This window comes from Corynebacterium capitovis DSM 44611 (genome assembly GCF_030440535.1).
GTDB lineage: Bacteria > Actinomycetota > Actinomycetes > Mycobacteriales > Mycobacteriaceae > Corynebacterium > Corynebacterium capitovis.
This window is the reverse complement of sequence record NZ_CP047117.1, coordinates 1,375,331-1,431,299: the sequence shown is the minus strand read 5'-3', so window position 1 is coordinate 1,431,299 and position 55,969 is coordinate 1,375,331. Positions and strand designations below refer to the sequence as shown.

Genomic DNA, 55,969 nt, shown 5'->3' with positions numbered 1-55,969 from the left:
CTCGCCCACAAACGCGTATTCCTGCGCCACGTCCGGCACGACGCGCTTGGCTGCGTCCGTCGGCGTCGCGGCGCGCAGGTCGGCGACGTTGTCAAGGACGGGGTTGTCTGGCTCGTGCCCAATGGCTGAAACGACCGGGGTGGTCGCGGAGGCGACTGCGCGCTGGAGGGCTTCCTCGGAAAAGGGGAGGAGATCCTCCACTGAGCCTCCGCCACGCGCGATGATAATGACATCCACGGCAGGGTCGGCGTCGAGAAGTCGCAGGGCCTCGATGACGTCCGGGACCGCGTTAGCACCCTGGACGGCGGTGTTGATGACACGGAAGTCGACGGCCGGCCATCTGTGTCGGGCGACGGATAAGACGTCCCGCTCAGCCGCTGACCCCTTTCCCGTGATAAGTCCGATCTTCGTCGGAAGGTAGGGCAGGGCACGTTTCCGAGCCGCGTCGAAAAGTCCCTCAGCTGCGAGTTGTTTGCGGAGACGCTCGATTCGGGCCAGAAGTTCTCCCTCCCCGACCCGGCGGATCTCAGTGACCCAGAGTGAAAATGACCCGCGCCCGGCGTAAAAGGCGGGTTTTCCGTAGATGACAACACGGTCGCCGTCGCGCAGTGGCGTCTCTAGACCTTGAAGCAGACCGGTGCTCGCCGTGAGCTGCACGCTGATCTGCTCCTGCGTATCCCGCAGGGTCAGGTAAGAAAGCTTCCAGGTGGGTTTGACATTCACCTGCGTGAGCTGGCCCTCGACCCAGAGGAAACCGAGCCGTTCGATCCACTGCTTCACCGTCTGGTTTAGCCTCGCCACCGGCCACGGTGAATCGGCCGTGTTGGGGGGTGCCCCTTGATCCGCCATAAATTGTGCCCGCGATCTTCCTTGCTGTGCCGATATCTACGCTTATCTACCTTTACCGTCCAAACGACCAGCCTAACGCCGTCTAACGTTTTAGACTGCGATTAGTTACGCTGGGTTCCATGACTGAATCGGGCAAGGGTGTTCTTCTCGCCGCGCCACGCGGTTACTGCGCTGGCGTTGACCGCGCGGTAGAGACCGTGGAGAAGGCGCTGGAGAAGTACGGCGCTCCCGTCTACGTGCGCAAGGAGATCGTGCACAACAAGTACGTCGTGAAAACCCTCCGGGACCGCGGGGTGATTTTTGTCGACGAGACCGACGAGGTCCCTGAGGGGGCCAATCTGGTGTTCTCGGCACACGGAGTCTCTCCCGCAGTGCGGGAGTCTGCCAGGTCGCTCCAGCTCAACACCCTGGATGCGACGTGTCCCCTAGTGACCAAGGTGCACAATGAGGCCAAGCGCTTCGCGCGCGACGGCTACCACATCCTCCTCGTCGGCCATGGGGGCCATGAGGAGGTCGAGGGAACACAGGGAGAGGCTCCCGAGGTGACCCACTTGGTGGATGGTCTTGACGGTGTAAATGCCCTCCCGGACTTCCCGCAGGATCAAAAGCTCGTATGGCTCTCTCAGACGACGCTATCCGTCGACGAGACGATGCAGATTGTGAACAAACTGCATGAGCGCTACCCGCACCTGGAAAACCCGCCCAGCGACGATATCTGCTACGCCACCCAGAACCGCCAAGTCGCGGTGAAGGCGATTGCCCCGAAGGTGGAGCTCATGGTCGTGGTGGGGTCACGGAACTCCTCCAACTCCCGCCGGCTCGTCGAAGTCGCGCTAGAGGCCGGCGCCGACGCCGCCTACCTTGTCGACTACGCGCGTCAGATTGACGACGAATGGCTCGCCGGAGTCTCTACGGTCGGGGTCACATCAGGCGCGTCGGTGCCGGAGATCCTCGTCCGAGAGGTCGTCGACTACCTCGCCGAGCGCGGCTACACCCGCGTCGAGGAGGTGACGACGGCGACCGAGACCATCACCTTCGCGCTGCCGCGCACGCTCCGGCCAGCCCGGGTAGAACGCTAATCTGTTTTCCCGGAACGCCGTTCCATGAGCTCCTGCACCGTAACCGCGTTGGAGCGCTCCCGCACCCTCCTGCTCTGTGTAGCCGTGCGCCGGTTGGACTCCGCCGTCTGAAGGCGCTGGTACTGGTCTCGACGGGCGATGATCGCGTTCTGGCGTTTAATCAGTTTGACCCGCAGAACTGCAATGACAATGGCGCCCGCGGTCACGGTGAAGAGCACGGGAAAGAGCTGCACAAGGGGGTAGAACACCACGAGCAGCGCTGTCCGAGACGTATCCCCCCGGGACAGGAACCACCCCGTTCCCAAGACGCCGAGAAGGAACAGGATTGGTGCGCACGCGACGGTAAGGAACATCCCGCGCGGTTGCACGAACGTGACGGTCAGAATAGCCGCGACGGCGTACAGGGTGAGAAAAGGCCACGACACCTCGCCCGCGTAGACCGACAGTAGGCACCCGGTGAAGAGGGCCGCGAAAGTGATTGCGACCGCCGATCCCGTAGCAAGCCCTACGAAAGCAGCGGACTGGGATCGGGGGCTGCGGGGCGGCACATGTGACACGCTGACGTAGTTTACTGGCCCCAGGTGTCCTCAGCGCTCACGGCGTGCCGCGGAGAGGCGGAAACGCGGTGCGGTTCCGCTGCGTTTCCGCGAGACCGGGTACCCGCCCCCAATTCCTCGAGGCGTCTGGCGGTAACCATGACGCGTGAATCCAGGGAAGACAGGGTGGAGTTGTACGCGTCGACGGCTTTCTCGAGTGACTGGCCAACGCGGTTGAAGTGTTCGCTCATCGTTCCCAGACGGCGATGCAGCTCCTCGCCCAGCCGCTGAATCTCCTTGGCCTTATCGTTCATCGACTCGTGCCGCCACCCCAGCGCCACAGTGCGCAGGAGCGCGAATAGCGTCGTCGGCGTGGCGATGACGACATCGCGTGCGAATGCGTACTCGAGCAGTTCGGGGTCGATGGCCAGTCCGGCGTCGAGGAAGGGGTCGGCGGGAACGAACATCACCACGAACTCCGGTGTGGGTTGGAACGCCGCGGTATATGGCTTGGCAGACAGCGTGTCTACGTGCTGCCGTAGAAGGTGCGCGTGGCGGCGCAGGTACGCCTCCTTTTCCTCGGGGTCATCCGTGTTGATGGAATCGAGGTAGGAGGAGAAGGGGACTTTCGCGTCGACGACAATGCTGCGCCCGTGAGAGAGGCGGATGATCATGTCGGGCCGGACCCGTGTGCCGTCGATAAGCGAGGTGCTCTGGGTGTCAAAGTCGCAGTGTTCGACCATTCCCCCGAGCTCCACGACCCGCTGGAGCTGCATTTCCCCCCAGCGCCCGCGGGTTTGGGGGGAGCGCAGAGCCGAGATGAGCTGGTCCGTGCGGTCAGAAAGCCGCGTTGAGGTGCGAGTGATGGCCTGTACCTGGCTGGCTAGCGCCGTGTATGTGACCGCTCGGTCCTCGTCCATATCCCGTATGTGGCTTGCGAGACGGTCGAGCGCGTGGGTGACGGACCCCATATCCGGTGTCGGGGGGTTGGGTTTTGTGCTGCGACGCGACGCCACGCAAACCGCTATGCCGGTGGCTATGCCCGCAAGAAACGCAAGAATGGCAAAGAGGACGGAGGCAGTCTGCATACCTCAAAGTGTGTCACACGGGGAGGACACTACTTACCCGGGCGCCGCACCTTTTCGAACACAGAGGCGATCTTGGGGTGGCGGGCGAATTTCCAGCTCTGGCCGCGAGATTTCAAGAGCGCCCAGCTGCTGCTCCCGCCCCGCTCCGAAGGCTCGTCGTCGGCGGGGATCGCAGGAGTGGCCCATTCGCGGCCCTCGCGCAGGGCTTGGCGCTCGAAAACCGACTCGCGCTCTTCCAACATCGCGATCGCCCGTCCCTCGGGCGTGGCAAACGTGAGCTGCTCGGCTTTCTTCTCCCCGGAGTGGAGCGTCACCATATCCAGCACATAGCGGTAGGTCACCGCTATGGAGGCGGCGACGGGGACGGCGAGGAACGCCCCAACAAGTCCGAATAGTGCCCCACCGGCGGTGACCGAGACAAGCACGATAACTGGATGAAGGTCCATCGCCCGCGATTGCAGCATGGGGGAGAGGACGTTGCCCTCTAGCTGCTGGACGGCGATGACGATGGCGAGGACGATGAGGGCTTTTGTCACCCCGATCGAAACGAGCGCGACCAGCACCGCCATGGCGCCGGCGGCGACAGCACCGACGATGGGGATAAACCCGGCGATGAACGTGAGTACCGCCAGGGTGAAGGCCATGGGAACGCCGGTCAGCCAAATGCCGATGCCGATAAAGAAGGCGTCGACGAGCGAAACAACCGCCTGGGCGCGAATGAACCCGGAGAGGGTGTTCCAGGCGCGGGTCAACAACTCCGTTGCGTGGAGCCCGCTGCGCCCCCCGGTTGCGGAGCGAAGCCACGGCAGGAAACGGTGCCCGTCTTTGAGGAAGAAAAACGTCAGCACGAGCACGACCAGCAGCGTCATCACCAACCCGGCAGCCGTGCCGATTCCGGCGAAAACCCCGCCCGCAATCGCACCCGCCTGGTTGCGTAGCCACAGCGCAATGTTGTTGAGAGCATCGTTGAGCTCATCGGGGTCGACGTTGAGCGGCGGGGCCTGGAGCCACAGCTGGAGGCGCTGGATGCCCTCGAGTGATTGGAGGTAGAGCACCCGGGAATGGGCGATGACGTCCGGGGCGATCATGAGGGCCAGCGTTCCCAAAAGCCCAAAAAACGCTAGCAATGAGACGAGGGCGGCGAGGGCTGACGGCACCCTGAGACGTCGTAAAGCTGAGGCGATCGGCGCGAGTACTGTGCACACAATGAGGGCGAGGACGACCGGCAGCAGACCCGTCCAGAACGCACCGACCACCCGGGCGAGCGCGTACAGGAACACCGCGATGACGAGAATCCGCACCGCCAACCACGCAGCGGACTTCACCCAGCTGTTCAGGACAATTCCGCGGTCGACCTGATCCACCGGGGCGTCGTTGGTATTCACCTGCTTAATTTTGCCCCAAAGGCAATTGCTTTGCGACGCACCCTCGTCCCCCACACGCTCAGCCGTGCGATAGTGTTGTCGGCTGTGAGCCTTACCCTTGGAATTGTCGGCCTACCCAACGTGGGCAAGTCCACCCTCTTCAATGCACTGACTCGCAACGAGGTCCTTGCTGCGAACTACCCTTTCGCCACGATCGAACCGAACGTTGGCTTGGTGGAGTTGCCGGATCCGCGCCTGAACCGGCTAGCCGAGATCTTCCACTCCGAGCGCATCCTCCCCGCTACGGTGTCTTTCGTGGACATCGCGGGAATCGTGAAGGGTGCTTCCGAGGGTGAGGGAATGGGCAATGCCTTCCTGGCAAACATTCGTGAGGCTGACGCGATTTGCCAGGTGGTTCGGGCGTTTTCGGATGACAATGTCATCCACGTCGATGGCCGCGTCGACCCTGATTCCGATATTTCGGTGATCAACACAGAGCTCATCCTCGCGGACCTGCAGACGATTGAAAAGGCGCTGCCACGGTTAGAAAAAGAAGGCCGCAAGGATAAGGACGCCGCCGCAACCGCCGCTGAGGCGAAGAAAGCGCAGGCCGTTCTCGAAGACGACCGTACGCTTTTCGCTGCCGCCGCGGCCGGGGAGGTCGACCTCAGCCTCCTCCGCGAGCTCCACCTCATGACCGCGAAGCCTTTCCTCTACGTCTTCAACTCGGACGAGGCTGTATTGACCGACGACGCCAAGAAGGACGAGTTGCGCGCTCTCGTTGCCCCGGCCGAGGCCGTGTTCCTCGACGCGCAAAGCGAGACCGAGTTGCTCGAGCTGGATGAGGAGGATGCCGCCGAATTGCTCGCCGCCGTCGGACAAGATGAGCCGGGTCTGCAGACGCTTGCTAAGGCTGGGTTCGAGACCCTGGGGCTGCAGACCTACCTCACCGCGGGCCCAAAGGAGTCCCGCGCGTGGACCATCCGCAGGGGTGACACCGCCCCGAAGGCGGCCGGGGTGATCCATTCGGACTTCGAGAAGGGGTTTATCAAGGCGGAGATCGTCGCGTTCGACGACCTCGACGAGCTGGACAGCATGGCCGCAGCGCGCGCCCACGGCAAAGTCCGCCAAGAGGGGAAGGACTACGTGATGGCGGACGGCGACGTGGTCGAGTTCAAATTCAACGTGTAGTTACGCGTCGGGGCTCGATGCCGTGCTTGGTCGCGCTCCGTCGGACCTCCATTTTAGATTGCGTTCTTTAAGGCCTCGTCGGCGCAGCGTCTCCACGTCGTAACCGTTTTCGGCTTCGGTAACCCACCTGTCAATTTGCGCCTCGCTCACAGGTTGGCCATTTATCGTTTTCATAGGAACTACGGGTTTTTGGGCTTCTCTGCTTCACCAATGGGCTAGCTGAATGCGGTACCCGACCAAACCCTCGTAACTTCCGTGACGTTCCGCCAAAATCACATAGTTGCTGGATGATTCCATGGCTGAGGCAACCTCTCGATACGCCGAATTGCGGGCTGTGAGGCGGAAAATCTTCCGCCCATCTGTCGAGGTAGCGATGATGTGTGGTTTAGCCGAAGAGCCTTTCGGGACAGGTAAATATTCTAAATTCGCGTCTTCGAACACCCATTTCGCTCTATCGCGGAGTTGCTCGTGGTCGTCTTCGTCCCATTCGTTAAAAAAAATCGTTTGAGCGGTGCCAGGGATCCTTTTGTTCAGCTCATAGTTTTCAATGAGTCGGCGGGTCTTGGTCCAAGAATCGGGTAAGTGGATCGTGAGACCGCGTATATTGCCGTGTTCGGGGAGCTTTTCCCCGACGGTCGCGTTTGCGAGGAGCCGGATCCCATTGGTGTAGGCGAATTTGGCATCCTCTTTGCCGAAGAAGATGACTCCTACGGGGTGGCCTCGATGGAGTAGGCAGACAGCGTCCGATTCTCGAGTATCGATTTCTGAGCCGGACTTCTTACTTTTCAAATAGGCTTCCCCAGCGAAGAACTCGACCTGGATGTCGTCTCCATATTTTGCTGAAGAGAAGGCGGAATCATCGTAGACGTAAAGAGTGAAACCGGACTCGTCGGGTAGCTCGAGAGTTTTTTCCAACGGTTTCTGTGGCCATGGCGCTAACCTGGCGTTTCCTCGGACGCTGTGTTTGGCCGGTTTCTCGGAAGTTTGTTTGTTGCCAAAAAGTCGTGCGAAAAATCCCATGATTAACCTAAATCTCGGAGCGAATCTCCGCTTCATCTTCGCACATAGATGTGTGGGATAGTAGGTTTCGTTACCCGATCATCGGTTATGGGGATGGTGGTCGCATCGGCTCGTTCTATGACTGCATAGGCGGGGCAGCGTCGACCCGATCTACGGCAGCTGGGGCTTACGCCTCGTCGACTTCAACTCCGAGCGCCGCTTCTTCGCTTCGAGACGGCGTCGCACCGAGCCGCGCGTCGGCTTCGTTTTCCGCCGCGGGGGAGGCGGTGGGGCGAGCTCCTCGCGCAACAATATGGCCATGCGTTCCCGCGCCTCGGCACGGTTGCGGACCTGCGACCGCTGCGTCGATGCGCTCACGGTGAGCACCGTGCCGTCCAGGCGGTGTTCGAGGTTGTGGAGGGCGCGGCGGCGTTGAGTGTCGGAAAGCGATGCGCATTCCGCGATGTCGATGGAGAGCTGCACCTTACTGTCGGTGGTGTTGACGCCCTGGCCGCCCGGGCCCGATGCCTTCGCGAACCGCTCCGACAGGTCCGCCGCGGCGACGACGAGGCCGCCGGGGATCCCCGGGCCGGGCGCGATGGTCAAGTCCTGCATGCCGCCCATACTACGTTCTTGCGTCCTGCGTCAACCAACCCAGACCGCAGCCCAGTTGCAACGTAAGTCTCAGCGACCGACCTCCCGGTAAATCTCATCCATCGTGAACTTCCTACCGGAGTCAATCTCGACGGCTGAGCGAAGTTCCTGCAGATCTTCGATTCTTTCCGCGATGGCGGATCGAGCAAAGCTCGGAAACAGTTACGCCCTCAGCACGCGCAAGCTTCGTTACGAGTGATGCTTCCTCGCTGCTCAAACGGATTCTCAGGAATATAACTGCCACCTATCTCGTGGAGAAAACCTCTATGCTTTCTTCTCGTCTCGACGGAAACGTAAACCGCGTCGCGTTGTGCGGGTTTCTGTCGCAGATTGATCTTCGTCGCCGGTCGACTCGAGCGCTTTTTGCTCCCCCCGCTCCCGTCGCGCTTCGATTTCTGCGGCCTTTGCAAGCAGCCGGTCGTCGTTCATGTCGCGAATTTTCTCGGTGGCTTTTTGCGCTTGACCCACCGCCGATTGGCGGGCGCGGTTCGCGGCATCGATGGTGTCGTCCGCTAGCGACACCACAGATTGACGCCATCCTTGGACCTGGAGACGCTCTGCGTCCTCCACGCTCATCCGCAAATGCTGCGCAAACGCACTAATAATGTCGTGAATTTCGTTCGCGTTCGCGGTGATATGGCGAGCACGAATCGGGTTTGTCACCCAGACCTGATTGCTCAACTTGGCTGTCTCACGGATGGCTGTATCCATCTCGAGCAGACGTCGGGTGGTCGATTCCAATCGATCCTTGCGCGCGTCGTGGATTCCCTCACGGTGAGAATCCAGCTGGCGAGGCTCAAACTCATTCACGTGGGCGATCTCCAGGATATACATCCGATCGTGGAGGTAGATGCTCCGAGCGGCCACACCCAGCCAAAGCGGCAGATCGCCTTTCAGCCCAGCTAAGAAAGTTTCAAGTTTCTTGGAGTTGTTCTTCTGTTTCCGGAGCTGATCAACGGCATCATCGAGTTGTTCGATGGCGTAAGACTCGATGCCGTTGAGCGCTGATCCGAGGTGGTCGACCTTCGACCAAGTAGTTGCAGAGACGCTACTGCTGCGTCGGTAAAGTTCGTCCGCTTCTTCAATCGTGTACTGGATACCCCCAAGCTGTGCCAGTGCATCAACCTTCCGCTGCCGGAGGAGAGTATCGAGCTTCTCATCGATGACCTCTAGATACTCCTTGATTTCAGCAATTGCTGCCTCAATTGCGGCCTGAGCTGCGATGCCAGCGGCGGTCGAAGCCATGGCGGGCGAAAACTTCACCTCTTGAAACGAGGTGTGTTTGAAGAATCGACTTGGATTGTCGGCGAGCCCAAGATCGCTTCGGCGTAGGACTCCAGGAACCGGTCCAGACGACGTGCGATGCTGGAGTAGCTTCGCAGTTTCGTCCGTTGCCTTGTAATACTTGCCGGATTTGAACTGCCGGTTGGAAATCGTGCTCAACACATTGTTAGCGCGGAAAAGCACTTGCGGTGACGCAGGCGAAAATGCGGGTGCGGAAGTGGCGGGGAAACGATCTTCCTCGCTAAGGATCAGCAGACCCTCTTCATCTGCGAGGAAAGCTAGGTCCTTGCTTGAAGTCTCCATAATCAGAAATTGTAGTCCTGGCGGGTTGCAAATTCGTCGCAAAGCACTTGCGCCTACCGCCGCGGCAGCACGACCTCTAGATACTTGTGCACGCAGCCGACCGCGATGACGGCGAGCGCCGCGAACGCGCCGATGACGGTCTTCGCGGTGCGGGCGAGCAGCATCGGCCAGATGGGGGGGGAGGCCTCGACCGTCTGCACCATCAGCAGGGCGGTCGGGGTGATGAAGCTGACGGTGATGGTGTAGTTGTGGGCCACGTACATCTCGGTGACGGACTGCAGAATCACAATCCACACGACGATCTGCCATCCCTGCATCGGGTGGGACAGCAGGAAGCCTGCCACCGCGATGCCGGTGAGGGTGCCCAGGACGCGCTCGATGGCGCGGTAGTACTGTGTTCTTTTCGTTTTCGTGATTACGAAACACCCTGTAAATACCTGCCGTTACCTGAAACGATACGGTTTCGTATTTTTGTGTTTTTTACGAAACCGCGCAGCAGACACCCCACCGTGCTCTCGCTGTACCGTCGTCGGAACCTTCTTGCGTGAATCTCTCCAGCAGCCCTACTACATGAAAAGTACCTACAAGTAACGCGCATCTTCCTGTGTCCTGCTGTTTCCCGAGTTGCTAGATGTTCCGGGAGCGATAGTGCCATGGCCGCATCCTGCGGTACTTCTCTGGATTTACCTACTGTCTTTCGCGGAATGGTTATTTACCAACGACACGTCGTGGAGTTCAAGTTCAACGTCTAGCTTTCGCGCGGACGATGTTGGCTGTAGTTGCGATAACGAGCCGACCATGCCGCTACCGGGGGCCGGAAGATCGTCGGCGGCGGAATCGTCCCCGGTAACGAACTGGGACGCGCTCCCGTGAGGTGGGGCACCTGGCGGACGAACGAGGTGGCGTCGAGAGTCGGGGGTTTGCACGAAACCTTGACGTTGCGCGGTCAATCAACGGCTTCGTGAATCAGCGGCTGCTCGCGGTCCTCAATGGCCACCGTGCAAATTGCGAGCGCGCCATGGGATGCAGTTCTAAGATAAAAGTTGTTGAAATGCCACCAATCGTGCTGGAAGGAACGAGACATGAAGGCAGTCAGGCTGTACGGACCCGAAGATTTGCGTATCGATGACGTGGAGGAACCCGGCGCACCGGAACCAGGTTGGGTCACCCTGGACATCGGGTGGGCCGGGATTTGCGGCAGCGACCTCCATCTCTATCAGGACGGGCCACAGTTCCCAATTACCCCTGCGGAGGGCAAGCCTCACCCCGTGACAGGAGCTGAGCTGCCGTTCACCCTGGGGCATGAGTTCTCCGGCACCGTCACCGCCGTCGGTGACGGTGTTAAGGAATTGAGCGAGGGAGACCGCGTTGCCGTCATGGCAGGTGTTTCGTGCGGGGAGTGTGTTGCCTGCGCGGCGGGCAAGTCCAACATCTGCCGCAAGGTATGGGGGCTCGGCCTTTCTGGTGCGGGCGGGGGGCTCAGCGCCGCGGTCAACGTGCCCGCCCATGTGGCGGTGCCAGTCGGGAATATGCCCCTCGAGCACGCCGCGATGATCGAGCCGCTGTCTGTGGCTACCCACGCTGTCCGGCTGGCCGGCGTCAAGAAGGGTGACATAGTCGTTATTGCAGGTGCGGGTCCTATCGGGGTTTTTGTCTCGGCCGTGGTCACCGCCCGCGGCGCTCGGGTAATAATCAGCGAGCCTAACGCGGCCCGCCTAAAAATGGCGCTGGATACCGGCGTGGCGGAGATCGGTCTCAACCCGATGGAGGAAGACCTCGAAGAGAAGGTGCGCGAGATCAGCCAGGGCAGGTTCGCCGATGTCGCATTCGACTGCGCTGGCGCGTTGCCGGTGATTCGCCCACTTGCCGCGACGCTACACCCAGGCGGTACCCTGCAGCTGGTGGCCATTCCCTCCAAACCACTCGAGTTTGATGTTTTGTCGCAGCTGCATCTCACCGAGATTCGCGTCCAGGGCTCCTACGGTTACACCCGGGAGGACTACGACGAGTCCATTGAGAAGGTTCGCTCCGGCGCCATCGACCTCGCGCCCTACGTGTCGGCGAAGATTGCACCCGCCGACATCGTGGAGAAGGGCTTCGCGGCGCTGTTGGACCGCGCGGGGACCGCGATGAAGATCCTCGTCGCACCCGAGCGCTAACTACCCGCCGGAAATCGAAAGTGGCGAGTGAGCCCGGGCCATACCTAGTGGCAAGCTTGGGTCGGAGGGCCACCACATCTTCTCTGGGTCGACTGTTATTATCACCCGCCTACCCACGTATTTATCCCACTGCGCTGAGTCATCTCTATATTTGGAGACTTCTCCCAAAGCGAGTTGGGCGCCTTCCCGAGGCGCCGGGCGCCCCTGATTGCTTGCGCTCTTCGCCCAGACGGTCGTCGGTGCGTCGAGTTCGAGTACGTAGTAGACATTCGTTGCAGCTTCGCCGTTGGGTGCGGGGCGCCCTCCCGCGGCCTCATTGGTGCTGAGGGCCTTCACGGTTCCGGCATAAGTGTTTCCCATCTCCTGAGATTCAGGCGACGGGGTGGGGGCGGACACCGATCCAGCGTTGAGGTCATCGAGCCCCGAGCGGTCGGTCGAATCCCGCCATGCGATTGTCGCGTGATCTGCGGGGGTTGGCGCTTGGTACGTGTTGGCAACCTCAATTTCTGTTCCGTCTGGAACGAGCTTTTCGCCTGAAAGTACGAACCGTTTCGAGGTATGCGTTTCCTCAATAGACTGGCCGCTGGTTTCCCAGAGCCCTTTGCCGGAGATTGCTGCTGAGACCTTGGCGCGGCCACCACCGGCAGACCTCGCACCATCAATGAGGTAAGACACGGTTCTTATGGCGGTGCGTCCGTCTGTCGACGTCGCCAAATAAACGTGGCTGAATTCCTTTGAATTGACCCGAACAACCATGTCAGGAATGGAATCCCCTGTGGCCTCCACGATGGCGTAGGAGTAAGTGCCATCCGGTTCGAAGTAGGCGTCTTGAGAGGGAGCCCAGTCGCCGGGGGTATCCAACACCGCCGCGTATGCGCTGGCCAGATCCCCGCTAGTACTAGCCGCGGGTGCAGCAGCCGGAGCGTCCTCGGACGGGGAAACGGTCGTGGTCATCGTGATGGTGGAAACCGGCGTGGAGTCTTCACTGCCACAGGAGGCGAGCGCCAGACCGCTAAGGCAGACGAGGGCTGCGACAGTCCTTCTCACGGCTTCTTTCCTTGTGGTCACCCATTTGCGAGTGAAAGTGTCTAAGCCCGGGAGGCTGGCGCGTGTAGCGACCGTCAGCGTACCCGTCGACTGCTTGCCCAACCGGATGACGCAGCTCTCATCGGGAACGACTTTGGTGGGGGCTTTCGGAGCGAACACCGCCGAGAACAGCCCGCTCTTGGATGTCCTCCGCTGCCAGTAGATCGGGGTCTCGATAGGTGGTGCCTGTATCATGCCACTAAATGTAGCGGTCTGAAAAGGCCTAAGCGCTGGTTTTGCCCTTCTTTCTCTGCTCGAGCGACGCTTTGAGGGCCTCCATTAAGTCGACGACATCCGCGTCATCGTCCCCCTCGTCGGTCTCGCCGAATGTTGCCTTCGTGTCAAGCTTGTCGCCTTCTGCGAGTTTGGCGTCGACAAGCTTGCGAAGCTCAATTTGATAGTCGTCCTCGAATTCTTTCGGGGTGAAGTCGGAGGCATAAGATTCAACGAGCTGAGCGGAGAGCTCCAATTGTTTATCGGCTACCTTCGCGCGCGACTTCGTACCGGGGAAGTCAACGGAACGCAACTCATCGGCCCAGATCAAACCCTGGAGAATCAACAGCTTGCCACTGACGCGCAGCACACCGAGGCGTGTTTTCTGACGTAGCGCGAAGCGAACCACGGCGGTGCGGTCGGTCTTCTTCAGGGTCTCACGCAACAGCAGGTAGGACTTCGGAGTTTTGCCCTCCGGCTCGAGGTAATAGGACTTCTCCAACATGATCGGGTCGATCTGATCCGAGGGAACGAACTGCACGACCTCGATCTCGTTGTTGTCGGACTCGGGAAGCGCCTCGAAATCCGATTGGGTCAGCACAACGGTATCGCCGTCTTCTTCGTACGCCTTGTCGATGTGCTTGTAGTCGACTTTTTCCCCGCACACCTCGCAGCGCCTCTCGTAGTGGATCCGACCGCCATCCTTATCGTGCACTTGGTGGAAGGAGATGTCGTGATCCTCCGTTGCCCCATAGGCCTTGACAGGGACGTTGACTAGACCGAAAGTGATGGCCCCGCTCCAGATCGCTCGCATAGGATGAAGTCTATCCAGAAAGGAGACATCGCCGATGCCGCATTTCGAGGTCGATGGCCACTCGCTTTCCGTGAGCAATCTGGACAAGGTGCTCTACCCCGCGACGGGAACCACCAAAGCCGAGGTGATGCATTACTACCTCAGCGTCGCGGACGTGATGATGCCGCACGTCGCCCGCCGACCGGTGACGCGCAAGCGGTGGCCAGACGGGGTAGAGGGGGAGAGTTTCTTCCGCAAAGACCTCGAGGAGTCAGCTCCCGAGTGGGTCACCGTGGGACCCATCAAGCACTCCAACGGCGTCAAGCACTACCCGCTCATCGACGGCCCCGCCACCCTCGCCTGGTTCGCCCAGGTGGCAGCTCTCGAGCTCCACACCCCGCAGTGGCGCTTCACCTCCGACGGCAGCCCCAGTAACCCGGACCGCCTCGTCCTCGACCTCGACCCCGGCCCCGGTGTCACGCTGGCGGGGGCCGCCGAGGTCGCCGGGTGGTGCAGGGAGATCCTCGACGGGATGGGGCTGGCATCAGTTCCGGTGACGTCCGGGTCAAAAGGCATCCATCTGTACGCCTCGCTTGACGGGTCTACTGATTCCGACGCCGTGACGCAGGTCGCCCGGCACCTCGCACGAGCCCTAGAGCAGGAGCACCCGGATCGAGTCACGTCCGTGATGAAGAAAACACAACGCGAGGGGAAGGTCTTTTTGGACTGGAGCCAAAATAAGGCCGCCAAGACGACAGTCAGCCCGTACTCCCTCCGCGGCCGCGCACGCCCGACGGTGGCGGTGCCTCGGACGTGGGATGAAATCGCCGACCCCGACATCCGACACCTCGAGCTCGCGGAGGTGCTGGAGCGCCTCGCAGACGGCAACGACCCCTTGGCCGAGTTCGGTACCGACAGGCTTGCCACCTACCGGTCCATGCGCGATTCCACAAAAACCGATGAGCCCGTCCCCTCCGCCGCGCCGGCCCCCCGCAGCGGGCGGGCCATCTTTGTCATCCAAGAGCACCACGCGCGCCGATTGCACTGGGACTTTCGTGTAGAACACGCCGGGGTGTTGGTGTCGTGGGCCGTGCCAAAAGGACCGCCGCTGGACCCCCAGCTCAACCGCCTCGCGGTGCAAACCGAGGACCACCCGATCGAGTACGCGACGTTCGAAGGGTCGATCCCGAAGGGGCAGTACGGCGGCGGCGAGGTGAGCATCTGGGATTCGGGCACGGTGGACGTCGAAAAGTGGAGGGAGGGCGAGGAAGTCATCGCGGTGCTGACCGGCCAACCCGACGGCGGGCTCGGCGGGGTGCCGCGCCGCTACGCCTTGGTGCACACCGAAGAGAAGAACTGGCTGCTGAAATACATGCACAAACAGCCTGTTTTCGCTCCGATGCTTGCCACCGCCGCGACACCCGCCGACGTTGTCGCGGCGCAGCGAGAAGGCGCGACGTTCGCCTTCGAGATGAAATGGGATGGCTACCGCATGATCGCGCGGGTTACCCGCGGGGGTGTCACCCTGAGTAGCCGGGGCGGCAAAGACTACACGGCGATGTTTCCGCACATCGACGAGTTGCGCAGCGTGCTTCCCGACGGCGGCGTCCTCGACGGCGAGCTCGTCGCCTTAGACGGCGAGGGCCGCCCCAACTTTTCACTACTGCGGTCCGACTCGCCCGCGCCCCTGCGTTTCATGGTTTTCGACGTGCTCGAAATCGGTGAGAAATCGCTTATCGACTCCCCCTACGCCGAGCGGCGCCGCGTGCTGGAGGCGCTGAAGGAGACCGAGCACGTGGTCGTCCCCCCGTCGTACCGAGGCTCCCTGGCCAAGGCCCAGGAGGCGAGCCTTGCACTCAAGCTCGAGGGAGTCGTGGCCAAACGCGTGGACGCCACCTATGAGCACGGCGAGCGCAGCACCGCCTGGCTGAAGCTGAAGAACGCGCTGCACCAGGAAGTTGTTGTCGTTGGCGCGCGGGAGGGCAAGCGCGGTATCGCGTCCCTGCTGGTCGCCGTACCCGACGAGGAGGGAACACTCCGCTACGCGGGGCGCGTAGGCACGGGCTTTAGCGCGCGACAGCTGGAGGACGTGGAGAAGAAGTTGCGGGCCGCCGAAAGGCAGACCCCGCCTGTCGACGTCCCCGCGTCCGTCGCCTCCGACGCCTGGTGGGTCAGCCCACAATTCGTCGCGGAGGTTCAGCTGGCGGGGCGAACCGAGGGCGGTAGCGTGCGCCAAGCGTCGTGGCGGGGCTGGCGCGAGGATAAAACTCCCGCGGAAGTGCGCTGGGAAGTTTAAGAGTCCTCTTTGACTTCCTCGCCGAGTCCGGGCAGTGAGCCCGCGTCCTGGGCGAGCTGGTCCTCGTCGTTGTCGACGGGGACGTTGTCGCTTTCCTTAGAGCTGTATCCGGGTTTTGCGGGGTCGTTGTGCATATCTGTGTCCTTCCTTTCATTCCCGCCCCACCTTACGCTCAGCGGCACGACCCCGATGGGGATCGCTTAGCGAACGAGCTTCCCGCGCTTGCTTTCGTGGAAGAGCGTTTCGTCGTCGTTGAGCTCCCGGTACACAGTTTTCGGCTTCCACGTTGCCAAGGTGCCGGGAAGATCGCGGGCGGCGGAGACGAGGAAGTCGGCGACCTCTTCCATGAATGCGGGCTCGAGGGAGGGGCAGGAGTTGGTCTCGTAGACGACCAGCTCACCGGTCTTCGTGTTTTCTCCGATGTCGATCCCACCGATGAGCGTGCCCGCGGCCTGCGACGCGCGCCGGGCGAGGTCCTCGACCTCAGGGGTAAGTGGGCACATTGCAATCCCGCCGCCGGCAAGCACGTTTGTAATCCATTTGCCTGGGGGAGCGTAGCGGTACATTGCAAAAACGGGATGGTGGTTGACGGTGTAGACGCGGATGTCGCGTCCCGGGTTGTCGATCCACGGTACAGCGTAGAAAGACTCACCTTCCGGCAGGTCCGCGGCGGCGTCGATAAGCTTGAGGCCCCTCCCGCCGTAGCCTGACAGCGGCTTGACGACGGCCCGCTGCCGCATCCACCGCTCGAGCTCCCGTTGATCGGTCCCGGCGGTCACTGGGTAATTGAGCACGCCGCTGGCCGCGAGCTGGGCGCTATCCGTTAGCTTGTTTTGGGCGCGGAAGAGGGTGAGTGCGCCGTTGATAACGGGAATGCCCGCGCGCTCGAAAACGTCAAGGAGCGCCATGCCAGGGATGAGGAGGTCGTCGAGAACCCAGCCAAGAACGAGGCTCGGGGAAAGCGTGCGGCCACCGGCTGAGAAGGTGAAACCGGAGTCATCGATCGTGATGGTGAGCTCGTTGGGGTGCACCCGATACACAGAGACGCCGCGTTCCCGAAGTGCCGGGAAAAGGACCGCGTGATCTTCGTCGTCAGTGGCGTCGGCCAAGACTAGAATCTCTAACATATAAAGAATCTAGCATTGCTTACTGCTTCCATGTCTCAGTTCGAGCGAAAAACGCCGCGATGCCCGCGCCCGCGAAGATCACCAGTGCCGGTAGCCACAGCGAATGCGACATGGCCAGCGCGAAAGGTTGGCTGATTGCTTCGGGAACGCGCCCAACCTGAGTTGGACTCGCCCCCTCGGACTGGCCCAGCTGGGCGTTGAGTTGTGCCGCCATCATGGCGGCGATGCTCGCCGAGCCAATGACCGCGCCGACTTGGCGGACGGTGTTGTACACCGAGGAGCCCGCGCCAGCCAGTGCAGGTTCGAGGTTGCGCGTCGCGATCATCGAGAGCGGGCCCCACATCATCGAGTTACCCAACCCGGCGACGACGGAAACGGCGAGCATCCACTGTGGGGCGATAGTCGGATCGGCGATGACGGTGCTCAGCGCCACCGAGAGCCCCGTCAACACCAAACCGGCGATGGCGAAGGGCTTGGGCGGCCGCGCATCCGTCAACCGGCCAATCCACGGTGCGACGACGCCTGACATCACCCCAGAGGGGAGGATGAGCAGAGCGGCGTCGGTGGGGCTGAAGCCTTTGACTGACTGCACGTAGATCATCCAGGGGATCATGAAGGTAGAGACCGTGAAACCAACCGTGGCCACCGTGAGGGAGGCGAGGGAGAAGTTGCGATCCCGGAACAGCGAGAGGGGCACGAGAGCGTCACCGCGCATGCGAGTCTGCCACCCAACGAACAAGGCCAGGAACACCACTCCTGCGGCGATCAGGGCGAATGGGCGCCAGTCCCAGTTCAGACGGTCGCCTTCCTGGATGCCGAAGATGAGACAGAACATTGCCACGGCGCTTAAGGCGACACCTGCCCAGTCGAACCGCCGCGCCGTGTTGTCCAACGTGGGAACGAAAATCCACGCCAGAATGAACCCGATGACGCCAACAGGGACGTTGACGAAGAAGATCCAGTCCCACCCGGCGGCGTCGACAAGCAGGCCGCCGAGGAGGGGTCCCACAATCGTGGCCAACCCGGCCGTGGCCCCCCAGGCACCCATCGCACCGCCGCGCTGTTCCGGTGAAAAGGTGCGGATCATGACAGCCATGGTCTGCGGGGTAACAAGTGCGCCCCCGAGCCCCTGAACGGCTCGCGCCGCGATGAGTGCCTCGATGGAGTGTGCCAGGCCGCAGGCCAGGGAAGACACTGTGAACAGGGCCAGCCCCGCGAGGTAGATAACGCGCGGTCCGAACCTATCGCCCAACCGCCCCGTGACCAGTAGAGGAACGGCATAGGCCAGGAGGTAGGCACTGTTGACCCAGATCACGCCGTCGTAACTGGCCCCGAAGGCCGCCGAGATGGTGGGAATTGCAACCGACACGATGGTGGAGTCCACGAGGATCATGAAGAACCCCAGCATCATCGACAGCAATGCGGGCCAAGGTGAGCGAGGCGTAGTTTTCACCGACCGAACTCTACCTCAGCAGCAATGAACTGAGTGGCGAGCTGAGGGCGGGGGACGTCGACGCGCCTTCACCGACTGTCAGCGGAAGGGAAATATCCGTGCCGGCATCGGTGGTGATCCGCAATGTGTGGGTCCCCGCGGAGCGGATGGGCAGGACAACCTGAGCCCGGCCGGCCTCGTTAAGGTTGGCGGGGCGGTAGGAGGGATCGATGTGATTGCTTATCGACGGCACACTTCAGGTGAAGAGCGCCCGGGACACCCTCCGCTTCTGCCCAACGGCCGTGGAAATCGGTGACATTAGGGACGGTGAAACGGGACAGCTCCGCAGCGACAGCAGACGGCAGGGCAGATGGCTGAATGAGTGGGTGGGCAAGGACCGCGAGGGACAGGACCGCGGCGACACGAGGTGAGAGAGGCATAGTCCGGAACGATTAATGTCACAGGTGAAACCCAGGTTTTACCCGACTGAAACTGCGGTGAACAAGTAGCGTGTAGCCCATGACGTACCTAGATTCGGAATACCTCGCGGGGCTATCTTCTCTCACCGGGCACGCCCCCGTTTTTGATACCGGCAACCTCCCTGCCGACCCGTTTGAACTGTTCGCGGAGTGGTTTGAAAAGGCCGTCGACGCGGGTTGCGAGGATGTCCGCGCGGCGACCGTCGCCACTGTCGACGAAAACGGCGTTCCCGACGCGCGCGTGATGAACCTGATGAAACTCGACCACGACGGGTTCTCTTTTGGCACCGGCGCGGGCTCAACAAAAGTGGAGCAGATGACGGACAGCCCCGTAGCCGCGTTGAACTTTTGGTGGCAGCCGATGAACCGCGCGGTCCGAGTGCGTGGGTCCGCTCGACTCGAGGCAGCGCCGAGCGAGTCCTTTAACGTGTGGCGGATCGAACCCGTTCGCTTTGAGTACTTCCAAGCGGTGGATGCGCGCAACGCCACCCGCGTGGAGTACAGCTACGAGGGCAGCGGGTGGCGCGTGAAAGTGCTGGACGCCTAGTTCGTCGTGGCTGTGGCCCCAGGGGTGGCCCCAGGGGTGGCCCCGGGGGTGGCCCCAGTGCCGCCACCAGCGTCATCCGCCGCGACGACGGCAATCACTTCTGGCTGCCGCTCTAGAAGGGAATCTTCCGCGGCCTGCTCCGGGGTGTTAGCGACGGCCGGCGTCTCCGTCACCTTGAGGACGGTTTCGCTTGGCGTGACCTGGAAGAACGTATCCAGTCCCTTGATGTTAAATTGTGTTGAGTTGTAGCGGCTGTTGTTCGACGTGTTCCACTGCGAGACGATGATATTCATGTCTGCCAGCGTGGATCCCGGCACGATATAGCCACCGTAAGGCTGGGAGAAATTGATCGGGGACTGGGTGCCAGCCCACGGTCCGTTCTTCACCACCGTCGCCGCGGGCACGTCATCCCAGTTGCGTGCCAGCTCCTTCGAGGCGCGGACCTCGATAGCCCCGGTGGATTCGTTAAACATGGCCAGAACCCAATATCCGTCGATGTAGCGCAGGTTCATCTCCCCGGCCTTGACGTTCTTTTGCAGGATCGGGTTAGCGCTGGTTCCCCAGGACTTCGTCGTGGGATCGTAGACCTCCCACTTCGTTCGGTCCCCAATTTGGTTGAGGGTGAACCGCGACAGGTAGACGGGGTCTTTCCGCTGGAAGCCTGAAGATACGACGTAGAAGAACCCGTCCTGGCCTTGCTGCCAAGAGATGAGGTTGCCCATTCCCCCCATAAATGACGGGCTGGTTTTTCCGATCGAAGCCCAGGTCTTGCCGTCGTCCGTCGACTTCCAGATCTCCGTCTGGCGGACATTGCCAATTCCCTTATTCCACATGCCCTGCAGATAGAGCGTCCCATTGACGTTCATCACGTCGGACGGGATCAGCGTCAAGCTGTCGGTGTGTTCGTACTTGATCAGCTGACCGACCTTCTCACCGTCGTTTAACGGCCGCACGATCTTAACGACGCCATCGATCAACTGCGCCACCACACCCACGGGGCTGAGCCACTCTCCAGTGCCAAACGCCCCGCCGAGGAACGAGTCGCCGAAGATCATCGTGAAGGTGTCGCCATTTCCGATTGGCGACATGACCCCGAGGTCACCGACAAAACCTCCCAGGTCTTTGCCCAGAATGTCGCCGATGAGCTGAACGGTAAACCCACCGGGCATGGTGACCGGGAGGCTAGGGCCGGGCGGAGTCGGGTCGTCGGTTGTCACCCGTCCGCCGGAACTGAGGGAGGAGGCGGAGGCGGCGGGAACGGTCAGTGCGGCGAGGCCGAGGCTACCGGCAACTGAAAACGCAAGGAGCTTTCGGTGGAGGGTCACGCAAAGGACTATAACAATAGCCTGTGACGTCCGCCGGCTTTCCGGGCGTCGTGAAGGCGCCTCAGCCTGACCTTCTCCACCTCGGTGAGATAGTTTCCGGCGGAAACCGACCATGAACGAGTGGGTGTGAAATCTGCAGCACCCGGCTCCCGCACCATGCGACGCCCGCGGGGCGGAGGAGCAGTCAGAGGCGCAGTGACAGCCCACGTCCCGTCGGGAAAGTCGGTGACCTTCCATGTTTCAGGCCATGTTTCAGGCCGTGTTTCGGGCCATGTTTCAGGCGCCGGCGCGGACAATGCGGGTATCTGCTCTCCCGGCGTGGCCGGGCCGCCCACATCGAGCCCCGCCATGCCGTTGAGTATGAAAGCGCGCGCGTGCGGGGCCGCGGGAGCGTCGACAAGCAAGGCTGCAAGCGTAGCACTGTCCTCGGGCGAGAATCCCCCCAGTGGGCGGCCCCCGTACGTTGCAACGACGCGCCCGGTGACTACTTCGAGACCGACCACCAGCTGGCTCGGCCCGAGGTTGGCCAGCTGGGAAGGGGTGAAATCGCCCGTGGCTGTGTCGACGACAACCATGTCGCCGGGCGGGAGCGCGTGGCCGCCACGTGGCGTGCCGTTGCGGGGGACGGCCAGCGGGGACGGAGGTAGGAAAACAACCGCCCCAAACATGCCGATGCCGGCGTTAAATCGCACCCCGGCCAGTGTTTCGGGTACCAGACCGGAACGGTGGACGCGCTCTACCTCGGGAAAGCGCGCCCGCTGCGAGGCGGTAACGGACCCGATCCTCGCGTCTCCCAGACGAACCAGCCAGGCACCGTTGTCGTCGTGAAGGGAGATTGATAGGTACTGTGTCCCGCGCCTAGGCGCCAGTTCAGTTCGCAATACTGCTTGATCGACGCCGACGAGAGGTACCTCCACCGCCACGCCCCAGGCCGACGGAGCAAGACGATAGGTGTTCACCCGCCCCATCTTAGGGGCCCGCTACTCCTCCGCGGCGTCGGCGTCGGCCTTTGTCGCGTGGAACGTGCCGGGCTCGTGCTCCGGCGGGGCATAGATGGAGTACAGCTTGACGGGTTCTTCCCCGACGTTGACAAAGTTGTGCCACTTACCGGCGGGCACGAAGATCGCATCGTCATCCTCCGCGATCTCATCCAGCTCGAGATCGTCCTCGCTCGAGCCGATCATCGCACGGACCTTGCCTTCCTCGATGCGCAGGAACTGGTCGTGCCCGTCGTGGATTTCCGCGCCAATCTCGCCCCCGGCCGGGATGGACATCACGGTCAGCTGGAGGTTCTTACCGGTCCACAATGTGTCCCGGAACGCGTCGTTCGTAACGGTTGCCTGTTCAATGTTGACCTTGTACGGGTTCGGGCCGTGGTCTCCAACGCCCTTGGACATAGATTCCTCCTTGGTCGTGCAATCTCTGTGCACACCCCACGGTAGCGATATTCCGTGGGCGGTGGAGTCCCGCCCGTATCTTGCTGGGCTTAGGCGCTCAAACCCTTGAGGTAGCGACCGGTGACCGAGGACTTCGACTGTGCCACGAGGGAAGGGGTGCCCTGGGCGACAATGCGGCCGCCTGCCGATCCAGCGCCAGGTCCCATATCGATGATGTGGTCGGCCCGGGTGATGACAGCCGGGTTGTGTTCGATTATGACAACGGTTGCGCCCTTGTCAACGAGCGAGTCGAAGAGCTTTACCAGGTTGAAAGAGTCCGCGACGTGAAGGCCATGGGTGGGCTCATCGAGAATGAAGAGGGTGGCTTTGTCGTTGAGGTGGCTCGCCAGTTTGAGACGCTGGCGCTCTCCGCCCGACAGAGTCGTCAACGGTTGGCCGAGGCGGATGTACCCGAGGCCGACGTCGACAAGGTAGCCCGCGATGCGGGCAGCGGCGGGGACTCGGTGCTCGGCGAAGAACCCGGCAGCCTCTCCGGCGGGCATGGCGAGCACCTCAGAGATATCTTTGCCGCCGAATGAATACTCCAAAACCGCTTGGTCGAAGCGCTTTCCCTCGCAGACCTCGCACGGGACATCGACACCCTGCATGATCCCGAGATCCACGTAGACAACCCCGGCACCCTTGCAGTTCTCGCACGCACCCTCGGAATTGGGGGAGAAAAGCGAAGGTGTGACGCCGTTCTCTTTGGCAAACGCTTTCCTGATCGGGTCGAGGGCGCCTGTGAAGGTGGCGGGGTTGGAGCACCGTGAGCCTGAAATGGCGGACTGGTCGACCCACACCGTCTTCTCGTCCCGCGGAATGGAGCGAGCGAGCGTCGACTTCCCGGAACCGGCGACACCCGTGATCACGGTGAGCGCAGCGCGCGGGATGTCGACATCAACCGAACCGAGGTTGTTGCCTGAGGCCCCGCGTACGCTGATGACGCCACTTCCAGGTCTGCATTCACTGTCCGGTTTGAGTTCGTAACGGTCCTGCAGGTGGCGGGCCGTTACGGTCCCTGCATCGCGGAGCTGCGCAACGCTGCCCGAAAATACGATCGTGCCGCCCGAGGTACCGGCCCCGGGGCCCAGCTCGACTACGCGGTCAGCGATCCCGATGGTCTGCGGCTTGTGCTCGACCACCAAGACGGTGTTTCCCTTATCTCGCAACGCGAGAAGGAGGGTGTTCATGCGGTCGATGTCTGCGGGGTGGAGCCCCGCGGTGGGTTCGTCGAATACGTACGTGACGTTCGTCAGGGCGGAACCGAGGTGCCTGACCATCTTGACGCGCTGCGCCTCACCGCCAGACAAGGTCGACGTTGGGCGGTCAAGGGTGAGGTAGTCCAAGCCAATCATGCTGAACGTCGCCAACGTTTCGCGAATCGCCTCGACGAGGGGGGCAACCGAGGGGGCGTCGATACGGGTGAACCACTCCGCGAGCTCGCCGACTTCCATGAGGCACAGCTCGGCGATGTTGTTCCCCTCCACGCGGGATTCCAGCGCGTGTTCCGCGAGGCGGGTGCCGTGGCAGGTCGGGCAGGGACCCGTAGCCAGGGCGCGGTCGGCGAATTCACGCATCGCCTTTGGAAGGCCCTCTTTTTCCTTGCCCTTCAGGGACTTCGTCAGTTTGGGGATCAACCCCTCGTACGTCGTGTTGAACCCGAGGTAGTCAACACGTTTCGGTTCTGACCACAACAATGCGTGCAACTGTTCCTCGGTAAACTGCGCGAGGGGAACGTCGATAGGGAAAAAGCCGGAATCGATGAAGTGCCGCAGCTGCCACGACCCGGGCTTGTAACCAGGGACGCGAATGGCGCCGTCGATAAGCGAGAGGCTCCGGTCCACGACCTCCTCCACGTCGAGGGTCGAGGCCCTACCCGTGCCTTCGCACGCTGGGCACATTCCGCCCGTGCGCTTGTAGTTACGCAGCACTTTTTTGCGACCGCGGGCGTCGGTGAGGACGCCTCCGCCCGAGACGGACGGGACGTTGAAGGAGTACGCGCCGGGCCCGCCCGCGTTCGGCTCCGCAATGCGGGAAAAGAGAACGCGCAACATCGCGGTGACATCGGTTGCGGTGCCCACGGTCGAACGAGCACTGGCGCCGAGGGGCTCTTGGTCGACAACGATCGCCGTGGTTAAGCCTTCGAGCTTGTCGACGTCTGGGCGTGCCATGGAGGGCATGAAACCCTGCACGAAGGTGGAATACGTCTCGTTGATCAGCCGGCGGGATTCGGCGGCGATGACGTTAAACGCCAACGAGGATTTGCCCGACCCTGACAAGCCAGCGAAGACCGTCAGACTGTGTTTGGGAATGTCAACTGAAACGCTGTGGAGGTTGTTCTCGCGGGCTCCAGTGACCCGGATGACGTCATGCTGCACGGGCGAAAAACCTAGCGGGACCGGACTTTAGCTACCAGCGACATGACGCCGAACACGATGAATCCGGCGATGAGTCCGATGACAAGCGAGATGCCCGTTTCCACGCACCATCCGATCGCACCACCGCCGACAGCGTGGACACCGCGCTCAATGAGGTCGTGAAGAGCGTGCCACCCGAAAACCTCATGCAGGCCCCGGATGATGAGGTGCCCGCCTACCCACAGCATCGCCACCGTTCCAACCACCCCAATCAGCGAGAGGACATAAGGCATCGCGGTGACGAGGGCGCGCCCCAGACGAGGGGTATGGCCACGCTGGATCATTCCCAGCCCGATGTCGTCGACCTTGACCAGGACAGCGACAGCCCCGTAGACCACGACCGTCATGAGGATACCCACCGCGATCAGCACCGCCGTCTCCATCAGGAACGGCTCGTCTTTGACCTGGTCGAGGGAGATGATCATGATTTCCGCCGAGAGGATGAGATCGGTCGTGATTGCACTGCGGACTAGCGTCTTCTCATTCTTGGCGCCTTTTGCCGACGGGTCCTCGTGATGGCCTCCAAGCTTCTGCGCGATCTTCTCGGCCCCCTCAAAACACAGGTAGGTGCCGCCCACCATGAGGATGGGCACCAGGGCCCATGGAGCAACCGCGTTGAGGAGCAGCGCGATCGGAAGAACGATCACCAGCTTGTTGCGCAGTGAGCCTTTGGTGATCTTCCAGATCATCGGTAGCTCGCGGGCCGGGGAGACGTCGGAGACGTATTGCGGGGTCACGGCAGCGTCATCGATGACCACCCCCGCGGCTTTCGCCGAGGTTTTGGCGGCCATCCCGGCGATATCGTCCACCGAGGCGGAAGCGGTACGGGCAATGAGCGCAACGTCGTCGAGAAGCGCGAGTAAGCCACCGGACACGGCGACCACCTTTCGTCGGGAAGAAGGGGAAAGACTGAGAGCACTGTGTGTGCTAACTCGCCATCATAAACGGGCGGTACCGTGTGGGGCATGGGTGAACTCATCACGTCGACTGCCCGGGTAAGAACCGAACGGGCCGGGCGCTACGGCAAGCAAATGGCCAGCCACTTCGGCAGGAAGATCGAAGCGGAGTGGGACCCTGACGCGATGCGCGGCCAGCTCGTGTTCCCCTCAGACGGTGCCCCGACAACCTGCGACATGTTGTGTGGGGAAGACGTACTCATGCTCACCCTTCAGGCCACCCCCGAAAATGTGGAGAGAATGGAGGGGGTTGTTGGCCGTCACCTGGAACGATTCGGAGAACGGGACGGTCTCGTCGTGACATGGGTGAGAGGAGGGTGAGGAAGGTTTTCCTTTGTGAAGGTCTCCTGTGGTGAAATGTGGGGAACCCATAACGTGTGACGTGTCGCACTGCTGGGTACTTCCTGTTACTTAGCAACTGAAGGAGATGCCGTGCACCTGAGGAAGACGGCGGCGATTGTCGCTGCGAGCACCTTAACTTTTAGCCTCGTAGCCTGCGGAAACGAAGGATCGGGCGAGGGTGACTACGTGATGGTGAACGGCTCCGAGCCGCAGAACCCGCTGATCCCCGGGAACACGAATGAAACCGGGGGCGGCCGAATCGTCGAGAAGATTTACGCGGGCCTCGTTTACTACGACGCCGACGGGCATGCCCACAACGACCTGGCCAAGTCGATCGACCTTGAGGGCGACAAGACCTACCGGATCACTCTGAAGGACGACGCGAAGTGGTCCGATGGCACCAACGTCACCGCCGAGGACTTCGTTAAGGCGTGGAACTACACGGTAGAGAACTCGCTGCTGTCCGCCTCCTTCTTCGAACCCATCCTCGGCTACGCCGAGGGGGCGAAGGAAATGGAAGGCCTGAAGGTCGTCGACGAGAAGACATTCACGGTCGAGCTGGCCCAGCCCGAGGCGGATTTCCCCTCCACCCTCGGATACTCGGCGTTCTACCCGCTGCACCCGAGTGCCTACGACGATATTGAGGCCTACGGCCAAAAACCGGTCAGTAACGGCCCGTACAAGCTCAGCGAGTGGAACCACAACCAGGACGCCACCATCGTTCCCAACGACGAATACACCGGGGACCGCACACCGAAGAATGACGGGGTGACCTACGTCTTTTACGCGCAGCAGGACGCCGCATACTCCGACCTCCTCGCCGGCAACCTGGACGTCCTCGACGCTATTCCGGATTCCGCTTTCTCGACCTACCGCGACGAGCTGGGGGAGCGCGCCGTCAACAAGCCCGGCGCAGTCTTCCAGTCCTTCACGATCCCGCAAAACCTGCCGCACTTCTCCGGCGAGGAGGGTGTGCTGCGCCGCCAGGCCATCTCCCGCGCCATCAACCGCGAGGAGATCACCCAGACAATTTTCGACGGGACGCGGACCCCGGCAACGGACTTCACCTCACCGGTCATTCCCGGCCACTCTGACTCCCTGCAGGGCGCGGATGTGCTCTCCTACAACCCCGAGGAAGCCAAGCGCCTGTGGGCGGAAGCCGACGCAATCTCGCCGTTCACCGGCCAGTTCACCATTTCCTACAACGCAGACGGTGGCCACCAAGCGTGGGCCGACGCGGTGGCGAACTCGATCCGCAACACCCTCGGCATTGACGCAGTGGGCAACGCATACCCAGACTTCAAGTCGCTTCGCGACGACGTGAAGAAGCGCACCATTCAAGGCGCGTTCCGCACCGGCTGGCAGGCGGACTTCCCGCTGCTGGGCAATTTCCTCACCCCCTTGTACACCACCGGTGCTAGCTCCAACGATGGTGACTACTCCAACGCCGATTTCGACCGGCTGGTGAAGGAAGCAGCGACGGCCGGCAGTGCCGAGGCCGCACAGCCGAAGTACAACGAGGCGCAGGAAATCCTCCTCAAGGAGCTTCCCGCAATCCCGCTGTGGTATTCCAACACGACCGGTGGGTCCTCTGACAAGGTGGAGAACGTGACCTTCTCTTGGAAGAGCCAGCCCGTCTACGAAGAAATCACCAAGAAGTAGCGCGCAGTCATGCTCCGTTACATCGGACGGCGCCTGCTTCAGATGATCCCCGTCTTCTTCGGCGCCACCCTGCTCCTCTACGCTCTCGTCTTCCTGATGCCGGGTGATCCTGTGCAGGCACTCGGCGGGGACCGAGGCTTGTCGGAGGCGGCCCGCGCGCGCATTGAGGCGGAATACAACCTGGACAAGCCGTTTCTCGTTCAGTATCTCTTGTACCTGAAGGGGATCTTCACCGGCGACTTCGGCATGACCTTCTCGGGCCAGCCGGTCTCCGCGGTCATGGCCAACGCGTTCCCCGTCACCGCCAAGTTGGCGCTGATGGCGCTGGCGTTTGAATCGGTCTTTGGCATCCTGTTCGGCGTCATCGCGGGAATGCGCCGCGGCGGCGCTTTCGACTCGACGATCTTGGTCATCTCGCTGTTTGTCATCGCCGTGCCCTCGTTTGTTATCGGCTTCGTCCTGCAGTACCTCGTCGGTGTCAAGTGGGGGTTGCTCCCCGTCACCGTCGGAAGGAACGAGTCGTTCGTGGCTCTGCTCATGCCCGCGATCGTGCTCGGTTCGTTGTCCTTCGCGTACGTCGTGCGGTTGACGCGCAACAGTGTGAGCGACAACCTCCGAGCGGATTACGTGCGCACGGCTCGGGCAAAAGGGCTCTCCGGAAGCACCGTAATGACCCGCCACGTTCTGCGAAATTCGCTCATCCCCGTGGTGACGTTCCTCGGGTCGGACCTGGGAGCTTTGATGGGTGGCGCCATCGTCACCGAAGGCATCTTCGGGATCAACGGCGTGGGTGGCACGATTTACCAAGGAATCATCAAGGGAGAACCCGCAACGGTCGTGTCTTTCACCACCGTTTTGGTCATCGTCTACATCGTGGCCAACCTCATTGTGGACCTCCTCTACGCCGTTCTTGACCCAAGGATTCGCTATGCCTAACTCTCAAGAACCTCAAGGACTAAACGCGCCGCTTCGCGGCCAGGAGTACTTCATCGCGGAGACAGACGAGACCGGCTTGGGAGCGGTCGACGCCGTTGCCGACGGCTCTGCCCCCGCGAGCCAATGGACTGATGCCTGGCGCTACCTGCGCCGGCGCCCGCTGTTCTGGATCTCCGGTCTGCTCATCCTCGCCGCTCTCGCCTTGGCGCTCGCGCCTGGTCTCTTTACGACGGTGGACCCGCGGGAATGTGTCCTCTCGCATTCCCTCGCGGGCCCAAGCTCGGGCCACCCCTTCGGATTCAATCGCCAGGGTTGTGACATTTACTCCCGCACCGTCTATGGCGCCCGCGCCTCGGTCACAGTGGGAGTGCTCACCACGCTGCTTGTCACGGTGATCGGTTCCATCGTCGGCGCCCTCGCCGGTTTCTACGGCGGCGTGTGGGATGCCATCTTGTCGCGGCTCACCGACATCTTCTTTGCCGTGCCCCTCGTCTTGGCCGCCATCGTCGTGATGTCCATGTTCCAAAACAAACGCTCGGTGTGGATGGTTGTGCTGGCACTAGCGATGTTCGGGTGGACCCAGATCGCGAGAATCACCCGCGGTGCTGTGCTGGGAGTAAAGAATGATGAGTTTGTTACGGCTGCCCGCGCGTTGGGCGCGTCGAACCTGCGCATCATCACCTCCCACGTCATGCCCAACGCAGCGGCGCCGATCATCGTGTACGCCACCGTCGCTCTTGGAACCTTCATCGTTGCGGAGGCGACCCTGTCCTTCCTTGGCATCGGGTTGCCGGCGACGGTCGTGTCCTGGGGCGGGGATATTTCCGCAGCCCAGGCCTCGCTGCGCACTCAGCCAATGGTGCTCTTCTACCCGGCCATCGCTCTCGCGCTGACGGTGCTGAGCTTTATCATGATGGGCGATGCGATCCGCGACGCCCTCGACCCGAAAGCGAGGAAGCGATGAGCGAACCACTACTCGACATCGAGGGTCTGCGGATCTCCTTCGAATCCACAACCGGCACCGTCGAGGCCGTGCGCGACGTCGACCTGACCATCTACCCCGGCCAGTCGGTCGCTATCGTCGGCGAGTCCGGTTCTGGGAAGTCAACGGCCGCTATGTCCATCCTCGGGCTACTGCCGGGCACAGGCAAAGTGACGGCGGGGTCAATCAAGCTCAACGGCGAGGAGCTGACTGAGCTGGATGAAAAGGGCTGGGAGAGGATCCGCGGCAGCCAAATCGGCCTTGTCCCGCAGGATCCGATGAGTAACCTCAACCCGGTGTGGCGCATCGGCACCCAGGTCGAGGAGGCGCTGCGTGCAAACAATATCGCCGCGGGCTCTGAGCGCCACGCCCGCGTGCTCTCCCTTTTGGAGGAGGCCGGGCTGCCGGACGTCGAGAAGCGTGCCAAGCAGTATCCGCACGAGTTCTCTGGTGGGATGCGGCAGCGCGCGCTCATCGCCATGGGGCTTGCCGCGCGGCCCGCCCTGCTTATTGCCGACGAGCCGACGTCGGCCCTCGACGTCACTGTGCAAAAGCGCATCCTCGACCACCTGGAAACCCTCACCAAAGAGCTGGGCACGGCGTTATTGTTCATCACCCACGACCTCGGTTTGGCCGCGGAGCGCGCGGATCACCTCGTGGTCATGCACCGGGGACGTATCGTCGAGAAGGGGCCGAGCCTGCAGATCCTGCGCGCTCCGCAGCACCCGTACACGAAGCGGCTCGTCACCGCGGCGCCCTCGCTGGCATCGGCCCGTATCCAGTCGGCGAAGGCGAAGGGATTGGAAACGGCTGAATCGCTCGCCGCCGACGTGGCCAGCGAGGAAGTCGTTGTGCGGGTGACCGATCTTGTGAAAGAGTTCGGTTCACTCCGAGCCGTCGATGGTGTCTCCTTCGACCTCCGCCGGGGATCCACCCTCGCCCTCGTGGGCGAGTCCGGCTCGGGTAAGTCGACCGTGGCCAATATGGTCCTAAGTCTGCTTGAGCCGACGAGCGGGGCAGTGGAGTTCGAGGGGCGCGACGTGTCCAAACTGTCGCGCAAAGAACTTTTCGACGTCCGCCGCCGCATGCAGGTGGTCTTCCAGAACCCCTACGGTTCGCTCGACCCGATGTACTCCATCTACCGGTGTATTGAGGAGCCCCTCACCCTGCACAAGGTTGGCAGCCGCAAGGAGCGGGAGGCTCGCGTTTCTGAGCTGTTGGACATGGTGCAGATGCCGCGTTCCGCGATGCGCCGGTACCCCAACGAGCTCTCGGGCGGGCAGCGGCAGCGCATCGCCATTGCCCGTGCGATGGCACTCAACCCGGAGGTCATCGTGCTGGATGAGGCGGTCTCCGCCCTCGACGTCTTGGTCCAAAACCAGATCCTGCACCTGCTGACGGATCTGCAAAGCGAACTGCGCCTGTCTTACCTGTTCATCACCCACGATCTCGCCGTGGTGAGGCAAACGGCTGACGATATCGTGGTGATGCGGCAGGGAAAGGTCGTCGAAAAGGGCACCGCGGACAGCGTCTTTGACAACCCAGCCGAGGAGTACACGCGAAACCTCATCAATTCGGTGCCCGGCCTCAACATTGAGCTGGGGACGGGAGAGAACCTGGGAATCGACGTGGGGTAGGTGCGGGTGTGCACTTTCGTGCCGAACTCCGGCACGAATGTGCACCCGGTGGCGCCGCGGCCATACCCTCGGGGCTATGTCATACGTCGTGTCGTTTCTTCCCAAACTTCTCGCCGGAATCTTCGCGAGCTCTGTTCTTCTGCCCCCATCGGTTCCAGACGTGGACCCGGGGTTCGGCGTCGCCTCCCACGACGACGCGGACCAGTGCGTAATCGGCGCGTCCCAGGACCACGAGTTCGCTTCGTGCACATTCGGGGAGCTGTCCTCTAACTAATACGAGCCCATTGCTAAGATCCTTCCTACAAGACAACGCGGGTGCTCCATGTCGGGGCTGAGACGCCGTCCACGGCGAACCGTCGAACCTGATCCGGGTAATGCCGGCGTTTAGGAAGGATCACGGGCTATGCCTACATCTCGTGCGCCCAAGTGGCGCGTCATTGACATCGTGACCGCAGCCGTGCTTGGGGTCGCCTGTGGCCTTATTTTCTGGGTGTGGAATTCGCTCGGGTATGCAGGGTTCAAGGCCCTTGATGCCCTGACCCCCGGCCTCGGTGGCCTTGTCGCGGGTGTGTGGTTTCTCGGCGGTACCGTGGGCGGGCTTGTCATCCGCAAGCCCGGCGCGGCCATCTTCGTGGAGCTCATCGCGGCTAGCGTATCGGCGCTGATCGGCAGCCAGTGGGGTATCGAGACTCTCTACTCCGGCCTGAGCCAAGGCTTGGGCGCGGAGCTCGTATTCCTCGCCTTCGCGTATCGACGCTTCACCCCCGCCGTCGCAGCGCTCGCCGGCGTCGGATCCGCGCTAGGGGCGTTCGTCCTGGAGCTGTTCACCTCCGGAAACCTCGCAATGAGCCTGGTGTTCAACGCGATCTACCTGACGTGCCTCGTCGTCTCCGGAATTGTGCTCGCCGGCTTGCTCAGCTACTGGCTGGTCAAGGCACTGGCAGCCACCGGGGCGCTGGACCGGTTCGCGGCCGGGCGGGAGCGTTTCGAGGGCGCGGACTCCTAATCTGATGGCGCGTCCGATCGTCTCGGTGCGGGGGCTGGGGTACCACTACGCCACCCGGCAGCGTTCCGCGTTCAGCGGCGTGGATTTTGACCTGGCGCCGGGGGAGCGGGTCCTTATTACCGGCGACTCCGGGTCGGGGAAGTCGTCTCTGCTCTCCGTGATCGCGGGGCTTGCCGGGGACGGTGAGGAGGGATCGCACTCGGGTTCGCTCACCGTCTCCGGAATGGTGGGCATGGTCATGCAAGACCCAGAGGCACAAACGATCCTCACCCGGGTAGGTGACGATGTAGCTTTTGGGGCCGAAAACGTCGGCGTGCCGGCCGAGGACATCTGGCCGCGGGTCCGCCGTGCCCTGGACGCCGTCGGCCTCGACGTTGCGTTGGACCACCGCACATCCCACCTTTCCGGTGGGCAAAAGCAACGGCTCGCCCTCGCGGGTGTCATCGCAATGGGGGCGTCAATCCTCGTCCTGGATGAGCCGACAGCGAACCTTGACCCGGCGGGCCGTGACGACGTCATCGCGGCAGTCGACAACGCGTGCCGCGAAACCGGAGCAAGCCTCATCGTTGTGGAGCACCGGCCGGAATACTGGAAAGACGTCGTGGACACGTTCTACCGCTTGGACGCTCAAGGCCTGCGACGCATCGGTGCTGAGGCGGTGGCGGAAGTGGCGGCCCCGGGTGCGTCGAAAAGTGTCCCTGCCGACGCCGACGTTGCCGTTCGCGCTGACGGCGTGCAGCCCACGTGGGGGCCGCCCCGCAGCCTGGAGATTCCGCAGGGGTTTTCAACCGTAATGACCGGGGCGAACGGGACGGGAAAGACGACCCTCGCGCTTGCATTAGCTGGGCTGGCTCCAGTGCGCGGCGGCGTGCTGGACTACTCCGCCGAGATCCGGCAGGGGCTGGCCGGACTCCCGATCGCATGGCCCTCGCGTAAGCTCGCCCAGCGCGTTGGCTACGTGTTCCAAGACCCAGAGCACCAGTTTGTCACGAGCACGGTCCAGGGTGAGATGGAGTTGTCTGGCGCTCCCCGCGAGCGTGTTGACACCCTCCTGGAGCGTCTGCGCCTGACGCACCTGCGGGGCGCTAATCCATTCACGCTCTCGGGCGGGGAGAAGCGGCGTCTGTCGGTGGCGACGGCGCTTGTCAACGCACCAAGGCTCGTGTTCTTAGACGAGCCGACTTTCGGGCAGGATGATCGCACCTTCGCGGAGCTGGTCGCGCTGATTCGGGAATTGACCGAGGAAGGGGTGGCGGTCGTTTCCATCACCCACGACGAGGCGTTCATCTCCAGCCTCGGGGACCACCGGGTGGTGCTCGAATGAATCTCATCTGCCGTGTTAACCCGGTAACGCGCATCCTCGCGGTGGCGCTGTTTACCACCCCGCTCATGCTGACCCTCGACTGGGTTTCAGCGACGATCGCAATTGCGCTGAGCGTCGCCGCGGCCCCCCTGTGCGGCGTGGGGTGGGCGCGCCTGGCGCGTCGCAGCTGGCCCCTCGTAATCCTCGCTCCCATATCCGGAATCCCCTTGGCTCTGTACGGGCAGAGCGGGGGAGCAGTGCTGGCCCAGTGGGGACTCATACAGGTCACCGAGCTCTCGCTGAGCCTGGCCGGTGCGATGGTGGTGCGCGTTCTGGCTATCGCGCTGCCCGTGGTCATCCTTTCGGCCGATGTTGACCCCACCGACCTTGGCGACGGTTTATCCCAGGTGCTCCGGCTTCCTGAGCGCTTTGTCATCGGAACGGTGGCGGCGTTTCGCATGCTCACTTTGTTGCGCGACGACCTCGATGCACTGCGCCGTTCACGCCGCTCGCGCGGCATTGCGGACACGGGCAGGCTGCACCACGCGTTGTCCCTCGCCTTTGGCCTGCTCGTGATGAGCCTGCGCCGCGCCGGGAAGCTGTCCTCCGCCATGGAAGCGCGAGGCTTTGGCCGCTTTCCGACGCGCTCCCACGCCCGCGTTTCCCGCTTGCACCGCATCGATTGGGTCGTTCTCGCCGCAAGCGTGGCCTGCGCCGCGTTCGCCGTGGGCACCGCGTGGTGCACCGGTTCGTTCCGGCCCCTGTGGGCAATATCCTGATGCCGTACACCCTTCTTATCGACGGTCCCTCTGGTGCGGGCAAGACGACCCTCGCCGAAACGATGGGCCGCGCCCTGGGCATGGAGGTCGTGCACCTTGACGATTTCTATCCGGGCTGGCACGGGTTATCCGAGGGGGCGCGGATGGTTGCCACGGATGTGCTGCGCTCTGCTAGACCGGGGTACTGGCGCTGGGATTGGGAGACGGGCACGCGGGAGCGCTGGGTGGAACTCGACCCAGGCGCGGACCTCATCGTGGAAGGGGTCGGTGCGGTCACGGAGGCGTCGATAAGAGCCGCGCGGCGCAGGGGAGCGGTGACCACAGTGCGAGTTATTGCGCCCCTGGAGACGCGCAAGCGGCGCGCCCTGCGGCGCGACCCGGGCTATGAGAAGTATTGGGACATGTGGGCCGCGCAAGAAGCGCAGCTGGCTCGGCCCGCCGTTGACGTCACGGTTCGGCTGGTGTGAGGGTTACCGATTCGGCCCACGTCAGGTGGGCGCCCTCGGACCGCAGCCACGCCATCGCGTCATCGCCGTGACGCGTGATCCCCTCCACCGCGGCGAGCGTGGTCTCAATGGCCCGCTCCGCGTCTTCGGCGCTGATGAACCCCGCCGATGTCGCGGCGGCGAGCTCGTCGATGTCAAGGACGTCGACCGGGGTGCCGGTGAGGCTGACAAGGTCGACGTACAGGTCTCGGGTTGTCCACACGTCACCGGTGACCGAGATGTCGGCGACGTCGAAGTAGAAGTCCTGGTCTTTCTCCGCGCCGGGGCGGAAATGGAAGATGTTGGCCCGCAGATTCAGGCGGGGTAGCAACCAGCTTTCCAGGTAACCGAACCGTGGGTGGTTGGCTCCGCGCGCCATGTAGAGGCCGAAGTCAGAGACCGCGTATACGTCAACGGCCCGGTGAAAACCCTTGGGGTCGACGTTGACACCCGCCTTGGTATCAAAGGTCTCCGCCTTGACGGGGTGCAGGTCCGCTTTCATCGGCTACCGCACAGTAAAACCGGCGACGGTGGGTGCGAAAGCGCAGGTGGAGGTCCCGCCGGCGGCGACCGTGTGAACGGATCCCTCGGCCGCCGCGACTACGACCCCCGAGCCCGTCTCCGCGGTGGCCGATAGCGTCGCTGGCCCGTTGGGGTTGAGGCCGGTGTTGCCTAGCGCAGTGACGCCAGTCCGGCCGGTTGTCAGGTTCACCCAGTAAACTCGCATATCGCCCTGCTCCGCGGCCGCGGCCGGAGTGCCGAGCGCGGTGAACACGAACGAGGTGTGCCCGGCAGGGGCGCCGGGGGCAGGGAGCTGGGCCGGGCCCGGTACAGCGATGGCCGAGGCGGTGGAGTGGAGTCCGTCTCCCAGGCAGTTGAGCGACACCGTAGGCCAGAGGAATTGAGAGATGGCGGGGGCGTCGTCGGGAAGATCGGGGCCGCCTTGCTGCCCATCGCCGGCAAAAAACCCGATGGCGTTGTGCAAGGCGTCCGCCACTTGTTGGGGAATGAAGGGCTGGGCTGCGAACTCGTTGACGCGCTTTACCACTTCCGGAGTGGGGCGGCCGAGGTGATCGACGTAGGCGGATGGGTGCGTCAAGGTGCTCTGCGCTTGGGCGCTAGGGCCCGCAGAACACGCTAGCGCGACAACGCCCACGCACGCTGCGATGCGCGACAATAAACGGATGCGAGCCATGGGCTTCCTTAAACAGCGACTACGGTATAACTTCAGTAACCCTTGTCACATTAGTCGATCCCGGGTGGACGTCAAGTGATTCCGGCTGGCGACAATGCGTTTCACGGTGCCAGGGAGTAGGGTGTAAACGGTCTTTTCTGCCTATCCCCTAAAAGGAGCATCGGGTTAGTGTCGCACCCTGAATTCCGTAACGTAGCCATCGTCGCCCACGTCGACCACGGCAAGACGACCCTTGTCAACGGCATGCTGGAGCAGTCCGGTGTGTTCGGCGACCACGGCGAGCACGGTGACCGCGTGATGGACTCGGGCGAGCTCGAATCCGAGCGGGGCATCACCATCCTGGCCAAGAACACCGCCATCCGTCGAGCGGGCGCCGGTAAAGAGGGCCGCGACCTCATCATCAACGTCATCGACACCCCGGGCCACGCGGACTTCGGCGGGGAGGTCGAGCGCGGGTTGTCGATGGTCGACGGCGTCGTCCTCCTCATCGACGCCTCCGAAGGTCCCCTCCCGCAGACCCGTTTCGTCTTGGGTAAGGCGCTCGAGGCGAAAAAGCCGGTGATCATCTGCGTCAACAAGACTGACCGCCCCGACGCCCGCATCGACGAGGTCGTTGAGGAAGCTCAAGATCTCCTCCTCGAGCTCGGTGCGGCCCTTGAGGACCCAGAGGCTGCCGAAGCCGCAGAGAATCTGCTGGAACTGCCGGTTCTCTATGCTTCCGGTCGCGCCGGGCGCGCCTCGCTGGAGAACCCGGGCAACGGCCACATGCCCGAGAACGAGGATTTGCAGCCGCTTTTCGATGTCATCTATGACGTCCTTCCCGAGCCCTCCGCCGACATCGACGCCCCGTTCCAAGCGCAGGTGACCAACCTGGACTCGTCTTCCTTCCTCGGCCGCATCGCCCTGATCCGCGTCTACCGCGGGACGGTGAAGAAGGGCGACACCGTCGCCTGGGTTCACTACGACGATGAGGGCAACCAGCACGTCAAGAACGTGAAGATTGCGGAACTGCTTCGCACCGAGGGGCTTGAGCGCGTTCCCGCACAGGGCGACGTGGTCGCAGGCGACATCGCGGCTGTCTCGGGCATCGACGAAATTATGATTGGCGACACGTTGGCCAACCCGGAAAACGTGGAGCCCCTGCCCCGGATCACTGTGGACGACCCAGCGATTTCGATGACCATTGGTGTCAACACCTCGCCGATGGCGGGCCGCAACGGTGGCGACAAGCTGACCGCCCGCGTTATCAAGGCGCGCCTGGACCAAGAACTCATCGGTAACGTCTCGATCCGGGTCCTGCCCACCGAGCGTCCGGACGCGTGGGAAGTGCAAGGTCGCGGCGAGATGGCGCTGACGGTGCTGATCGAAACGATGCGCCGTGAAGGCTTCGAGCTGACCGTGGGCAAGCCCCAGGTGGTGACGAAGCAGGTCGACGGCACGACCTACGAGCCGTACGACCACATGGTTATCGACGTCCCCACCGAGTACCAGGGCGCAGTCACGCAGCTGCTTGCCAACCGCAAGGGCCAGATGACCGCGATGAGCAACGCCGGCTCGGGTGACTGGGTGCGCATGGAGTTCGATGTGCCCTCGCGCGGGCTGATCGGTTTCCGTACGACGTTTTTGACGGAAACCAGGGGAGCGGGCATTGCCAACTCCTACTCCATCGAGCACCGTCCGTGGGCCGGCGAGATTAAGGGCCGGCCGACGGGTTCGCTTGTGGCAGACCGCTCGGGCCAGGTCACGGCCTACGCCTTGACCCAGCTCGCGGATCGTGGCGATTTCTTCGTCGAACCCGGCGCGGAAACTTACGAAGGCATGGTTGTCGGCGCGAACTCGCGCGACGAAGACATGGACATCAACATCACGAAGGAAAAGAAGCTGACCAACATGCGCTCGGCGACCGCCGACGCGACGGTCACACTGGCCAAGGCCCGCACGCTGTCTCTCGACGAGGCTATTGAGTTCTGCGACGAGGATGAGTGTGTCGAGGTTGCCCCCGAGGCGATGCGCGTGCGCAAGATCATCCTCAACTCGACGGAGCGCGGCCGCGCCCGCTCTCGATCCAAGCAGCTGAACAAGTAAGACCTTGGCGCTTCGTCGGTTAGCGGGCGCTGCATTCGCGGCGAGCCTGGGCCTTACCTCCTGCGTGGCGAACCCGGGGCCTGCTCCCGTTGTCGAAGACGATCCAGCCACCACGACGACGACTTCTTCGGCGCCGCAGGCGCAGCCCACCGGGCGGACCCAGGTCTCGGTCGGCGTCGACCCCCTGCGAAACGGTCTTAACCCGCACCTTACCGCGGATGAATCGCATGTCGTGCGCTCCATCGCCCAGCTCGTGCTGCCCAGCGCATTCGTCGACGGTGCCCGGAATCCCGACCTCGTGACCGCCGCCACGCCGCTTGCTACATCCCCCACGGCGGGCCCCGCGATGACCGTGCGCTACGTGCTTGCCGACTCGGCGCAGTGGTCCGACGGGACCCCCCTTACCGGGAGCGATTTTGCCTACCTGTGGCGGGGAATGACTAAGACGCCGGGCGTCGACGATCCCGCCGGTTACCGCGCGATATCCCAAATTCGCGTTTCGGGGCCGACGGGCAAGGTTGTCGACGTTGATTTCTCCACCCCCGTGGCGGAGTGGGAGTCGCTCTTCGACTTCCTCCTCCCCTCACACCTCTTCGCCCAAGACGCGTCCGACTTCGCCACGGCGCTCGCCGATTCAATTCCTGCATCCGCGGGCCGTTATTCCGTGAGCTCCGTGGATCGGGGCCGAGGGACGGTCACTTTGAACCGCAACGATCGATTCTGGGGTTCGAGCCCGGCCCGCATAGACGTCGTTGTTCTCACTGCTTTCAACGCCGCCCGGGACACGACGCAGGCCGCTTACCAACTCCGCTCCGGTCAGCTCGCCTACGCCGACATCGTTCCGGGGCAAACCACTACGGACGTGCTGCGCCTCGTTCCCGCCACCACCGTCACCAGCGCCGATGGGCCACGGACCCTGGGAGTGACGCTGTCAGCGACGTCCCCCCTTCTCGCTTCGACAGAGGTGAGGGAGCAGCTTCGCTCGCTTATTGATGTCCCGCGTCTTGCCCGCATCGCCGCCGGCCGAGACACCGACGTCACCTTCGCCGACTCGAGCCCCGACTCGAGCCCCGACTCGAGCCCCGATACGAGCCCCGACTCTACAGGCGTGCCGGAACTGCTCACCCAGGCCGTGGCGAGCAACCGAGCCTTGCGCGTTGCTGCCGACCCCGCCGACGCCTTCGCAGCAGCCGCCGCCAGCGCTTTGGTGGATATGCTGATTATGCGTGGGGTTGCCGCGCAGACGGTGTTGACGGATGTTGCAGGTATTGCGGGTGCGGGGTTGCCCCAAGGCACCGTAGATGTGGTTGTTGGGTGGTCCACCCCGGACGCGTCCGGCCCGGCCCAGGCGAGCCGCCTCGACTGCGCCGCCGACACCTACCGCGCGGGGAATTTGAGCGGCCTGTGTACCCCAGAGTCCCACGCAGTTGCGCAAGAAATCCTTGACGGCACAGTTCCGGGCCCTCAGGCTCGAGCGAGGGTTGACGCAGAACTCATACGCCAGGCCGTGTGGGTCCCACTGTTCGCCGAGCGCCGAACAACTGCTCTGGGCGGCGGCGTCACCGCCCCGGGCCCGGTCGCCTTGTCCACCATCCCCACGTGGCAGCTGAAGAGTAGTACAGACGAGAAAGGACAAACCCCGTGACACAAGACTTGACCGGCTACCGAGTGATCGCAGTCCACGCTCACCCTGACGACGAGTCCATCTCCACGGGTGGGGCTCTCGCGCACCTCGCACGCCGTGGTGCAGACGTGCTCGTGGTCACCTGCACGCTGGGAGAAGAGGGGGAAGTAATCGGTCCGGCGTGGCAGGGGCTCGTCGCCGATCGCGCGGACCAGCTTGGCGGGTATCGGATTCACGAGCTTCAGCGCGCGCTGTCGATCCTCGGCGCGCGGGGCACATTCCTAGGGGGCGCGGGGTGCTACCGCGACAGCGGCATGGCGGGGTCGAGGGCGAGCAGGAACCCCCGCGCCTTCGTCAACGGGGGAGCGGAGGCCGTCGACAAGCTAGCCGCAATTTTCGACGCCGAGCGGCCGCACCTAGTCCTCACCTACGGCCCCGACGGCGGGTACGGTCATCCCGACCACATTCATGCGCACGACGTCACGCACGCCGCGGCGGAGAAATCGCCTGTGCCCCGCATCCTGTGGGCCGTGCGTTTGCGCGAGGAGCTGGAGGCCGCGCTTCCTAGCTCAGCCCCGGACGGGTGGCGCCTACCGGACCCGGGTGAACTAGACGCGGTGGACACGACCGATACCTGGGTCGACCTCGACGACGCGGCGTGGAACGCGAAGGTCGAGGCGATGCGTGCCCACGCGACCCAGATCTCTATTGCGCAAGGGCCTCACGCCTACGCTTTATCCAACGGGATCACGCAGGCCGTGACCCGCAGGGAGCACTACCAGTGGGGCGCGGGCCTGCCCGTGGGACCAGGGGCGGATCTGCTGAGCGGCATCGAGCGATGAGCGAACCCGTCGTCCGCGATGATTTCAGCCGTGGGGAGGTCGTCAGCGGGTTGACGTGGCTGAGCATCGGGGCTGCGATTTCCGGCTTGCTAGAGGTCGTTTACTGCGGCGTTGTCGCCGCGATTATTGGGGCGCTGTTCAATTCGGTTCTGAGCAAAACCGCGATGTTGTGGGTGGGCAAGAATGCCGCGGCCCTAATCCCGTGGGCCGTGTGGGTTCTGGTTCTCGGGCTGCTGTTCTTTGTACCCGCGGCTGGGGGTTTTGTGGCCCCTACGAATAACATTCTGCGCGCGTCGCTCATCGTTGCAGGTAGCGCGGGTGCCATTTGGCCCTTGACAAGGGCGAAGTGACATAATAGCGGGCATGACATACGTGATTGCTCAACCGTGCGTGGACATCATGGACCGCGCCTGCGTCGAAGAATGTCCCGTCGACTGCATATACGAGGGCAAGCGCATGCTCTACATTCACCCCGACGAATGCGTCGACTGCGGCGCGTGTGAGCCCGCGTGCCCGGTCGAGGCCATTTTCTACGAAGACGACACCCCGGAGGAGTGGGCAGAGTACTACGACGCGAACGTGGGGTTCTTCGACGAATTGGGCTCCCCAGGTGGGGCCGCGAAGACGGGGCCGGTTGACCACGACCATCCCTTTGTCGCCGCGCTGCCGCCCCAGAACCAGGAGTAGTCTGAACCGATGCATCGCACACCGCTGGAGGGCCTCCTCCCGGACTTCCCGTGGGATACCATCGCAGACGTCAAGGCGCAGGCCGCTCGGCACCCCGGCGGCATCGTTGACCTCTCCGTAGGGACGCCCGTCGACGACGTCGACCCCTCTATCCAGCTGGCCCTGTCCGAGGCGGCCGCGACGCCGGGCTACCCGCAGACGGCTGGGACGCACCAGCTGCGCCAGGCTATCGCCGGCGCCCTCGCGCGACGCTACGGTGTTGCGGGGGTGACGGAGCGCTGCGTTCTGCCCGTGGTGGGAACGAAGGAGGCCATCGCGTGGCTTCCCACCTTGCTCGGCCTGCGCGGGGCGACGGTCGTCATTCCAGAGGTGGCGTATCCCACCTACGAGGTGGGCGCCCTGATCGCGGGGTGTGAGATCGTGCGTTCCGACGAGCCGGTCGACGGCGCGTCCTTAGTCTTCGTCAATTCCCCCTCGAACCCCACCGGACGCGTCTGCACCACGGATGAGCTGCGCCGCTGGGTGGAGTACTCCCGCGAGACGGGCGCAATTATCGCCTCCGACGAGTGCTACATGGGCCTCGCGTGGTCCGCGGAACCCGTGTCGCTGCTCGACCCGCGCGTAACCGACGGGGACAACTCGGGTCTCCTGGCCATCCACTCGCTGTCGAAAACCTCGAATATGGCGTCCTACCGCGCTGGTTTCATTGCGGGCGACGAGGACCTTGTCCACGAGCTGTTGCGTGTGCGCAAGCACGCCGGTCTCATGGTCCCCGGCCCCATCCAGCAGGCAATGGTCGCAGCTCTTTCCGACGACGCGCACCAGGACCTCCAGCGCCTCATCTACGCCACCCGCCGCGCGACGCTGCTCAAGGCCCTGATCGGGGCCGGTTTTGCCATCGACTACTCCGACGCCGGGTTGTACCTCTGGGCCCGCCGGGACGGCATGAGTGGCCGCGAGACGCTGAACTGGCTGGCGGAGCGAGGCATCCTCGCTGCGCCCGGTGACTTTTACGGGCCGGCCGGGGAAAACCACGTCAGGATCGCCTTGACAGCCACGGATGAGCGCATCAACGCGGCGGCGCAGAGACTGCAGGGGTCGCAGGGGCTGAATGGGTAGCGTAGCGGTGCGCCTCGCCGCCGGCGCGCGAGAGTTTGTCAAATTCGGAATTGTGGGTGGCTCCGGAGTAGCCGTCAATCTGGTTGTCTTCTACCTAGCCAAAAAACTTTTGGACTACGGTTTCGACACCCACGAAGCGGACGTGTTCGTCAACTTGCTGGGCACACAGTGGAACGTGAGGTGGTACCACGTCTTGTCCACGGTCGCGTTCGTCGTGGCGAATGCGTGGAACTACCAGCTCAATCGCTCGTGGACGTTCCGCTCCATCCCGAAGCGGACGTGGTTGAGGGGATTTATCCCATTCCTCGCGACGGGTGTGGTCGCCTTTGTCGTCTCGCTGACGTTTCTCACCCTGTTCATGAACCCGGCCTCGCCCATCGCGCTGCCGGAGTCCATTTTCGACGACTCGAGCGGCCTGCGCACCAAGTCCTACTGGGCGCAAGCTTTGTCGACGTTCATTGCCATGCCCGTGAACTTTGTGATTAACAAGTTCTGGGCGTTTGGGAAACCGAAGATCAAACCGCTTGAGGTGAGGGGTTAGTTGCTGTGCAGTGCGTCGTTTAGTTCGACGCCCTGAGCTCGTACCACCTCAACGGCGCCGCTCAAGGAGTTGCGCCGGAATTGTAGGCCACGTGCCCCTGATAGCTCACGGGCCTTGACTTCCGCACCGTCTGCGTGGCCGAGGGCGGCCGCGACCCCGCTGGTCACTATGACTTTTGTCCCCGCCGTAACGTAAAGCCCAGCCTCGACGACGCAGTCGTCGCCGAGCGAGATGCCCACGCCCGAGTTAGCACCGAGCAAGCAGCGCTGCCCCAAGGTAATGGTCTCCTTGCCTCCCCCGGACAGCGTCCCCATGATCGAGGCTCCGCCGCCGATATCCGTGCCGTCACCGACGACGACGCCGGCAGAGATGCGGCCCTCGACCATCGACGCCCCAAGGGTGCCCGCGTTGAAGTTCACAAATCCCTCGTGCATCACCGTCGTCCCTTCGGCCAGGTGAGCGCCGAGGCGGACGCGGTCGGCATCGCCGATCCGGACCCCGGATGGCACGACGTAGTCGACCATGCGCGGGAATTTGTCCACCGAGAACACGATGACGGGACCGTTGGCTGCGAGCCGGCCGCGCGTCATCTGGAAATCCGAAACCTCGCAGGGGCCGTAATTCGTCCACACCACGTTTGCCAGCAGACCGAAGACCCCGTCCATGTTGGCCCCATGTGGCTGAATGAGGCGGTGGGAAAGGAGGTGCAAACGCAGGTAGACGTCGTAGGAGTCGACCGCAGGTTCGGAGAGATCCGCAATCTGCGTCTCCACTGGGATACGGGCCACGCCGCGTGCCTCGTCGGGGCCGATGAGGTGAGCGAAGCGCGCATCGGGTTCCTCCAGGCGCTGCGTTCTGGTGTCGGTTACTCGGTCTCCGAGTGTGGGGGCCGGGTACCAGACGTCGAGGACTGTACCGTCATGCGTGACCGTGGCAATTCCACGCGCGATTGCTGAAGTCATGCCCGTCAGCTTAGACGAGCGCCCGGTTCGCGACGGGAAGCGCCACGTGTGAGGAAGGACAAACCGATCAGGCCGGCAGAGATGACAAGGACGGACAGGATCTGCGGCCGCGTAGAGGCGTCGAAAAGCATGAGCGCGGTGAGGGCGATGAGGGCGGCGAGGGTGGCCCACGCTCCCCAGGGCTGGCCCTTGCCCCCCGCGGGGCGAAGCTTGATGTAGCTCAGCGTGATCATGACCCAGGTGACCATAAGGCACCCGCCGACGGCGTTCATCAAAAACTCGAGCAGTCCCGGTGGATTCCACCACTGGAGGCCGACGGAGACGAAAGCGAAGAAAACGGAGACGAACACCGCGTTTGTGGGGACGGAATGGGCGTTTGTCGTGGCCAGCCAGCGTGGGGCGTCCCCTTCGAGGGCCTGTTGGTAGGCCATGCGCGACGTGCCGTAGATCTGGGCGTTAAACGCAGAGAGGAGGGCGAGCACGATGATCGCCTCCATAAATCCGGCCACGCCCGGTAGGTTCGTCATCGCGAGGACGTGGGTGAAGGGCGAGTCCCCGGGGGATGTCGCGGCGCCGATCTGCGCATACGGCACGAGAAGGATGATGACGACGACAGAGCCGACGTAGAACAGAGCGATACGCCAGATGATGGAGTTTACCGCGCGTCGTACCGCTTGCGCCGGGTTGGCTGATTCGGCCGCAGCGATGGTGACAACCTCGATGCCACCGAAGGCAAAAGCGACGGCGAGGAGCCCGGTGGCAATACCGGCGACGCCGTTGGGCGCGAAGCCGGTGTCCCTGACGTTGTCGAAGCCGACGAAGCCCGCTCCCGGCAACAGCCCGAAGAACAGCGCGGCTCCGACCACGAGGAACCCAACGATGACGACCACCTTGATCATCGCAAACCAGTACTCGAATTCACCGAACCCTTTCACCTGGGAGAGGTTGATAGTGGCGAACACGATCACGGTGAGCAGGGCCGGGATCCACTGCGGGATGTCGAACCACCCGGCGATGATCGCCGAGGCGCCAGTGATTTCGGCACCACCGACCATGATGAGCAGGAACCAGTACAACCACCCGAGCAAGAACCCGGCCCAGTGGCCGAAAGCGCGGCGCCCGTACGTTGCGAAGGACCCCGGTGAGGGCCACTGCGCTGCCATGCGCCCCAGCATGCGCATGACCGACACCACGATCACTCCCGCGATGGCGTAGGCGAGGATGATGGCTGGGCCCGCGGCGCGGATTCCCGCGCCGACTCCGAGAAAGAGGCCCGCACCGACTGACATGCCCAAGCCCATCAGGGTCAGGTGGCGGGACTTCAACCCCGTTCCTAGCTCGCTCATCGCGCATCCTTTCTTTTCGTTACTACGAGTCCGAGGGTGGTAATAACGGCAACGACCACGGTCACCGCTAGAACCTGCAAGCGACCATCAGGGGTTGTCAGCATGAGAACGACCAACGCCGCGACAACGGCGGCGGTCACCCACGGAAGCACACGCGGCGCCCACATGCGAACTTGCGTCAGCTCACCGCCCTGCGCTAAGCGCGGGTGAAGCCGGAGGAACGAGAAAATAATGGCAAACCAGATGACGACGAGACAGCCACCCACCGCGTTGAGCAGGAAGGCGAGCAACCCAGGGGGATTCCAGTACTGCAAACCAACCGCCACCAGCCCGAAGAGGACGGAGACGACGACGCCGCGCACCGGGACGCCGCGCGAATCGGTCGCACGGAAATACGCCGGCGCGTCTCCGCGGAGAGCCAGGTCGTGCAGGAAGCGCGACGAGCCGTAGATCTGGGTGTTACAGGCGGACAACAGGGCCACCGCGATGACCGCCTCCATGATCCCTACGGCACCGGGGATCCCGGCGAGGTGCAAGACGGCGGTGAAAGGGGACTCGGAGGCATCCGAGGCGGCGCCGATAGCGTCGTAAGGAAGCAGCAGGGCAATAAGCAGGACGGAACCGACGTAGAACACCCCGATTCTCCAGATGATGCTCCGGATCGCGGAGTGGACGGCAATCTCTGGTTCGCGAGACTCAGCCGCCGCGATGGTGACCATCTCGATGCCGCCAAACGCAAAGGCCACGGCGAGAAGCGCGGTGGCCACGCCACCCCAGCCGTTCGGCATGAACCCGGCGGCGGAGACGTTATCGAAGCCGACAAAGCCCGAGCCCGGCAGCACGCCCAACCACAGCAACGTGCCGAGGACGAGGAAGGCGATGATGACCATGACCTTCAGCAACGCGAACCAGAATTCAAACTCGCCGTAGTTCTTCACGGCGGCGAAGTTGATGACAGTGAAGATAGCGATTGCGCTCAGCGCCGGGATCCAGGGGCTAATTCCCAGCCAACCGGCGATGATGGCGGAGGCTCCGGTGATCTCGACGGCCATGATCATGATCATCATGAACCAATACAGCCACCCGACCGCGAAACCGGCCCACGGGCCGAACGCGTCCTCCGCGTAGGTGGAAAATGTGCCCGATGACGGCCGCGCGGCGACCATTTCGGCGAGCATCTGCATGACGAGGACCGTGATCGCGCCCGCCACGACGTATGCGAGAACGACGGCGGGGCCGGCTGCCTGGATCCCCACACCCGTGCCCAAAAATAACCCGGCCCCGATGGCGGAGCCAAGGCCCATCATTGTGAGGTGTCGGGTTTTGAGCTCGCGGCGCAGCCCGGAACCGGCTGTCCCGCCTGGCGGGGTATGAGACATGGTCTCACTTTAGACGGTTCTATCTGCGCCTCCGCAGCACGGGGCAGGCTGACACGGGTTCGTGGGCAATTGAGATGTCGTTCAGCCCCGCGATCTCACGCGCTTCGATGACTTGCCCGGTCCGGGAGTCGAAGACGTTTGTCGACGCCTCCAGCATGACGTTCATGCCGATCTCGCAGCGATCCCCAAGGTCGATGCCCAGCACTCCAGCGGAGGGGTGGAGGCGGCAGTTGTCCCCGGTGCGCATGGGGACACGGTCGCCCCGGCCCGGGCGGTACGCCAACAAGGTAGCGGACAGTCCGACGTCAGTGCCCTCGCCAACGACAACAGCGCTGGATAAGCGCCCCTCAATCTGCGCCGGCCCGGTGGAACCCGCGTTGAAAGAAACATATCCCTCCCGCGCAACAGACGTCCCCGGCGCGAGGTAGGCACCGAGCCGCACGCGCTCGGCCTCAGCGATAGACACTCCTGAGGGGACCACGTAATCGACCATACGCGGGAGGCGTCCAATCCCGTAGACGTGGATTTGACCGCGGCTGCGCAGGTTCGTGCGGATCTGTTCGAAGTTGTCGGGCAGGCACGGTCCCTTGTTCGTCCACGCAACCTGCGCCAGGTGGGACAAGCAGTCCGTCATGTTGAGCTCGAGAGGTTTGACCAGCCGGTGCGAGAGCAGGTGGAGGCGTAAGTAAGCGTCGTGAGCGTCGCGCGGCGGTTGTGAAAGGTCTGAAATGACGGTCTCGACGGGGGCGATTTCGACCAACCGGTCGCGGTCCATTCCAACGAGGCTGAGAAAGCCGTCCGACAGCTGGTTGGCGGGGACGCGCCGGGTGCCGTCGACAAGCTGCGAGGTGTCCTCAATCAGGGTGGGAGCGGGGTACCACGTGTCCAGCACGGTCCCGTCAGCGGTGATGTTGGCAATTCCTGTCGCGCGCGCTCCCAGCGCGGTCATTGGCGGCATAGGGCTCATCATAGGGGTGAGCGGCCCGGTTAGACTGGTCGAGTGCCAACCCTCGACCTTTTCGCTGACCCAGTTGAGCTTACATCCGCTCTCATCGACATCGAGTCGCCGTCCCACCACGAGACGGCGATTGCGGATGCGGTGTATGAGGCCCTGTCCGCTATCGAGGGCATCGAGCTCATCCGACACAACAACACGGTCATCGCGCGCACCCACTTCGGGCGCGACCAGCGGGTGATTCTCGCGGGCCACGTGGATACCGTTCCGCTGGCGGGCAACACGCCCCACCGCCTGCACGACGGCATTCTGTACGGCTGCGGGTCCGTGGACATGAAGTCGGGTCTCGCCTGCTACCTCGGGGCATTCGCTCGCTGGGCGACGTCTCGTGCCGCCGCCCACGACATGACCCTCATTGCCTACGAGGCGGAGGAGGTTTCGTCCGAGTACAACGGCTTACACCATCTGGAACGCGACTACCCGGAGCTACTGCAGGGTGATATCGCGCTTCTGGGAGAGCCTTCCGGCGCGATCGTTGAGGCGGGCTGTCAGGGTTCGATCAGAGTCATTGTTTCGGCGCGGGGGACCCGCGCCCATTCGGCGCGCAGCTGGCTGGGGCACAATGCCGCCCACGATCTCGCCGGGGTGCTTTCCCGGGTTGCCGCCTACCAGCCTCGTTCAGTGGAGATCGCGGGGTGCGAGTACCGGGAGGGATTGAACGTGGTCGGCCTGAGTGGCTTCGTCGCGACGAACACGATCCCGGATGAGGCTCAGCTGATTATCAACTTCCGTTTCGCGCCCGACCGCTCCGTCGAGGAGGCCAAAGCTCACCTGGTCGAGGCCTTGGCGCTGGAGGATGACCTCGACATGGAGTGGGACGATATTGCTCCCGCGGCGATGCCGGGTTTGGATCACCCCGTCGCGGCGCGCCTGCTTGAGGCTGTCGGCGGTGATTACCGCGCCAAATTCGGATGGACGGATGTGGCCCGGTTCTCTACGCTGGGAATTCCGGCCGTCAACTTCGGGCCAGGGGATCCTGGCTTCGCGCACAAGAAGGATGAGCAGTGCCCGGTGGAGCAGATCCGGCGCGTTGCCGACACCCTGCACACGTACCTGGCGGCCCGTTAAACCCCATACCTGTCCGATACCTGCCCGATACCAGGAAGAGTTGACGTTGGCGCCCACCAGAACACCCAAACCCGAACGCGACCGCAAGCTGCGCGGTCCCCTCATGCTGCGCTCCGACGAGAAGCAGGCTTCGACCCATGACCAGCGGTTGTTGGAATCGCTGGGTAGCTCGGACCACGACTGGAAGCACGCCGACCCGTGGCGCGTGATGCGCATTCAGTCGGAGTTCGTGGCGGGATTCGATGCGTTGTCGGATCTGCCGAAGGCTGTCACGGTGTTCGGCTCCGCCCGCCTCGGGGAAGGAACCCCCGAGTATGAGACGGCGCATCAGTTGGGCGTCGCTCTCGTTGAAGCCGGGTACGCCGTGATTACCGGTGGCGGTCCCGGGCTCATGGAGGGCCCGAACAGGGGCGCGCACGAAGCCGGCGGGGTCTCGGTCGGACTGGGCATCGAGCTCCCCTTCGAGCAGGGCCTCAACGACTGGGTGGATCTGGGCCTGAACTTCCGCTACTTTTTCGCGCGTAAAACCATGTTCCTCAAGTACTCGCAGGCCTTTGTGGCACTGCCGGGCGGGTTTGGGACCCTCGACGAGGTCTTCGAAATGCTCGTGATGGTCCAGACGGGGAAGGTGACGAGTTTCCCCATCGTGCTGTTGGGTACCGAGTTTTGGGGTGGCCTGGTGGAGTGGATCCGGGCTCAGCAACTCGCGCGCGGGTTGATCTCGCCGGGCGATGATGACCTGTTCCTCGTCACCGACTCCATCGACGAAGCGGTCTCGTACATCGTTAATGCGCACAAAGTTATTTCCGATGAACGCCTGCGCGCCGCCGGGCGAGGGGAGTAGCACGCGGTGCTGTCTTGGATCTTGCTCATCCTCATCGTCGCCCTCGTCGCCGTTCTGGGCCTGATAACTTCAGCTGCGGTATTCGGCCGCGGGGAGGTCGTTGAGCCGCTCCCGCCGACTGCTGACGTCATTGCCAGAAATCGCCGAGCGGTCGAGGCCGGTGACATCGACGCAATCGAGCTTGAGGTCGTGCCGCGTGGCTACCGGATGGACCAGGTGGACGCCCTCATCGAGCAGCTCGCCGAGGGCCGCCGGTCCGGTGAGGGCGTAGAATTGACCGCACCGTTTGAAGCAGAGTCAGGAGAGCGTGAATATGGCAGCTATGAAACCCAGGACCGGTAATGGGCCCATGGAGGCGGTCGAGGAAAGTCGAAAGATCGTGATGCGTATTCCGTCAGACGGTGGGGGGCGTCTTGTGGTTGAGATGTCTAAGGACGAAGCCGCCGAGTTGGGTCGCCTGCTGTCGGAGGCAGCCTCGTCCTAGGTGCAGGGCCCCGGGCGTTAAGATCAGCACATGCTCAAAGACATTGTCGATGTCCTCGCCGACCCAGTCGACGGAACGCCGTTGCGGTGTGCTGATGACCTCAGCCGGCTTGTCTCAGAGTCGGGGCACTCGTACGACGTGGCGCGCCAGGGCTACGTCACACTTGCCGGGGGGCGCGGGCTCAACCACGAGGGTGACAGCGCTGAGATGGTCACAGCCCGCGAACTGTTCCTGTCGCAGGGCCATTTCGCCCCTTTCGTGGAGGCCGTGACGGAGCGCGTCGCGGAGGTTATCGATAAGTCCCACGCACCGGAACCGGTGGTGCTCGAAGTGGGCGCCGGGACCGGTTACTACCTTTCCCACACGCTGGATAGTATCGACGGCTCCCGGGGAGTCGGAATGGACATCTCCGTCCCGGCGGCCAAGCTCCTTGCCAAAGCTCACCCGAGAGTGGGAGCGGTCGTCGCCGACGCGTGGGAGGGCCTTCCGCTTCTCGACGCTTCGGTTGACGCCTTGACGGTCATCTTCGCTCCCCGAAACCCAGCCGAATTCGCGCGTGTGCTGCGCGACGACGCCGAAGCGGTCATTCTGCTTGCTGACCAGGGTCACCTAGACGAGCTGCGCGAACCCCTCGGAATCCTAGGCGTGAAAAGCGGGAAGCTCGAACGCATGATGCGACAGGCGGAAGGCTATCTTGAGCTCGTCGGTGACGCTGAACTCCTGGAGTTCCCGATTCGCCTTGACCGCGCCTCGATCGCTGCTCAGGTTGGTATGAGCCCGTCGGCGCGCCACGTCGAGGCGGGCGTTTTGCGTGAGCGCCTGGCACGCTTGCCGGAGTTCATGGACGTCACGGCGCGCGCCCAGTTGGTGCGGATGCGCAAGAGCTAGCTGCCCCGCCGCCATTCGCTGTAGATCTCGGCTTCGCCTTCCGCCCTGACCCGGATCCCCGAGCAGCCTCCCTCTGGCCAAAAGCGAGACGACAGCGTCACCGCGCCACCGCCGGCGAAGACCTCGATGGTGGAACCATCGACGACGATGGTGACATTGTCCTCGTCCTCATCGTGGAGGTCAGACGCAGCGGGGGAGCCGTCGAGCCGGTCCAGGGTGATGGTGTCCCCAGAGTGGGTGACCACCGCGGCGGTCTCGCCCCGCCCGTCTAGCACCTCGGCGACGATGCGGGACCCGACGGGGATTTCGCACAATCCCGTCCACAGCTTCGCGGCGAGCGTTTCGTCGACAGCCTCGGGCAGACCGGGCGCGGGGGTCTGGAAAAGCAACCCGCCCTGCAGGGTGACACGCCGCGGAAGTGTCAAAGCGTTGGCCCACCCTTCGGTGGACCAGTTTTTCTCGCTCGCGGCTTCGGTGCTGCGGCTCGAGCTCGTCATCGAGCCGAAGAGGAAGGCCCAGTCGTAACGCGCATCCTCGGCGACGGTCCCGGGTGTGTAATTGGTGGTGCGGGGGCGGGAGAAGTCATGGCCGTTGTCGATACGGCGGGCGGAGGTCACGACCGAGAAGGTGGTGCCGTGGAGCAGCCCCACACTGTAGAGGGTGACATCGCGACCGCCGCGTTCAAGGGTGAGCAGCAAAACGTCGTAAATCTGCCCGTCTACCTCGTCGCGAAGGCGAATAATACGAGGTGCGACAACTGCTTCGACGTTCGTATCGAAACCGGGGTCCCCCTCGAAGATCAGCTCGCCCTCGACCGTCCAGGCCGCACCGTCCGACGAACCCAGAACAACGAGGGATGGGCTCGCCGTCGGCCCGGTGACAGCGAGCATGAGCCAACCGTCCTCTCCCTTGCTGCGGTCGTGGCTTGACTGCCAGTCGGGCACCACACACGGGGACCGAAAACGGGTCAGCCCGTGAGAGTCAGGGATGACATCGCCGTGGCGCTGGAATGCTGAGCTCACGGAGTAATCATCGTTGACGTCCTCGCAGAGCGTCTCCAGGTCGTCGGCGTGGGCGCGCTGAATCGAAGTACCCGTCGCGGTCACGGACGTGAAGTAGAGGTCCACACCGCCGCGCGCCGCGACGACGGAACCCGCGCGCACCGCGGTTTCACCGCCTGCCGGGACGATGGCGTCGTTGCACTCGACCCAGTCGAAGTGGGAACCCTCCGACAAGACGTGGCCCCAGCGGCTCGGCTCCGCCGGACCGGGCTGGTACTGGTAGAAGACGTGCCAGGTGTCCCCATCGCGCAGCACGCCGGCGGCGGCTTCTAGGATGCCCTGTTCGGCGGTGACGTGTAGTTCTGGGCGAAAAGCACTCATAAATTACCCTTCAATCAAACTCTGATAGATATCGACAGTCTCGCGCGCGATCCTCTCCCACGTGAAGTGCGTGCGCACCCTTTCCAAGCCGGCGCGGCCCATCCGTTCGGCGGTGTCGCGGTGAACGATGATGGCGTTGACCGCCTCTGCGATGCCGTGCTCGAAGGCTTCCGGCTCCGCCTCGTTGTAGTCGACTAATGTCCCGGTTTCGCCATCGACGACGACCTCCGGGATCCCGCCGACGCGGGAGGCGACCACGGCGGTGCCACACGCCATTGCCTCGAGGTTGACGATGCCGAGCGGCTCGTAGATGGAGGGGCAAACGAAAACGTCTGCGGCCGCGTAGACTTCGCGGATCTTGTCCCCGGGCAGCATATCTTGGACCCAGAAGACGCCTTCGCGCCGTGTGCGCAGGTCGTCGACAAGTGCTTTCGTCTCCTCGGCGATTTCCGGGGTATCGGGGGCGCCGGCGCAGAGAATGAGCTGCACGCCGTCGTCGAAAAGCGAAGCCGCCTTGAGTAGGTGAGCGACTCCCTTCTGGCGGGTGATGCGCCCCACGAAGGCGACCATGGGTGCGTGAGTGTCCACACCGAGCTCGTCAAGCACCCCGTTTTCGGTCGTCCCCGGGAACCACTTCGCGGTATCGACGCCGTTGAGGACCACGTGAACCTTGTCCTCGGGGATGCGCGGGTAAGCGCGCAGGATCGACTCCTTCATTCCCGACGACACCGCGATCACCGCGTCGGCGTACTCCATCGCGTTCTTCTCCGACCAGGAGGACACGTTGTATCCCCCTCCGAGCTGTTCCCGCTTCCACGGGCGATCCGGCTCGAGTGAGTGTGCTGTGGCGACGTGGGGTACCTCATGAAGCAGACCTGAGAGGTGCCCGCCCAGGCCCGAATACCAGGTGTGCGAGTGGACGACGTCGAGGCCGGACGTGGCGTGTGCCATGCGCAGCCCGGTAGAGAGGGTCTTCAGCGCGCTGTTCGCATCCTCGAGTGCGGGGTCGACCCCGTGGACGAAGACCCGCTCGCCGTCACGGGGCTTACCCATGCAGTGGACATCAACGTCGACGATTTCGCGCATAAACCGGGTCAGCTCAGTGACGTGGACCCCGGCACCCCCGTACACCTCCGGCGGGTACTCCCTAGTCAACATTCCGACTTTCATGCCCGCCGAGCCTAGTGACGAACCTGCCCGAGCGCACCAAACCCGCCACCAGACCCGCCACCAAACCCGCCACCAGACCCGCCACCAGACCCGCCACCAGACCCGCCACCAGACCCGCTCAGCACATCCTGCGCACCAAACCCCGTGCAGCTCTACACAAAACGACATAAGCTGGGGAGGTGTGAAAAACCAGCCTCGTGTCCTCGCCATCGTCCTTGCGGGCGGAGAGGGAAAGCGCCTCTTCCCGCTGACTGCTGACCGTGCGAAGCCAGCCGTGCCCTTCGGCGGCAATTACCGCTTGATTGACTTTGTGCTTTCCAACCTCGTCAACGCGGGGTACATGCGCATTGCGGTCCTGACCCAGTACAAATCACATTCTCTGGACCGGCACGTCGCAACGGCGTGGAACGTTTCGGGTCCCACGCCGCAGTACATCGCGTCAGTTCCGGCGCAGCAGCGCCGTGGTAAGCGGTGGTACAACGGCTCGGCCGACGCCATTGTGCAGTCGCTTAACCTGATTTACGACGACCACCCCGATTACGTTCTCGTCTTCGGCGCGGACCACGTTTACCGGATGGACCCCTCGCAAATGGTGGAGGATCACATTCGCTCCGGCAAGGCGGCGACCGTGGCGGGGATCCGCGTGCCGCGCGGGGAGGCCACGGCCTTCGGTTGCATTCAGGCCGACGAGGACGGCACCGTGACGGAGTTCCTGGAAAAGCCCGCCGACCCGCCCGGCACCCCGGATGACCCCGACGTCACCTTTGCTTCCATGGGCAACTACGTGTTTTCTACGGAGGCGTTGATCAAGGCGCTGCTCGAAGACGAGCAAAACGATGACTCTAACCACGACATGGGCGGCGACATCATCCCGTATTTCGTGACCAAGGGCGAGGCCAACGTATATGACTTCTCGGGCAACGAGGTACCGGGCGCCACCGAACGCGACAAGGGTTACTGGCGCGATGTCGGTACGATCGACTCGTTTTACGATGCGCACATGGATCTCATTTCCTCGCACCCCGTCTTTAATCTGTACAACAAGGCGTGGCCGATCCACTCGACGGAAGACAGCAACCTTCCGCCGGCGAAGTTTGTCCTCGGGGGCATCGCGCAGGAGTCAATCGTTGCGTCCGGCTCCATCGTCTCGGGCGCGACGGTGCGGAACTCGGTACTCTCCACCGATGTCCGAATCGAGGAAGGCGCGACCGTAGAGGGCTCGGTGCTTATGCCCGGGGTTCGCGTCGGCAAAGGCGCGGTGGTTCGTCACGCCATCTTGGATAAGAACGTCTACGTCTCCGACGGGGAGATCCTCGGGGTCAACGTCGAGCAGGACCGCGAGCGCTACACCGTCTCGGACAGCGGCGTCGTGGTCGTGGGCAAAAACCAGGTAGTTTAGCGCCGAGTCACGAGGGTGGTTCCCCCGTCGAGGGGGAGGTAGGCCACTAGGGCTCCTTCCTCAGCCGCCAGCTTGTCGACGTCCCCCCACGCCGCGCGGGCAGCTTCAGTTTCTCGGTCTCGGCGGGTGTGGTCGGCGACGGTTCCGTCGAGAAGTGAGTCCGCGAGAACGAGCGTTCCCCCCGGGGCGAGGAGGGGCCACGCCGCGTGCAGGACCGCGGACATGTCAACGGGGGAGACGTCCGCGTAGACAAGCTGGTACGAGCCTGGCGCAAGGCGGCTCATGACGTCGAGCGGCCGCGCTGTCAGAAAGCGGGCGCGGGCGGGTGCAAACCCGGCTTCGCGGAACGCCTCGCGCGCCCCCGACTGGTGCACGGTTTCTGGGTCAATGCACGTCAGCGCGGCTTTCGGAGGAAGCCCGCGAAGAATGTGCAGACCCACAACCCCCGCGGCTGGGGTCACTGCCACGGCTCCCTGCGTCCCCGACGCCGCCAGGATGGACAACAACCCTCCCAGGGACACACCGGGTGCCGATAGGAAATTCTCCTCCGCATCTGCCCGGGCCCGGGCGAGACCGCGGTGGAAGGGCGTATCCCCGTCGGCTTCCGCGCCGGTGAGGAAGTCGTTCATGAGCGTAAAGGCGGAGTCGTGGGAGCTGTTCACGCGACCTATTCTAACCGTTAGCGGATCGTTACCCGCCACCAGCGATTTGCCAGTCATTTTGCTGGAGTTTGTCATCCTAGTTTGGGACAATTTTTCCCATGAAATCTCCCGCCCCCGAACCCCTTTCCGGCACTGCCGCGTTTGATGCGGGGGCGGGTAACATGCCCTCGTGGTCAGAGCTCGTCGCCGAGCACGCCGACAGTGTCTACCGGCTGGCCTACCGTCTCGCCGGGAACCAGTATGACGCGGAGGATCTGACGCAGGAGACGTTCATGCGGGTTTTCCGCTCCCTACGTAACTACAAGCCCGGCACGTTTGAGGGGTGGCTGCACCGGATTACCACCAACTTGTTCCTAGACATGGTTCGCCGCCGGGCGAAGATCCGGATGGACTCTCTGCCCGAGGATTACGAACGCGTGCCTGGAACGGACCGCACCCCTGAGCAGGTTTACTCCGACTCGAACTTGGACCCTGCCCTGCAGCGCGCGCTGGACGGGCTCTCCCCCGATTTCCGTGTTGCAGTGGTCCTGTG

57 protein-coding genes and 1 riboswitch (2 of these 58 cut by a window edge) are annotated in these 55,969 nt (G+C 63.2%); of the genes, 29 read left to right on the top strand and 28 right to left on the bottom strand.

The genetic code is table 11. The annotated features are described in order from the left end of the window. A protein-coding gene (gene xseA / locus CAPI_RS06955) for an exodeoxyribonuclease VII large subunit (RefSeq protein ID WP_018017926.1) crosses the window boundary here: on the bottom strand, positions 1-849 show its 5' portion. Its footprint begins 402 nt before the window's first position; the window shows 849 of its 1,251 coding nt (coding positions 1-849); the start codon lies at positions 847-849; its stop codon lies off the left edge, out of view. A gap of 119 nt (positions 850-968) precedes the next feature. On the opposite strand from xseA, the gene CAPI_RS06950 reads away from it, so the two are divergent. Continuing rightward, the gene (locus tag CAPI_RS06950; RefSeq protein WP_018017925.1) at positions 969-1,928 is read left to right on the top strand and encodes a 4-hydroxy-3-methylbut-2-enyl diphosphate reductase; all 960 of its coding nucleotides are present in this window, start codon (positions 969-971) and stop codon (positions 1,926-1,928) included. Here the strand turns inward: CAPI_RS06950 and CAPI_RS06945 are convergent. Genes CAPI_RS06945 through CAPI_RS06935 form a run of 3 tightly spaced genes read right to left on the bottom strand, consistent with a single transcriptional unit; the run spans position 1,925 to position 4,937 of the window. After that, on the bottom strand, positions 1,925-2,485 hold the full coding sequence (locus CAPI_RS06945; RefSeq protein WP_026157183.1) for a DUF6542 domain-containing protein: 561 nt from the start codon (positions 2,483-2,485) through the stop codon (positions 1,925-1,927). The two genes, CAPI_RS06950 and CAPI_RS06945, sit on opposite strands and share 4 nt — an antisense overlap. An 11-nt stretch (positions 2,486-2,496) precedes the next feature. Beyond that, positions 2,497-3,552, bottom strand: a complete 1,056-nt coding sequence (locus CAPI_RS06940; RefSeq protein ID WP_018017923.1) for a DNA recombination protein RmuC — start codon at positions 3,550-3,552, stop codon at positions 2,497-2,499. Between the two features lie 29 nt (positions 3,553-3,581). After that, entirely contained in the window at positions 3,582-4,937 is a 1,356-nt protein-coding gene (locus CAPI_RS06935) for an AI-2E family transporter (RefSeq protein WP_018017922.1), read from the bottom strand. An 84-nt stretch (positions 4,938-5,021) separates the two neighbouring features. Between CAPI_RS06935 and ychF the strand changes: the two genes are divergently transcribed. Then, complete coding sequence (ychF, locus tag CAPI_RS06930; RefSeq protein WP_018017921.1) at positions 5,022-6,107, top strand: redox-regulated ATPase YchF; 1,086 nt, start codon at positions 5,022-5,024, stop codon at positions 6,105-6,107. Positions 6,108-6,311: 204 nt separating this feature from the next. Here the strand turns inward: ychF and CAPI_RS06925 are convergent, their stop codons facing one another. The 4 genes from CAPI_RS06925 to CAPI_RS06910 all read right to left on the bottom strand — a co-directional run bounded on the left by CAPI_RS06925 (position 6,312) and on the right by CAPI_RS06910 (position 9,727). After that, positions 6,312-7,127, bottom strand: coding sequence for a hypothetical protein (locus CAPI_RS06925; protein ID WP_156806904.1), 816 nt, complete (start codon positions 7,125-7,127; stop codon positions 6,312-6,314). Positions 7,128-7,277: 150 nt separating this feature from the next. Next, on the bottom strand, positions 7,278-7,721 hold the full coding sequence (gene arfB / locus CAPI_RS06920; protein WP_026157182.1) for an alternative ribosome rescue aminoacyl-tRNA hydrolase ArfB: 444 nt from the start codon (positions 7,719-7,721) through the stop codon (positions 7,278-7,280). Between the two features lie 303 nt (positions 7,722-8,024). Beyond that, on the bottom strand, positions 8,025-9,347 hold the full coding sequence (locus CAPI_RS06915; protein ID WP_018017918.1) for a hypothetical protein: 1,323 nt from the start codon (positions 9,345-9,347) through the stop codon (positions 8,025-8,027). Positions 9,348-9,400: 53 nt separating this feature from the next. Beyond that, positions 9,401-9,727 (bottom strand): FUSC family protein, encoded by a 327-nt coding sequence (locus CAPI_RS06910; protein WP_245531653.1) that lies wholly within the window; start codon positions 9,725-9,727, stop codon positions 9,401-9,403. 702 nt (positions 9,728-10,429) lie between these two features. Here CAPI_RS06910 and CAPI_RS06905 point away from each other — a divergent pair. After that, positions 10,430-11,506 (top strand): alcohol dehydrogenase catalytic domain-containing protein, encoded by a 1,077-nt coding sequence (locus tag CAPI_RS06905; protein WP_018017916.1) that lies wholly within the window; start codon positions 10,430-10,432, stop codon positions 11,504-11,506. Here CAPI_RS06905 and CAPI_RS06900 read toward each other — a convergent pair whose 3' ends face one another. Then, positions 11,507-12,787: a hypothetical protein gene (locus CAPI_RS06900; protein WP_156806902.1), complete on the bottom strand. Its 1,281-nt coding sequence runs from the start codon at positions 12,785-12,787 to the stop codon at positions 11,507-11,509. A gap of 28 nt (positions 12,788-12,815) precedes the next feature. After that, entirely contained in the window at positions 12,816-13,619 is an 804-nt protein-coding gene (ku, locus tag CAPI_RS06895) for a non-homologous end joining protein Ku (RefSeq protein ID WP_018017913.1), read from the bottom strand. Positions 13,620-13,653: 34 nt separating this feature from the next. On the opposite strand from ku, the gene ligD reads away from it, so the two are divergent. Further along, a complete protein-coding gene (gene ligD, locus CAPI_RS06890) occupies positions 13,654-15,894 on the top strand; it encodes a non-homologous end-joining DNA ligase (protein ID WP_018017912.1) in 2,241 nt (746 codons plus the stop codon). Here the strand turns inward: ligD and CAPI_RS06885 are convergent. From CAPI_RS06885 to CAPI_RS06870, 4 genes are all read right to left on the bottom strand, one after another. Continuing rightward, positions 15,891-16,028 (bottom strand): hypothetical protein, encoded by a 138-nt coding sequence (locus CAPI_RS06885; RefSeq protein ID WP_018017911.1) that lies wholly within the window; start codon positions 16,026-16,028, stop codon positions 15,891-15,893. The genes ligD and CAPI_RS06885 overlap by 4 nt on opposite strands. Positions 16,029-16,094: 66 nt before the next feature. Continuing rightward, positions 16,095-17,021, bottom strand: coding sequence for an ATP-grasp domain-containing protein (locus CAPI_RS06880; RefSeq protein WP_018017910.1), 927 nt, complete (start codon positions 17,019-17,021; stop codon positions 16,095-16,097). A 19-nt stretch (positions 17,022-17,040) separates the two neighbouring features. Beyond that, complete coding sequence (locus CAPI_RS06875; RefSeq protein WP_026157180.1) at positions 17,041-18,474, bottom strand: DHA2 family efflux MFS transporter permease subunit; 1,434 nt, start codon at positions 18,472-18,474, stop codon at positions 17,041-17,043. A gap of 10 nt (positions 18,475-18,484) precedes the next feature. Next, positions 18,485-18,706: a hypothetical protein gene (locus CAPI_RS06870; RefSeq protein WP_156806901.1), complete on the bottom strand. Its 222-nt coding sequence runs from the start codon at positions 18,704-18,706 to the stop codon at positions 18,485-18,487. A gap of 266 nt (positions 18,707-18,972) precedes the next feature. Here CAPI_RS06870 and CAPI_RS06865 point away from each other — a divergent pair, with 266 nt between their 5' ends. Next, positions 18,973-19,479, top strand: a complete 507-nt coding sequence (locus CAPI_RS06865) for a pyridoxamine 5'-phosphate oxidase family protein (protein WP_018017907.1) — start codon at positions 18,973-18,975, stop codon at positions 19,477-19,479. On the opposite strand, the gene CAPI_RS06860 is transcribed toward CAPI_RS06865, so the two are convergent. From CAPI_RS06860 to CAPI_RS06840, 5 genes are all read right to left on the bottom strand, one after another. Then, on the bottom strand, positions 19,476-20,804 hold the full coding sequence (locus tag CAPI_RS06860; protein WP_018017906.1) for a DUF4185 domain-containing protein: 1,329 nt from the start codon (positions 20,802-20,804) through the stop codon (positions 19,476-19,478). The two genes, CAPI_RS06865 and CAPI_RS06860, sit on opposite strands and share 4 nt — an antisense overlap. Before the next feature lie 8 nt (positions 20,805-20,812). Beyond that, a complete protein-coding gene (locus tag CAPI_RS06855) occupies positions 20,813-21,763 on the bottom strand; it encodes a hypothetical protein (RefSeq protein WP_156806899.1) in 951 nt (316 codons plus the stop codon). A gap of 21 nt (positions 21,764-21,784) precedes the next feature. After that, positions 21,785-22,201 carry a cupin domain-containing protein gene (locus CAPI_RS06850; protein WP_018017904.1) on the bottom strand — a complete coding sequence of 139 codons (417 nt, stop codon included), beginning with the start codon at positions 22,199-22,201 and terminating at the stop codon, positions 21,785-21,787. 89 nt (positions 22,202-22,290) lie between these two features. Next, complete coding sequence (locus CAPI_RS06845) at positions 22,291-24,618, bottom strand: ATP-binding cassette domain-containing protein (protein WP_018017903.1); 2,328 nt, start codon at positions 24,616-24,618, stop codon at positions 22,291-22,293. Between the two features lie 11 nt (positions 24,619-24,629). After that, positions 24,630-25,532 carry a DUF808 domain-containing protein gene (locus tag CAPI_RS06840; protein WP_018017902.1) on the bottom strand — a complete coding sequence of 301 codons (903 nt, stop codon included), beginning with the start codon at positions 25,530-25,532 and terminating at the stop codon, positions 24,630-24,632. Between the two features lie 90 nt (positions 25,533-25,622). Between CAPI_RS06840 and CAPI_RS06835 the strand changes: the two genes are divergently transcribed. From CAPI_RS06835 to CAPI_RS06790, 10 genes are all read left to right on the top strand, one after another. Next, complete coding sequence (locus tag CAPI_RS06835) at positions 25,623-25,934, top strand: DUF2218 domain-containing protein (RefSeq protein ID WP_026157179.1); 312 nt, start codon at positions 25,623-25,625, stop codon at positions 25,932-25,934. Positions 25,935-26,045: 111 nt separating this feature from the next. Then, on the top strand, positions 26,046-27,617 hold the full coding sequence (locus CAPI_RS06830; protein WP_018017900.1) for a peptide ABC transporter substrate-binding protein: 1,572 nt from the start codon (positions 26,046-26,048) through the stop codon (positions 27,615-27,617). Between the two features lie 9 nt (positions 27,618-27,626). Next, complete coding sequence (locus tag CAPI_RS06825; protein ID WP_018017899.1) at positions 27,627-28,553, top strand: ABC transporter permease; 927 nt, start codon at positions 27,627-27,629, stop codon at positions 28,551-28,553. Further along, entirely contained in the window at positions 28,546-29,517 is a 972-nt protein-coding gene (locus CAPI_RS06820) for an ABC transporter permease (RefSeq protein ID WP_018017898.1), read from the top strand. The genes CAPI_RS06825 and CAPI_RS06820 overlap by 8 nt, the downstream gene beginning before the upstream one ends. Then, complete coding sequence (locus CAPI_RS06815) at positions 29,514-31,172, top strand: dipeptide ABC transporter ATP-binding protein (RefSeq protein ID WP_018017897.1); 1,659 nt, start codon at positions 29,514-29,516, stop codon at positions 31,170-31,172. The genes CAPI_RS06820 and CAPI_RS06815 overlap by 4 nt, the downstream gene beginning before the upstream one ends. A 76-nt stretch (positions 31,173-31,248) precedes the next feature. After that, positions 31,249-31,446 carry a hypothetical protein gene (locus CAPI_RS06810; RefSeq protein ID WP_018017896.1) on the top strand — a complete coding sequence of 66 codons (198 nt, stop codon included), beginning with the start codon at positions 31,249-31,251 and terminating at the stop codon, positions 31,444-31,446. 27 nt (positions 31,447-31,473) lie between these two features. Beyond that, positions 31,474-31,581, top strand: a riboswitch (TPP riboswitch). After that, entirely contained in the window at positions 31,576-32,178 is a 603-nt protein-coding gene (locus tag CAPI_RS06805; protein WP_018017895.1) for an ECF transporter S component, read from the top strand. It overlaps the preceding riboswitch by 6 nt. Before the next feature lie 4 nt (positions 32,179-32,182). Continuing rightward, entirely contained in the window at positions 32,183-33,502 is a 1,320-nt protein-coding gene (locus CAPI_RS06800) for an ABC transporter ATP-binding protein (RefSeq protein WP_018017894.1), read from the top strand. After that, a complete protein-coding gene (locus CAPI_RS06795; protein WP_018017893.1) occupies positions 33,499-34,260 on the top strand; it encodes an energy-coupling factor transporter transmembrane component T family protein in 762 nt (253 codons plus the stop codon). The genes CAPI_RS06800 and CAPI_RS06795 overlap by 4 nt, the downstream gene beginning before the upstream one ends. Beyond that, the gene (locus CAPI_RS06790; protein WP_018017892.1) at positions 34,260-34,727 is read left to right on the top strand and encodes a nucleoside/nucleotide kinase family protein; all 468 of its coding nucleotides are present in this window, start codon (positions 34,260-34,262) and stop codon (positions 34,725-34,727) included. Before CAPI_RS06795 ends, CAPI_RS06790 begins: the two co-directional genes overlap by 1 nt. Here CAPI_RS06790 and CAPI_RS06785 read toward each other — a convergent pair. Then, complete coding sequence (locus CAPI_RS06785) at positions 34,708-35,247, bottom strand: ribonuclease FAU-1 family protein (protein WP_018017891.1); 540 nt, start codon at positions 35,245-35,247, stop codon at positions 34,708-34,710. The two genes, CAPI_RS06790 and CAPI_RS06785, sit on opposite strands and share 20 nt — an antisense overlap. 3 nt (positions 35,248-35,250) lie before the next feature. Next, positions 35,251-35,940, bottom strand: coding sequence for an Rv1157c family protein (locus CAPI_RS06780; protein ID WP_018017890.1), 690 nt, complete (start codon positions 35,938-35,940; stop codon positions 35,251-35,253). Between the two features lie 168 nt (positions 35,941-36,108). Here CAPI_RS06780 and typA point away from each other — a divergent pair, with 168 nt between their 5' ends. The 7 genes from typA to CAPI_RS06745 are packed head-to-tail and all read left to right on the top strand — an operon-like array spanning position 36,109 to position 42,838. After that, a complete protein-coding gene (typA, locus tag CAPI_RS06775) occupies positions 36,109-38,025 on the top strand; it encodes a translational GTPase TypA (RefSeq protein ID WP_018017889.1) in 1,917 nt (638 codons plus the stop codon). A 4-nt stretch (positions 38,026-38,029) separates the two neighbouring features. Next, positions 38,030-39,670: an ABC transporter family substrate-binding protein gene (locus CAPI_RS06770; protein WP_018017888.1), complete on the top strand. Its 1,641-nt coding sequence runs from the start codon at positions 38,030-38,032 to the stop codon at positions 39,668-39,670. Further along, entirely contained in the window at positions 39,667-40,491 is an 825-nt protein-coding gene (mshB, locus tag CAPI_RS06765) for an N-acetyl-1-D-myo-inositol-2-amino-2-deoxy-alpha-D-glucopyranoside deacetylase (RefSeq protein ID WP_018017887.1), read from the top strand. The genes CAPI_RS06770 and mshB overlap by 4 nt, the downstream gene beginning before the upstream one ends. After that, on the top strand, positions 40,488-40,841 hold the full coding sequence (locus CAPI_RS06760) for a hypothetical protein (RefSeq protein WP_018017886.1): 354 nt from the start codon (positions 40,488-40,490) through the stop codon (positions 40,839-40,841). The genes mshB and CAPI_RS06760 overlap by 4 nt, the downstream gene beginning before the upstream one ends. Before the next feature lie 13 nt (positions 40,842-40,854). Then, positions 40,855-41,178, top strand: coding sequence for a ferredoxin (fdxA, locus tag CAPI_RS06755; protein WP_018017885.1), 324 nt, complete (start codon positions 40,855-40,857; stop codon positions 41,176-41,178). 9 nt (positions 41,179-41,187) lie between these two features. Then, entirely contained in the window at positions 41,188-42,297 is a 1,110-nt protein-coding gene (dapC, locus tag CAPI_RS06750; protein ID WP_018017884.1) for a succinyldiaminopimelate transaminase, read from the top strand. Next, a complete protein-coding gene (locus tag CAPI_RS06745; protein WP_018017883.1) occupies positions 42,290-42,838 on the top strand; it encodes a GtrA family protein in 549 nt (182 codons plus the stop codon). Before dapC ends, CAPI_RS06745 begins: the two co-directional genes overlap by 8 nt. Here the strand turns inward: CAPI_RS06745 and dapD are convergent. From dapD to CAPI_RS06725, 4 genes are read right to left on the bottom strand one after another with little or no spacing between them, the layout of a single operon-like run. Further along, on the bottom strand, positions 42,835-43,800 hold the full coding sequence (gene dapD / locus CAPI_RS06740; RefSeq protein ID WP_018017882.1) for a 2,3,4,5-tetrahydropyridine-2,6-dicarboxylate N-succinyltransferase: 966 nt from the start codon (positions 43,798-43,800) through the stop codon (positions 42,835-42,837). The two genes, CAPI_RS06745 and dapD, sit on opposite strands and share 4 nt — an antisense overlap. Before the next feature lie 5 nt (positions 43,801-43,805). Beyond that, positions 43,806-45,146 (bottom strand): amino acid permease, encoded by a 1,341-nt coding sequence (locus CAPI_RS06735; RefSeq protein WP_018017881.1) that lies wholly within the window; start codon positions 45,144-45,146, stop codon positions 43,806-43,808. Then, the gene (locus CAPI_RS06730) at positions 45,143-46,525 is read right to left on the bottom strand and encodes an amino acid permease (protein WP_018017880.1); all 1,383 of its coding nucleotides are present in this window, start codon (positions 46,523-46,525) and stop codon (positions 45,143-45,145) included. The genes CAPI_RS06735 and CAPI_RS06730 overlap by 4 nt, the downstream gene beginning before the upstream one ends. A 19-nt stretch (positions 46,526-46,544) precedes the next feature. Next, positions 46,545-47,474 (bottom strand): 2,3,4,5-tetrahydropyridine-2,6-dicarboxylate N-succinyltransferase, encoded by a 930-nt coding sequence (locus tag CAPI_RS06725; RefSeq protein ID WP_018017879.1) that lies wholly within the window; start codon positions 47,472-47,474, stop codon positions 46,545-46,547. A 51-nt stretch (positions 47,475-47,525) separates the two neighbouring features. Here CAPI_RS06725 and dapE point away from each other — a divergent pair, with 51 nt between their 5' ends. Genes dapE through CAPI_RS06700 form a run of 5 tightly spaced genes read left to right on the top strand, consistent with a single transcriptional unit; the run spans position 47,526 to position 50,824 of the window. Further along, positions 47,526-48,608, top strand: a complete 1,083-nt coding sequence (dapE, locus tag CAPI_RS06720; RefSeq protein WP_018017878.1) for a succinyl-diaminopimelate desuccinylase — start codon at positions 47,526-47,528, stop codon at positions 48,606-48,608. A gap of 46 nt (positions 48,609-48,654) precedes the next feature. Then, positions 48,655-49,452, top strand: coding sequence for an LOG family protein (locus CAPI_RS06715; RefSeq protein WP_018017877.1), 798 nt, complete (start codon positions 48,655-48,657; stop codon positions 49,450-49,452). A gap of 6 nt (positions 49,453-49,458) precedes the next feature. Next, the gene (locus CAPI_RS06710) at positions 49,459-49,794 is read left to right on the top strand and encodes a DivIVA domain-containing protein (RefSeq protein WP_018017876.1); all 336 of its coding nucleotides are present in this window, start codon (positions 49,459-49,461) and stop codon (positions 49,792-49,794) included. Beyond that, the gene (locus CAPI_RS06705; RefSeq protein ID WP_083893947.1) at positions 49,766-49,936 is read left to right on the top strand and encodes a DUF3117 domain-containing protein; all 171 of its coding nucleotides are present in this window, start codon (positions 49,766-49,768) and stop codon (positions 49,934-49,936) included. Before CAPI_RS06710 ends, CAPI_RS06705 begins: the two co-directional genes overlap by 29 nt. A 30-nt stretch (positions 49,937-49,966) precedes the next feature. Next, entirely contained in the window at positions 49,967-50,824 is an 858-nt protein-coding gene (locus tag CAPI_RS06700; RefSeq protein ID WP_018017874.1) for a methyltransferase domain-containing protein, read from the top strand. Here CAPI_RS06700 and CAPI_RS06695 read toward each other — a convergent pair. Beyond that, positions 50,821-52,206 (bottom strand): GH32 C-terminal domain-containing protein, encoded by a 1,386-nt coding sequence (locus CAPI_RS06695; protein ID WP_018017873.1) that lies wholly within the window; start codon positions 52,204-52,206, stop codon positions 50,821-50,823. The genes CAPI_RS06700 and CAPI_RS06695 overlap by 4 nt on opposite strands. A gap of 3 nt (positions 52,207-52,209) precedes the next feature. Beyond that, a complete protein-coding gene (gene glgA, locus CAPI_RS06690) occupies positions 52,210-53,376 on the bottom strand; it encodes a glycogen synthase (protein WP_051059731.1) in 1,167 nt (388 codons plus the stop codon). A 181-nt stretch (positions 53,377-53,557) separates the two neighbouring features. Between glgA and glgC the strand changes: the two genes are divergently transcribed. Further along, the gene (glgC, locus tag CAPI_RS06685) at positions 53,558-54,775 is read left to right on the top strand and encodes a glucose-1-phosphate adenylyltransferase (protein WP_018017871.1); all 1,218 of its coding nucleotides are present in this window, start codon (positions 53,558-53,560) and stop codon (positions 54,773-54,775) included. Here glgC and CAPI_RS06680 read toward each other — a convergent pair. After that, complete coding sequence (locus CAPI_RS06680) at positions 54,772-55,437, bottom strand: O-methyltransferase (RefSeq protein WP_018017870.1); 666 nt, start codon at positions 55,435-55,437, stop codon at positions 54,772-54,774. The genes glgC and CAPI_RS06680 overlap by 4 nt on opposite strands. A gap of 98 nt (positions 55,438-55,535) precedes the next feature. On the opposite strand from CAPI_RS06680, the gene sigE reads away from it, so the two are divergent. After that, positions 55,536-55,969, top strand: partial view of an RNA polymerase sigma factor SigE gene (gene sigE / locus CAPI_RS06675; protein ID WP_018017869.1) — the 5' portion only. Its footprint extends 163 nt past the window's final position; the window shows 434 of its 597 coding nt (coding positions 1-434); it begins with the start codon at positions 55,536-55,538; the stop codon falls past the right edge of the window.

What these genes read in the sequence shown, in the direction of transcription:
- CAPI_RS06835 (WP_026157179.1), top strand. Translation starts at nt 25,623, where the DNA reads ATGGGTGAACTCATCACGTCGACTGCCCGGGTAAGAACCGAACGGGCC.
- CAPI_RS06865 (WP_018017907.1), top strand. Translation starts at nt 18,973, where the DNA reads ATGACGTACCTAGATTCGGAATACCTCGCGGGGCTATCTTCTCTCACC.
- CAPI_RS06725 (WP_018017879.1), bottom strand. Translation starts at nt 47,474, where the DNA reads ATGACCGCGCTGGGAGCGCGCGCGACAGGAATTGCCAACATCACCGCT.
- CAPI_RS06705 (WP_083893947.1), top strand. Translation starts at nt 49,766, where the DNA reads ATGGCAGCTATGAAACCCAGGACCGGTAATGGGCCCATGGAGGCGGTC.
- CAPI_RS06850 (WP_018017904.1), bottom strand. Translation starts at nt 22,201, where the DNA reads ATGTCCAAGGGCGTTGGAGACCACGGCCCGAACCCGTACAAGGTCAAC.
- fdxA (WP_018017885.1), top strand. Translation starts at nt 40,855, where the DNA reads ATGACATACGTGATTGCTCAACCGTGCGTGGACATCATGGACCGCGCC.
- CAPI_RS06925 (WP_156806904.1), bottom strand. Translation starts at nt 7,127, where the DNA reads ATGGGATTTTTCGCACGACTTTTTGGCAACAAACAAACTTCCGAGAAA.
- CAPI_RS06805 (WP_018017895.1), top strand. Translation starts at nt 31,576, where the DNA reads ATGCCTACATCTCGTGCGCCCAAGTGGCGCGTCATTGACATCGTGACC.
- CAPI_RS06745 (WP_018017883.1), top strand. Translation starts at nt 42,290, where the DNA reads ATGGGTAGCGTAGCGGTGCGCCTCGCCGCCGGCGCGCGAGAGTTTGTC.
- CAPI_RS06760 (WP_018017886.1), top strand. Translation starts at nt 40,488, where the DNA reads ATGAGCGAACCCGTCGTCCGCGATGATTTCAGCCGTGGGGAGGTCGTC.
- CAPI_RS06880 (WP_018017910.1), bottom strand. Translation starts at nt 17,021, where the DNA reads ATGTTAGAGATTCTAGTCTTGGCCGACGCCACTGACGACGAAGATCAC.
- CAPI_RS06885 (WP_018017911.1), bottom strand. Translation starts at nt 16,028, where the DNA reads ATGCACAACGACCCCGCAAAACCCGGATACAGCTCTAAGGAAAGCGAC.
- CAPI_RS06915 (WP_018017918.1), bottom strand. Translation starts at nt 9,347, where the DNA reads ATGGAGACTTCAAGCAAGGACCTAGCTTTCCTCGCAGATGAAGAGGGT.
- ligD (WP_018017912.1), top strand. Translation starts at nt 13,654, where the DNA reads ATGCCGCATTTCGAGGTCGATGGCCACTCGCTTTCCGTGAGCAATCTG.
- CAPI_RS06790 (WP_018017892.1), top strand. Translation starts at nt 34,260, where the DNA reads ATGCCGTACACCCTTCTTATCGACGGTCCCTCTGGTGCGGGCAAGACG.
- CAPI_RS06900 (WP_156806902.1), bottom strand. Translation starts at nt 12,787, where the DNA reads ATGATACAGGCACCACCTATCGAGACCCCGATCTACTGGCAGCGGAGG.
- CAPI_RS06820 (WP_018017898.1), top strand. Translation starts at nt 28,546, where the DNA reads ATGCCTAACTCTCAAGAACCTCAAGGACTAAACGCGCCGCTTCGCGGC.
- CAPI_RS06700 (WP_018017874.1), top strand. Translation starts at nt 49,967, where the DNA reads ATGCTCAAAGACATTGTCGATGTCCTCGCCGACCCAGTCGACGGAACG.
- CAPI_RS06905 (WP_018017916.1), top strand. Translation starts at nt 10,430, where the DNA reads ATGAAGGCAGTCAGGCTGTACGGACCCGAAGATTTGCGTATCGATGAC.
- CAPI_RS06815 (WP_018017897.1), top strand. Translation starts at nt 29,514, where the DNA reads ATGAGCGAACCACTACTCGACATCGAGGGTCTGCGGATCTCCTTCGAA.
- CAPI_RS06780 (WP_018017890.1), bottom strand. Translation starts at nt 35,940, where the DNA reads ATGGCTCGCATCCGTTTATTGTCGCGCATCGCAGCGTGCGTGGGCGTT.
- ku (WP_018017913.1), bottom strand. Translation starts at nt 13,619, where the DNA reads ATGCGAGCGATCTGGAGCGGGGCCATCACTTTCGGTCTAGTCAACGTC.
- CAPI_RS06825 (WP_018017899.1), top strand. Translation starts at nt 27,627, where the DNA reads ATGCTCCGTTACATCGGACGGCGCCTGCTTCAGATGATCCCCGTCTTC.
- CAPI_RS06730 (WP_018017880.1), bottom strand. Translation starts at nt 46,525, where the DNA reads ATGTCTCATACCCCGCCAGGCGGGACAGCCGGTTCCGGGCTGCGCCGC.
- CAPI_RS06785 (WP_018017891.1), bottom strand. Translation starts at nt 35,247, where the DNA reads ATGAAAGCGGACCTGCACCCCGTCAAGGCGGAGACCTTTGATACCAAG.
- CAPI_RS06795 (WP_018017893.1), top strand. Translation starts at nt 33,499, where the DNA reads ATGAATCTCATCTGCCGTGTTAACCCGGTAACGCGCATCCTCGCGGTG.
- CAPI_RS06940 (WP_018017923.1), bottom strand. Translation starts at nt 3,552, where the DNA reads ATGCAGACTGCCTCCGTCCTCTTTGCCATTCTTGCGTTTCTTGCGGGC.
- CAPI_RS06800 (WP_018017894.1), top strand. Translation starts at nt 32,183, where the DNA reads ATGGCGCGTCCGATCGTCTCGGTGCGGGGGCTGGGGTACCACTACGCC.
- CAPI_RS06810 (WP_018017896.1), top strand. Translation starts at nt 31,249, where the DNA reads ATGTCATACGTCGTGTCGTTTCTTCCCAAACTTCTCGCCGGAATCTTC.
- arfB (WP_026157182.1), bottom strand. Translation starts at nt 7,721, where the DNA reads ATGCAGGACTTGACCATCGCGCCCGGCCCGGGGATCCCCGGCGGCCTC.
- CAPI_RS06950 (WP_018017925.1), top strand. Translation starts at nt 969, where the DNA reads ATGACTGAATCGGGCAAGGGTGTTCTTCTCGCCGCGCCACGCGGTTAC.
- glgA (WP_051059731.1), bottom strand. Translation starts at nt 53,376, where the DNA reads ATGAAAGTCGGAATGTTGACTAGGGAGTACCCGCCGGAGGTGTACGGG.
- CAPI_RS06735 (WP_018017881.1), bottom strand. Translation starts at nt 45,146, where the DNA reads ATGAGCGAGCTAGGAACGGGGTTGAAGTCCCGCCACCTGACCCTGATG.
- dapD (WP_018017882.1), bottom strand. Translation starts at nt 43,800, where the DNA reads ATGACTTCAGCAATCGCGCGTGGAATTGCCACGGTCACGCATGACGGT.
- dapC (WP_018017884.1), top strand. Translation starts at nt 41,188, where the DNA reads ATGCATCGCACACCGCTGGAGGGCCTCCTCCCGGACTTCCCGTGGGAT.
- CAPI_RS06695 (WP_018017873.1), bottom strand. Translation starts at nt 52,206, where the DNA reads ATGAGTGCTTTTCGCCCAGAACTACACGTCACCGCCGAACAGGGCATC.